General features: G+C 52.3%; 49 protein-coding genes, 2 tRNA genes and 1 pseudogene. 46 read left to right on the top strand and 6 right to left on the bottom strand.

Annotated features, from left to right (window positions below):
- The 27 genes from Q7R85_04750 to Q7R85_04620 form a co-directional block, all read left to right on the top strand.
- A partial coding sequence (locus Q7R85_04750) for a hypothetical protein (protein MDO8585391.1) occupies nucleotides 1–430 on the top strand: 430 nt, incomplete at its 5' end.
- A 57-nt stretch (nucleotides 431–487) separates the two neighbouring features.
- Nucleotides 488–1,243: a hypothetical protein gene (locus tag Q7R85_04745; protein MDO8585390.1), complete on the top strand. Its 756-nt coding sequence runs from the start codon at nucleotides 488–490 to the stop codon at nucleotides 1,241–1,243.
- Nucleotides 1,244–1,255: 12 nt separating this feature from the next.
- Nucleotides 1,256–1,768: a nucleotide exchange factor GrpE gene (locus Q7R85_04740; GenBank protein MDO8585389.1), complete on the top strand. Its 513-nt coding sequence runs from the start codon at nucleotides 1,256–1,258 to the stop codon at nucleotides 1,766–1,768.
- A 30-nt stretch (nucleotides 1,769–1,798) separates the two neighbouring features.
- Nucleotides 1,799–3,709 carry a molecular chaperone DnaK gene (dnaK, locus tag Q7R85_04735; GenBank protein MDO8585388.1) on the top strand — a complete coding sequence of 637 codons (1,911 nt, stop codon included), beginning with the start codon at nucleotides 1,799–1,801 and terminating at the stop codon, nucleotides 3,707–3,709.
- A gap of 11 nt (nucleotides 3,710–3,720) precedes the next feature.
- Nucleotides 3,721–4,674 carry a hypothetical protein gene (locus Q7R85_04730; protein MDO8585387.1) on the top strand — a complete coding sequence of 318 codons (954 nt, stop codon included), beginning with the start codon at nucleotides 3,721–3,723 and terminating at the stop codon, nucleotides 4,672–4,674.
- Nucleotides 4,675–4,837: 163 nt separating this feature from the next.
- On the top strand, nucleotides 4,838–5,932 hold the full coding sequence (locus Q7R85_04725; GenBank protein ID MDO8585386.1) for a J domain-containing protein: 1,095 nt from the start codon (nucleotides 4,838–4,840) through the stop codon (nucleotides 5,930–5,932).
- Between the two features lie 51 nt (nucleotides 5,933–5,983).
- Nucleotides 5,984–6,226, top strand: a complete 243-nt coding sequence (locus Q7R85_04720) for a type II toxin-antitoxin system HicB family antitoxin (GenBank protein MDO8585385.1) — start codon at nucleotides 5,984–5,986, stop codon at nucleotides 6,224–6,226.
- Nucleotides 6,223–6,447: a type II toxin-antitoxin system HicA family toxin gene (locus tag Q7R85_04715; protein ID MDO8585384.1), complete on the top strand. Its 225-nt coding sequence runs from the start codon at nucleotides 6,223–6,225 to the stop codon at nucleotides 6,445–6,447. The genes Q7R85_04720 and Q7R85_04715 overlap by 4 nt, the downstream gene beginning before the upstream one ends.
- 45 nt (nucleotides 6,448–6,492) lie before the next feature.
- Nucleotides 6,493–6,563, top strand: a tRNA-Lys gene (locus Q7R85_04710).
- A gap of 1 nt (nucleotide 6,564) precedes the next feature.
- Nucleotides 6,565–6,990: a GNAT family N-acetyltransferase gene (locus tag Q7R85_04705; protein ID MDO8585383.1), complete on the top strand. Its 426-nt coding sequence runs from the start codon at nucleotides 6,565–6,567 to the stop codon at nucleotides 6,988–6,990.
- Nucleotides 6,991–7,311: 321 nt separating this feature from the next.
- Entirely contained in the window at nucleotides 7,312–9,744 is a 2,433-nt protein-coding gene (locus Q7R85_04700; GenBank protein ID MDO8585382.1) for a hypothetical protein, read from the top strand.
- Nucleotides 9,745–9,942: 198 nt separating this feature from the next.
- Complete coding sequence (locus tag Q7R85_04695) at nucleotides 9,943–10,524, top strand: hypothetical protein (protein ID MDO8585381.1); 582 nt, start codon at nucleotides 9,943–9,945, stop codon at nucleotides 10,522–10,524.
- 93 nt (nucleotides 10,525–10,617) lie between these two features.
- Complete coding sequence (locus tag Q7R85_04690) at nucleotides 10,618–11,172, top strand: LemA family protein (protein ID MDO8585380.1); 555 nt, start codon at nucleotides 10,618–10,620, stop codon at nucleotides 11,170–11,172.
- A gap of 82 nt (nucleotides 11,173–11,254) precedes the next feature.
- The gene (locus tag Q7R85_04685) at nucleotides 11,255–12,163 is read left to right on the top strand and encodes a M48 family metallopeptidase (protein ID MDO8585379.1); all 909 of its coding nucleotides are present in this window, start codon (nucleotides 11,255–11,257) and stop codon (nucleotides 12,161–12,163) included.
- A 127-nt stretch (nucleotides 12,164–12,290) separates the two neighbouring features.
- Entirely contained in the window at nucleotides 12,291–12,875 is a 585-nt protein-coding gene (locus Q7R85_04680; GenBank protein MDO8585378.1) for an RNA polymerase sigma factor, read from the top strand.
- Nucleotides 12,868–13,245 carry a hypothetical protein gene (locus Q7R85_04675; GenBank protein MDO8585377.1) on the top strand — a complete coding sequence of 126 codons (378 nt, stop codon included), beginning with the start codon at nucleotides 12,868–12,870 and terminating at the stop codon, nucleotides 13,243–13,245. Before Q7R85_04680 ends, Q7R85_04675 begins: the two co-directional genes overlap by 8 nt.
- Before the next feature lie 145 nt (nucleotides 13,246–13,390).
- Nucleotides 13,391–14,665 carry a protein translocase subunit SecD gene (gene secD / locus Q7R85_04670; GenBank protein MDO8585376.1) on the top strand — a complete coding sequence of 425 codons (1,275 nt, stop codon included), beginning with the start codon at nucleotides 13,391–13,393 and terminating at the stop codon, nucleotides 14,663–14,665.
- 19 nt (nucleotides 14,666–14,684) lie between these two features.
- Nucleotides 14,685–15,575: a protein translocase subunit SecF gene (gene secF, locus Q7R85_04665; protein ID MDO8585375.1), complete on the top strand. Its 891-nt coding sequence runs from the start codon at nucleotides 14,685–14,687 to the stop codon at nucleotides 15,573–15,575.
- Nucleotides 15,576–15,735: 160 nt separating this feature from the next.
- Nucleotides 15,736–16,779: a sigma factor-like helix-turn-helix DNA-binding protein gene (locus tag Q7R85_04660; GenBank protein MDO8585374.1), complete on the top strand. Its 1,044-nt coding sequence runs from the start codon at nucleotides 15,736–15,738 to the stop codon at nucleotides 16,777–16,779.
- A gap of 98 nt (nucleotides 16,780–16,877) precedes the next feature.
- Nucleotides 16,878–18,191 (top strand): hypothetical protein, encoded by a 1,314-nt coding sequence (locus Q7R85_04655; protein MDO8585373.1) that lies wholly within the window; start codon nucleotides 16,878–16,880, stop codon nucleotides 18,189–18,191.
- Nucleotides 18,192–18,324: 133 nt separating this feature from the next.
- Nucleotides 18,325–18,978 carry a hypothetical protein gene (locus tag Q7R85_04650; protein ID MDO8585372.1) on the top strand — a complete coding sequence of 218 codons (654 nt, stop codon included), beginning with the start codon at nucleotides 18,325–18,327 and terminating at the stop codon, nucleotides 18,976–18,978.
- A gap of 46 nt (nucleotides 18,979–19,024) precedes the next feature.
- The gene (locus tag Q7R85_04645) at nucleotides 19,025–20,350 is read left to right on the top strand and encodes a type IV secretion system DNA-binding domain-containing protein (GenBank protein ID MDO8585371.1); all 1,326 of its coding nucleotides are present in this window, start codon (nucleotides 19,025–19,027) and stop codon (nucleotides 20,348–20,350) included.
- A 19-nt stretch (nucleotides 20,351–20,369) separates the two neighbouring features.
- Nucleotides 20,370–20,657, top strand: coding sequence for a YggT family protein (locus Q7R85_04640; protein MDO8585370.1), 288 nt, complete (start codon nucleotides 20,370–20,372; stop codon nucleotides 20,655–20,657).
- 55 nt (nucleotides 20,658–20,712) lie between these two features.
- A complete protein-coding gene (locus Q7R85_04635) occupies nucleotides 20,713–21,021 on the top strand; it encodes a hypothetical protein (protein ID MDO8585369.1) in 309 nt (102 codons plus the stop codon).
- Between the two features lie 116 nt (nucleotides 21,022–21,137).
- Entirely contained in the window at nucleotides 21,138–21,551 is a 414-nt protein-coding gene (locus Q7R85_04630) for a hypothetical protein (protein ID MDO8585368.1), read from the top strand.
- A gap of 91 nt (nucleotides 21,552–21,642) precedes the next feature.
- A complete protein-coding gene (locus Q7R85_04625) occupies nucleotides 21,643–23,187 on the top strand; it encodes a leucyl aminopeptidase family protein (protein ID MDO8585367.1) in 1,545 nt (514 codons plus the stop codon).
- Between the two features lie 38 nt (nucleotides 23,188–23,225).
- Nucleotides 23,226–25,142: a type IV secretion system DNA-binding domain-containing protein gene (locus tag Q7R85_04620; protein ID MDO8585366.1), complete on the top strand. Its 1,917-nt coding sequence runs from the start codon at nucleotides 23,226–23,228 to the stop codon at nucleotides 25,140–25,142.
- 172 nt (nucleotides 25,143–25,314) lie between these two features.
- Here Q7R85_04620 and Q7R85_04615 read toward each other — a convergent pair whose 3' ends face one another.
- From Q7R85_04615 to Q7R85_04605, 3 genes are all read right to left on the bottom strand, one after another.
- Nucleotides 25,315–25,569, bottom strand: coding sequence for a hypothetical protein (locus Q7R85_04615; GenBank protein ID MDO8585365.1), 255 nt, complete (start codon nucleotides 25,567–25,569; stop codon nucleotides 25,315–25,317).
- Nucleotides 25,570–25,778: 209 nt separating this feature from the next.
- The gene (locus Q7R85_04610) at nucleotides 25,779–25,973 is read right to left on the bottom strand and encodes a hypothetical protein (protein ID MDO8585364.1); all 195 of its coding nucleotides are present in this window, start codon (nucleotides 25,971–25,973) and stop codon (nucleotides 25,779–25,781) included.
- A 399-nt stretch (nucleotides 25,974–26,372) separates the two neighbouring features.
- Nucleotides 26,373–26,945, bottom strand: a complete 573-nt coding sequence (locus tag Q7R85_04605) for an elongation factor P (GenBank protein ID MDO8585363.1) — start codon at nucleotides 26,943–26,945, stop codon at nucleotides 26,373–26,375.
- Between the two features lie 188 nt (nucleotides 26,946–27,133).
- Between Q7R85_04605 and Q7R85_04600 the strand changes: the two genes are divergently transcribed.
- The 3 genes from Q7R85_04600 to Q7R85_04590 all read left to right on the top strand — a co-directional run bounded on the left by Q7R85_04600 (nucleotide 27,134) and on the right by Q7R85_04590 (nucleotide 29,871).
- Nucleotides 27,134–27,820, top strand: a complete 687-nt coding sequence (locus Q7R85_04600) for a nucleotidyltransferase family protein (protein MDO8585362.1) — start codon at nucleotides 27,134–27,136, stop codon at nucleotides 27,818–27,820.
- Between the two features lie 69 nt (nucleotides 27,821–27,889).
- Nucleotides 27,890–29,107, top strand: a complete 1,218-nt coding sequence (gene mnmA / locus Q7R85_04595) for a tRNA 2-thiouridine(34) synthase MnmA (GenBank protein ID MDO8585361.1) — start codon at nucleotides 27,890–27,892, stop codon at nucleotides 29,105–29,107.
- Nucleotides 29,108–29,334: 227 nt separating this feature from the next.
- Entirely contained in the window at nucleotides 29,335–29,871 is a 537-nt protein-coding gene (locus tag Q7R85_04590) for a cob(I)yrinic acid a,c-diamide adenosyltransferase (protein ID MDO8585360.1), read from the top strand.
- A 152-nt stretch (nucleotides 29,872–30,023) separates the two neighbouring features.
- On the opposite strand, the gene Q7R85_04585 is transcribed toward Q7R85_04590, so the two are convergent.
- On the bottom strand, nucleotides 30,024–30,371 hold the full coding sequence (locus Q7R85_04585; protein MDO8585359.1) for a hypothetical protein: 348 nt from the start codon (nucleotides 30,369–30,371) through the stop codon (nucleotides 30,024–30,026).
- A 59-nt stretch (nucleotides 30,372–30,430) separates the two neighbouring features.
- Here Q7R85_04585 and Q7R85_04580 point away from each other — a divergent pair, with 59 nt between their 5' ends.
- Together Q7R85_04580 and Q7R85_04575 are read left to right on the top strand one after the other, a co-directional pair.
- Nucleotides 30,431–31,882, top strand: a complete 1,452-nt coding sequence (locus Q7R85_04580; GenBank protein MDO8585358.1) for a ComEC/Rec2 family competence protein — start codon at nucleotides 30,431–30,433, stop codon at nucleotides 31,880–31,882.
- On the top strand, nucleotides 31,851–32,780 hold the full coding sequence (locus Q7R85_04575) for a hypothetical protein (GenBank protein ID MDO8585357.1): 930 nt from the start codon (nucleotides 31,851–31,853) through the stop codon (nucleotides 32,778–32,780). Before Q7R85_04580 ends, Q7R85_04575 begins: the two co-directional genes overlap by 32 nt.
- A gap of 37 nt (nucleotides 32,781–32,817) precedes the next feature.
- Here the strand turns inward: Q7R85_04575 and Q7R85_04570 are convergent, their stop codons facing one another.
- The gene (locus Q7R85_04570) at nucleotides 32,818–33,438 is read right to left on the bottom strand and encodes a phosphatase PAP2 family protein (protein MDO8585356.1); all 621 of its coding nucleotides are present in this window, start codon (nucleotides 33,436–33,438) and stop codon (nucleotides 32,818–32,820) included.
- Nucleotides 33,439–33,597: 159 nt separating this feature from the next.
- On the opposite strand from Q7R85_04570, the gene Q7R85_04565 reads away from it, so the two are divergent.
- The 4 genes from Q7R85_04565 to Q7R85_04550 all read left to right on the top strand — a co-directional run bounded on the left by Q7R85_04565 (nucleotide 33,598) and on the right by Q7R85_04550 (nucleotide 36,681).
- Nucleotides 33,598–33,852 carry a hypothetical protein gene (locus Q7R85_04565; protein ID MDO8585355.1) on the top strand — a complete coding sequence of 85 codons (255 nt, stop codon included), beginning with the start codon at nucleotides 33,598–33,600 and terminating at the stop codon, nucleotides 33,850–33,852.
- Between the two features lie 103 nt (nucleotides 33,853–33,955).
- On the top strand, nucleotides 33,956–35,353 hold the full coding sequence (locus tag Q7R85_04560; protein MDO8585354.1) for an aspartate--tRNA ligase: 1,398 nt from the start codon (nucleotides 33,956–33,958) through the stop codon (nucleotides 35,351–35,353).
- Nucleotides 35,337–36,053 (top strand): UMP kinase, encoded by a 717-nt coding sequence (pyrH, locus tag Q7R85_04555; GenBank protein ID MDO8585353.1) that lies wholly within the window; start codon nucleotides 35,337–35,339, stop codon nucleotides 36,051–36,053. Before Q7R85_04560 ends, pyrH begins: the two co-directional genes overlap by 17 nt.
- A gap of 31 nt (nucleotides 36,054–36,084) precedes the next feature.
- Nucleotides 36,085–36,681 carry a nucleoside-diphosphate kinase gene (locus Q7R85_04550; protein ID MDO8585352.1) on the top strand — a complete coding sequence of 199 codons (597 nt, stop codon included), beginning with the start codon at nucleotides 36,085–36,087 and terminating at the stop codon, nucleotides 36,679–36,681.
- Between the two features lie 69 nt (nucleotides 36,682–36,750).
- Here Q7R85_04550 and Q7R85_04545 read toward each other — a convergent pair whose 3' ends face one another.
- Nucleotides 36,751–37,725 carry an RluA family pseudouridine synthase gene (locus Q7R85_04545; GenBank protein MDO8585351.1) on the bottom strand — a complete coding sequence of 325 codons (975 nt, stop codon included), beginning with the start codon at nucleotides 37,723–37,725 and terminating at the stop codon, nucleotides 36,751–36,753.
- 111 nt (nucleotides 37,726–37,836) lie between these two features.
- Here Q7R85_04545 and Q7R85_04540 point away from each other — a divergent pair, with 111 nt between their 5' ends.
- From Q7R85_04540 to Q7R85_04495, 10 genes and pseudogenes are all read left to right on the top strand, one after another.
- Entirely contained in the window at nucleotides 37,837–38,232 is a 396-nt protein-coding gene (locus Q7R85_04540) for a response regulator (GenBank protein MDO8585350.1), read from the top strand.
- Between the two features lie 133 nt (nucleotides 38,233–38,365).
- Complete coding sequence (locus Q7R85_04535) at nucleotides 38,366–40,777, top strand: ATP-binding protein (GenBank protein MDO8585349.1); 2,412 nt, start codon at nucleotides 38,366–38,368, stop codon at nucleotides 40,775–40,777.
- 93 nt (nucleotides 40,778–40,870) lie between these two features.
- The gene (lepA, locus tag Q7R85_04530; GenBank protein MDO8585348.1) at nucleotides 40,871–42,718 is read left to right on the top strand and encodes a translation elongation factor 4; all 1,848 of its coding nucleotides are present in this window, start codon (nucleotides 40,871–40,873) and stop codon (nucleotides 42,716–42,718) included.
- A gap of 118 nt (nucleotides 42,719–42,836) precedes the next feature.
- A complete protein-coding gene (locus tag Q7R85_04525) occupies nucleotides 42,837–43,109 on the top strand; it encodes a septum formation initiator family protein (GenBank protein ID MDO8585347.1) in 273 nt (90 codons plus the stop codon).
- Nucleotides 43,109–43,687 (top strand): SurA N-terminal domain-containing protein, encoded by a 579-nt coding sequence (locus Q7R85_04520; protein ID MDO8585346.1) that lies wholly within the window; start codon nucleotides 43,109–43,111, stop codon nucleotides 43,685–43,687. Before Q7R85_04525 ends, Q7R85_04520 begins: the two co-directional genes overlap by 1 nt.
- A 21-nt stretch (nucleotides 43,688–43,708) precedes the next feature.
- Nucleotides 43,709–43,779 (top strand) — tRNA-Gly (locus Q7R85_04515).
- A gap of 262 nt (nucleotides 43,780–44,041) precedes the next feature.
- On the top strand, nucleotides 44,042–44,221 hold the full coding sequence (locus Q7R85_04510; GenBank protein MDO8585345.1) for a hypothetical protein: 180 nt from the start codon (nucleotides 44,042–44,044) through the stop codon (nucleotides 44,219–44,221).
- A 68-nt stretch (nucleotides 44,222–44,289) separates the two neighbouring features.
- The gene (locus tag Q7R85_04505; protein MDO8585344.1) at nucleotides 44,290–44,508 is read left to right on the top strand and encodes a hypothetical protein; all 219 of its coding nucleotides are present in this window, start codon (nucleotides 44,290–44,292) and stop codon (nucleotides 44,506–44,508) included.
- An 88-nt stretch (nucleotides 44,509–44,596) separates the two neighbouring features.
- A pseudogene (locus Q7R85_04500) lies at nucleotides 44,597–45,637 on the top strand (ice-binding family protein).
- A 32-nt stretch (nucleotides 45,638–45,669) separates the two neighbouring features.
- On the top strand, nucleotides 45,670–46,471 hold an 802-nt coding region (locus Q7R85_04495), incomplete at its 3' end, for an ice-binding family protein (protein MDO8585343.1).

Below are 46,471 nucleotides of genomic sequence, written 5' to 3'. Positions count from 1 at the left end.
CATCGCTACGCAACTTATTGATGCGGCTAAGCGATTGCACCGCGTGACGTTCGGCGTCGCGCCACTACCGGAAAATTATAACGTAGGATTAAGTGGCGTCACCGTTGCTGTCGCAAAAGTAGAGAATGGTAAACGTGAAGAAGTGATGAAAAAATTCCATCGTTTTGTACCGCGAAATCAGCTATTGCATGAAACGCTCCCCGCCGGTTCATACGAGCTCACGTTCACTCCGCGGAATGCAAAAGGAAGAGATGGAGAGGAGATGCTAAAGATGATGGAATTAAATAGTGCGTCAACCGGCGGAGTTGTTCTGCAAGAGCAAAAAGCGGTACGAGAAGTTGATGTGTCAAAAGCGGTGGAGGAAATCATGGAACAATTATTCGCTATTTTCAATCAGCTAAGAACAATTCTGGGAAAGCGCTTACGGTAGTAAGCGCAGATTGGCACTCTTGACTGGTGAGTGCCAACTTTGGTATATTTGCAGTATATGATCGGCAATCGCACAGAGCGCATTTTGGAAGCGGTCATCCGCGAGTTTGTCGCGAGCGGCCACCCGGTAAGCTCCGATGAACTTTACGAGGACTACAGCTTCGGTATCAAGCCCGCGAGTATCCGCGCGGAGCTTTTGCGTCTGACGCATGCCGGATTTTTGGAACAGCCGCATACCTCCGGCGGCAGAGTTCCCACCGAGAGTGGATACGCATTGTGGGTGGATGAATTGTTGAGGGATATTTTTGGCGCGGATGAAGCGGCGCCGAGTATGGGTAAACTGTTCGGTGAGGCGTTGGACGGCAGACTGGAACGTGTGGTGGAGCCGCTCGTGGAGGAGCTGCGCCTCTTGGGCGTGGGTTACGATGCGCGTGACCGCGAGGTGTATAAGTCCGGGCTGGACGAGCTCTGTGAGCGCATTGATTTCAAAACACGGGAAGATTTTCTTGAGGTTGTCCGCGACTTTGACCGTTTGGACGCTTCGCTCGCGCGTCTCGCGGCAAATGTTTCTGAAGGCAAGCCGCGCGTCTTTATCGGCAAAAGCCCCATTACGCGCAGTTCGCATCTCTCGGTTGTTGTCGCGCGATATAATGTAGCGGGCGCGCCGATATTCTTGGCGGCAATCGGACCGAAGCGCATGGACTACAAACGGGCGCTCAATGTATTTAAGGAGTTGCCCGGTGGCAAGAAAACAAGAAAGCAAGAAAACAAGAAAGCAATAAATCAGGAAAGCAAGAAAGCAAGAAAGCAATAAAAAAATAATTTTATGGCGGACGAACAAGAAAAAAACGAAATACCGCAGTTAGATGTTGCCGATGAAGCAGAAGCCGCGCGCGATGAACTCGCGAAAATCAGCGCCGAACGTGATGAATATCTGAATGGCTGGAAGCGCGCGAAAGCCGACCTCATCAATTATCAGAAGGACGAACAAAAACATCTTGAAGAATTTGCGAAGTACGCGAATAAGGCATTGATACGAGATCTGATTGTGGTGATGGATAGCTTTGACCTCGCGATCGCGGCAATGGGTGAGAAGGTGGACAAAGGAACGTTGATGATCCGGACGCAGCTGGAAGATGTGTTGAAGAAGCAGGGATTGGAACGGATGGCGGTCACAACGGGCGCGCAATTTGACCCTGCGGTGCACGAAGCAGTTGCCGCGGTGGAGTCAAACGAATCGCCCGGCGCGGTGGTGGAAGAAGTGGGGCGAGGGTACACATTAAACGGACGAGTTATTCGTCCGGCGAGAGTGAAGGTATCAAAAGATAAGTCCAATTAGTCCCATAAGACCTATAAGTCCAATAAAAATATGAGCAAAATAATCGGAATAGATTTAGGAACCACCAATTCGGCGGTCGCGGTGATGGAGGCCGGAACGCCGAAGATTTTGGAGAACGCGGAAGGCAACCGCACGACGCCGTCTATTGTCGCAGTCGGAAAGTCCGGCGAGCGTAGCGTGGGATTGCTCGCGAAGCGACAGGCGATCACAAACCCTAAAAACACCATCTTTTCGGTGAAGCGGCTCGTCGGTCGAAAATTTTCCGACGTTGAAGTCCAGCGCGACAAAAAGTGGCTTCCGTATGAGCTGCGCGCCTCCGCGACCGGCGGCGTGGAAATTAAAATGTCCGCCCCGGGCGGATCCGCCTTGGGCGGAGGTGACCACTGGTATACACCGGAGGAAATTTCCGCGATGGTGTTGCAGAAACTGAAAGCCGACGCCGAAGCGCGTTTGGGTGAAAAAGTTGAGGAAGCAGTCATTACCGTTCCGGCGTATTTTGATGACAGCCAGCGGCAGGCGACAAAAAACGCCGGTGAAATTGCCGGTCTGAAAGTTCTCCGCATATTAAATGAACCGACGGCGGCCGCGCTTGCATACGGGTTCAACAAGCAGAAGAACGAAAAAATTGTCGTCTATGATTTCGGCGGCGGCACATTTGACGTTTCCGTTCTTGAAGTTGGCGATGATACAGTGGAGGTGAAGGCGACCGGCGGCGACACGCATCTGGGCGGTGACGATTTTGATAAGCGCATCATTGAACACCTTGTCGCGGAGTACAAGAAACAAGAAGGCATTGATATTTCCAAAGACCCGTTGGCGCTACAGCGGTTACGGGAAGCCGCGGAAAAAGCAAAACATGAACTTTCCACCGCGGTTGAGGCGGAAGTGAACCTTCCATATATAACCTCGGACGCCGCCGGACCGAAGCACTTTTTATTGAAGCTCACGCGGGCGAAGCTGGAAGAGCTGGTGCAGGATTATCTTGACCTCTCTGTTAAGTTGCTTGATAAAACAATTAAGGAAGCGGGCTTCGCACCGAAGGACTTGAATGAAATCATCATGGTGGGCGGCCAGACGCGTATGCCGGCGATGATTGAGGTGGTAAAGAAATATTTCGGTAAAGAGCCGCACCTCGGCATTAACCCGGACGAAGTGGTTGCCATCGGTGCCGCGGTGCAGGCGGGCGTCTTGAGCGGCGAAGTGAAGGACGTGTTGCTGCTGGACGTGACGCCGCTTTCGCTGGGTATTGAAACACTCGGTGGCGTCTTCACGCGCCTGATTGAGAAAAATACCACCGTACCCACGGCAAAGAGTCAGGTATTCTCAACCGCGGCGGATAACCAAACTTCGGTTGAAGTGCATGTCTTGCAGGGCGAGCGCGAAATGGCGGGAGACAACAAAACGCTCGCGCGGTTTATTCTGGACGGCATTCCGCCTTCTCCCCGCGGTACCCCACAGGTGGAAGTGGCCTTTGACATTGACGCGAACGGAATCCTGAGTGTTTCCGCGAAGGATAAAGCGAGCGGAAAAACGCAAACCGTGCGCATTGAAGCATCCAGCGCGCTTTCCAAAGATGAAGTTGAAAAATTGAAAGCGGAAGCGGCATCTCATGCGGACGAAGACAAAAAGAAAAAAGAAGTGATTGAAACAAGAAATCAGGCGGAGCAGCTGGTGTATGTATCGGAAAAGGCATTGAAAGACGCCGGTGATAAGGTACCCGCGGAAGTAAAAACGACAATTACAGAAAAAATTGATAAACTGAAAGGGGTGAAGGACGGCAGCGACTCGGATGTCATTAAGTCCGCCATCGCGGAACTCTCCGCGGAAATCCAAAAAATCGGACAGGCCGCGTATGGTTCGGCGGGATCACCACAAGATAGCAAGGACGGTGCAGCCGCGCCGCAAGACGGCCCTGAAGAAAAAAAGCAAGAAAGCAATTAAGCAATAAAACAATGCAGTCGGAAGTCGCCGCGGGAGTTGACCGCTCAAAAATAAAAATCGGAGTTTTGGCAGGCGTTGGCGCGCTGGCCGCGTTTGTGTTCGGGTACGCGCTGAACGCAATGCTTGGCGGGTCGCCGATGCTCTTGGGAGTGCTGGGTGCTGCCGCCGTGTTTATGTTGTGTGATGTGTTGGAGGCCTCCTTCATTAAAGGAGGCGTCGTGTACGCGGCGGTGCTCGCCGTTCAAACGACTGCATTTCTCGCGCCGCTTGTTGGCCACTTCTCGCAAGGAACGCTTGTTGGCGCGATGCTTATGTATGGGTTGTTGTTTGTGGCCGGCCGCCGTGCACAGACAGCGGCGGCAAATGACTTGAAAATTTCCATTTTGCGCATGAGCCGCGCGGCAACGCCAGGTACTATCACGGCGTTGTCGCTGTTTGTGGCCGTGCTTATTGCCGCGCCGCTTATTGGAATTGAGTGGCGTGTTACAGAGAGTACGGTCGCGAGTATCGCTGGATCGACGGATATTGTGCTGCGGCGTATTGTCCCGGATTTTTCACTCGCAATGCCGGTAGGTGAAGTGATTGACGCGGTGGGTAGCTCCGGCCTTGTCCCGGGGCTCGGTGAGCTTTCGGCTGAAGCGCGCGCGGCACTGCTCGCGGAGTCGCGCGGAGCGATCCTGGCGCAAATCAGCGATGCGGTGGGAACGACCGTTACCGCGCGCACAACGGTGAGTAAAGTACTTGCGACGCTCTTGGGGCAGTGGGCAAGCCGCGTGCCGGAGGAGTGGCACACGGTCGTTATCGTCATCTATGGGCTACTGCTCTTTTTTACCATCAAGAGCTTCGGATTTTTGGTGGCCTATCCGGTGCAGTGGGCGGCGTGGGGGTTATATCAGCTGTTGCTCGGCGCCGGGTTTCTCCGTGTGGCCTCCGAACCCACGAGCAAAGAAACAATCGTGTTATGATTCTACAAAATTACGAAAGCTGTACGAAAATACGAAAGGATGAGGTAGTGGTTCGACAAGCTCACCAACTAATAAATTATTTCCTGAGCGAAGTCGAAGGAATACATTGAGCTCATTCGTAAATTCGTATGTTATTTATAATTCGTAGAGAGAGCAAAGCGATATGAAAGATTTCTACAAAACACTCGGTGTTCAAAAAGGTGCCTCTGAAGACGATATCAAAAAAGCATATCGGCGCTTGGCGCACGAGCATCATCCGGATAAGGCCGGCGGCGACGAGAAAAAGTTTAAGGAATTGAACGAGGCGTATCAGGTGCTCTCTAACAAAGATAAGCGCGCGTATTATGATCGCTTCGGCGAGGCGCAACCCGGCATGGGTGGAGGGCAGGGGCCATTTGGCGGATTTGGCGAGGGTGGTTTCGGGTTTGGCTTTGATCCGTCAAATCTCGGAGATTTTGGCGACGCCGGAGATATTTTTGATTCAATTTTTGAAGGTTTGGGCATGAAGCGCAAACGCCGCACGTATCAGCGCGGCGCGGATATTGAAGCGGTGGTTGAGGTAACACTGGAGGAGTCCTTTGGGGGTATCAAAAAACAGTTGCGCTACCGTACCTCTATTATATGCGAAAAATGCGGCGGTGTGGGGCATTTTCCCGATGCGGGGTTTTCCGAGTGCGCCGCGTGTGATGGCAGAGGCGAGGTGCGCGAGAGCCGCTCCACGTTTTTTGGTAATTTTTCGCAGGTGCGGCAGTGCGCGAAGTGCGTGGGGCTTGGAAAAATCCCCAAGAAAATTTGCGGCAGCTGTTCTGGAGTGGGGCGCGCCGTCGGTGAGCGGCAGGTGGATGTAGCAATTGCTTCCGGAGTTGCCGACGGTCAGATTATCAAGCTGGTCGGCATGGGTGAGGCGGGCGAGCGCGGCGCGGGTGTCGGTGACTTATATGTGCGTGTGCGCGTGAAGCCGCACGCGACGTTTGCGCGTCAGGGCGATGACGTGTTTATAAAAAAGGAGGCGTCGCTTGTGGACGTACTCCTAGGGATCCCGCTAGAACTCCCGACCATCGCGGGCAAAAAAGTAACCGCGACCATTCCCGAACACTTCAGTTTGAAAAGTAAATTGAAAATTGACGGCGCCGGTATGCCCCGATTTGGTGGCTACGGGCATGGAGCGATGTATGTGGAGCTGGATATCAAAACCCCGAAGCATCTTTCCTCCGCGGCGAAAAAATTATTGGAGGAGCTGAAGCGGGAGATAGAGTAGGGGCTTGCGTAAATCATTGCATTATTCACGACGTCATGTTACATTAAAACAATGCTGAAACAGCAGTTCAAAATTATCGTTGAGCAAGATGAAGACGGATATTTTATCGCATCCGTGCCAATGCTTCCAGGGTGCCACACGCAAGCAAAAACATTGCCCATGCTTAGGGATCGGGTAAAAGATGCCATTGCGTTATGTCTTGAAGAATCAGCGGAGAATCCGGCATACCGAGCGCGCATAAAGTCCATGGCTCACGAACCGGCCTTCATCGGCATGGACATGGTGGAGGTATGAGCGGTTTGCCGATTCTAAAACCGAAGGAGCTCATAAGGATTTTGCGCGAGTTTGGTTTCGAGGAGATGCGACAAAAAGGTTCGCATCTTTTTCTTCAGCATTCCGACGGAAGGACGACGATCGTGCCCGTGCATGGGCGCGAAGAGATCGGCCGCGGACTGCTTCGGCAGATCTTGCGGGAGATTGAAATATCGCCCGAAGATTTTATGAAATTATTGTAGATTGTCATTTGGAGAGCGTTGTCATAAAATAAATAGAAATCTGAAGCCCTCATAGCTCAATGGTAGAGCAGCTGCCTTTTAAGCAGTTGACGATGGTCCGATTCCATCTGAGGGCACATGGAGATCTTGGAATATCGCATCTCACACGAGAGTGACCTCGTTGCAATAAATAATTTGTTGTGCGAGCTTGCGCCCAATGCGCCAGCGCTCACATTGGAACGACTAGAAAAAATTTGCATTGCGCCGCAGATGCATGTCTTTGTGGAGCGAGATGCGGATAAGATCGTCGGCATGGCAACGCTTGAAATCGGCGAAACAATGATGGGTACGCAAGGGTATGTGCATGATGTTGTCGTTTCGTCCGATTATCGCGGCAAGGGGATCGGCAAAATGCTCATGGAAAAAGTTATTGCGGAGGCACATGCGCTCGGTGCGAAACATATTGATTTGACAAGCAATCCCAAGCGCAATACCGGACAATTTTATACTTCGCTCGGATTTGTGAAGCGCGAGACAGAGTGTTACCGGAAGGAGTTGTCGTAGCGCGGAGTTCTCCACAGGTTTTATTTGTGCCTGCTTGTATACTTTTCCACTTGACCTGCTATATTCAAAGTAGAGAACCTATCTTGAGAATATCGCCGGTTCCGGAGCGTCAATGACGCATGCGGTTGTCGGCGATGTGTTCGGGGTAGGTTTTGTGCTAGGGTGTGTTGCCCTAGTACGCGGCGAAGGGTCGCCGCAGTCGCACCTTCACAACTGAATAAGGAAAGAGAGCTTTGAGTTGCGAAATTCAGAGCCAGTTGTGGCGGAGCGACTTTGGCGACGTGCCAATATCCGGAATAGCCCCTTTTTGGGAGGCAAATCATGGATAGCCAGAGGACCATCGACCTTCTCGCCGAGAAGGAAGCGGACACCGTTGCGATGCTTTCTGAGTTGGGATTCGACACGGATTTCTTTGACGAGGGCGCGTGGAACAATCTTCTCGCGTTTGCGAAGAAGAGCCCGTGGATTACGGGGTACATCGTGGACGGAGCGCTCACACGGCTGGATAGGCCGGAGATTCTGAACAAGGATCTCACGCACTGGCACAAGTCCAAGGAGGAGTGCGAGGAGGAGTCCATAAAGGTGAAGAGCCGCGATCGTCTGGAGCACATGCAGGGCATTCAGCTCGGCATCCTCCAACGGCGACTCGCGGAGCTTCGCAAGGCCGCGCCGAAGGCGAAGATCGTCGTGTCCGAAAGCGGGGACGACATTCAGCATTCGTTCTCGCGGCTGTTGAATGCTATTCTCCTTCGCAGCGGCGAAGAGTGCGAGGAGGAGATCGGCCGACTCAACCGCAAGTGCGGAGAGTTGAAGAAGCAGGCGAAGGGTATGGAGAAGACCAAGAAGAACCTCGTGAAGGACGTGAAGCCCGAAGCGAAGGTTTCTACAAAGGTCACACGGAAGCTCCAGACGGTGGAGAAGGACCTCGGCAACATCGGTGCGGCGCTGGGGAAGCTCAACACCGACATCGATGCGATGAGGAAGAAGCAGGCGCTCTATCGTGAGCCGAAGGAAGGCCCCACGCACCAGTACGAGACGAAGAAGCTCGTTGAGGGCTTCTATGCTTCGGTTGGGGCGATCTGCAAGGGTGTGGGCGCGGAGTTCACGAACAAACAGGGAGTGCTGACGTTCGGCGATTTGCGCGTGGACTACGCGCACGGTCGTCACAAGACGTGGGCGACGCTGCTTCGCATCGAGGAGTGCATGGTCGCGGCAACGCATGGCAAGCAACAGCATGCGCGGCGGTTGGCAGGCGCGGCGATCAAGGACCTTGTTCGGGTTGCGGAGGAAACCCGCCCGGATGTGATCCTGGAGAGCGGCCACCACGGTAAGGGATTCAAGCGTTATCAGCGTCTGAAGACCATGCCGGACGAGGTGAACTACAAGAACCAGATGAAGTACGACTCGGAACGGACCGATGACGGCGTGACGCTTGTCTGTGCCCTGCCGTTCGAGAACCAGGCGCGTATTGCGCGGTTCGTGAAGGGCGAGGAACCCGTGCGCATGAGCGGCGGGAAGCCTCAGGCATCGCGGAGTCACGCGGTCTTCAATCGTTACCACAACAACGGCGTCTCCGGGCTCACGATCATCTCGAAGCCCAAGGGCGCGCCGGTTGGTGTGGTTGCGACGCGTTGGATCCAGTACAACGACTTCCTGACGGGGGCGGTGCTGGAGCAGCCGAGCGAGTTCGCTGCGTTCTCGGCAAGTGCCGACGAACACATCGGGGCTCGCGAGGCGGAAGACATGACGCGCGCCGGTTTTGTGGAGATGCACAAGACGTATCTCGCGAAGCCGTTCGTGCTCTGTGGCAGCGCGGCGCGGATCCGGGGATACGTGAATGGCGGGGATGCCGCCGACGCGAACCACAATCGGTGGCCGCATGTGCACTCCGCGGAACGTGATCCGCACGAGCTTATGTTGGAGAACATGGAGCTCATGGCAAACGTGGATCAGAGTGACCCGGATGCGGTGCGTCGCGCCGCGGAGAAGGTGACGAACGATTCCAAGGGTGGCACCGTGGAGTCCATGGACGTGATTCTGGATTGGCTTGCCGACTACTTCGACAAGCTTCTGCTTCCGACCCTTGCGCAACCGGGTGCGTTCAAGATCGCGCTGGTTGCGGTGGACGGCAATCACACGCGGAAGGCGTTGGATCGCACGGGCATCATCGACTGGTCGTTCTTCGTCCAGCGGTGCAAGGCGCGTGAGATCGGCGTGTTCCGTACGGTGCAACCGGACTACTACAAGGCGGATCCGATGCGCGGCGTGCGTGTCGCGGTCGGCGGGCACGACAACGCGAGCTATATCTTCATCAAGCGCTACGGACTTGGTGCAGACGGCAAGCTCGTGTCGGGCATGCGGAGCACGATTGATATCGTGGTCCAGCATGATCCGAAGGGCTACAGCGGAGACGGGGCGGTGAACGCGGGGCGGAGCTCCGACGCCGATCTCGCGATCTGCGGGCATACCCACGACGGGTATGTGAAGTGCGACAAGACGGACGAGAACACGTTCCGCGTGGCATGCCGGCTGGCGACACTCGAAGGAGTGACGCCGACCGAGCTCTACTTCGCGGGAGTGCCTCGCACGCAGGCAGCGCACGTCTGCGCGATGCCGAAACCGGGCGACTTCATGGAGCTCACGATTCCCGCCGAGATCATTCAGCGGATCGGCAGGGAAGCGTCCAAGGAAGAGAGTCGCGGCATCGTGGAGCGCGTGAAGGCGAATCGCAAGAAGGGTTCGGGCGGGAAGTAACGTTTCCCGCGCGAGCCGACCAAAGCAGCTACGAACGGCCGGGTGTGCAAGCGCACATCCGGCCGTTTTCCTTTTTATGCGTTACAAATAACATTCTCACATTCTTGAGAATGTCGGAATGTCGCGATTGCGGATTTTTTGAAAATATGCGAAGATGGGCGCAGAACAAGTTTCTGCTCACATTGAGGAGTGTGACCGATGGCGAATGAACCGAAAGAGTCAGCAAAGCCCGAGGTGCAAGATCCGCGCGACGTGTCGCCGGTGAGTGCGCGCGAGACTATGTGGAGGGCAGTGAAGCTCTACGCGTGGCTCGCGACGCTCCTCGTGGCGGTGTGGGGGCTTTGGCTCCTCACGGTGTGGGTCTACAAGCAGCCACCGTCTTGCCCGCCGAATCCACTAAAAGATGCCTCCGTGTATCTCGACTATGGAATGAGCGAGGAGGAGGTGAGCGCAATAATCAAGTCGCATACGCATAATCCCTCCACCGGGCAGCGGTATGGCCACGGGCTGGATTGCGAGCCCGCTGTATATTGCGACGAGAACAGGGTGAGTGGCTTGCATGTGGAGAATGGTTCAGTCGTGATGATCGCAACGGCACGCTTGAAGATCGTCCGTTGGGAATGGATTGGCAACGCTGTTCCCGGTATGAATGGCGGATGGAGTGCCTACCTTTCTCTTGCATTCGAGGATAACGCGCTTTGTTCGGCTAATTATTCTGATGTGTGGATAAGTCACGTCAGAGAACGCCCGATGGAATATCGAGTACAAAGGAAAAAGTAGGCGTACGGGGACCCGATCGCCACCGCGACGGGTCTCTTACATTTTCACCTCCGCCACGATATAATAGAGATATCATAAGTAAGTAATACATCTATGAATCCATTAACAATTGCGATTATTGTTCTCGTAGTATTAGTGATTGCGGTTATCGGAATATACAATGGTCTTATCCGGGCACGATTGCGCGCCAAGGAAGCGCTCTCCGACATTGACGTGCAGTCCAAGCGTCGTTATGACTTAATCCCGAATCTTATTGAAACGGTGAAAGGGTATGTGTCGCATGAAAAGAATGTGTTGGAAAACGTGACGGCAGCGCGGACGCGCGTGGCAACAGGCGGATCGGCGTTGGAAAATGCCCAGGCGGAAAATGCGCTTTCAGCGACGCTTAAAACGCTGTTCGCGGTTTTGGAGAATTACCCCCAACTCAAGGCGAACGAAAACTTTTTGGAATTACAGCGTGAACTTTCGGACACCGAAAACAAGATGCAGGCGGCGCGGCGGTTTTACAATTCCGTGGTGCAGGACTTGAACGCGAAGGTGCAATCGTTCCCGTCAAACATCATCGCCCGTACGTTTAGTTTTCACGAGGAGAAATTTTTTGAATTGTCGACGATTGATGAGGCGAAGCCTGTTGCGGTGAAATTCTAGCAACTGAGATTTTAGTCCCTGAGCGGAGTCGAAGGGCTACATTATTGTATTCCTTCGACAAGCTCAGGAAATAAGACGTGCCATGTCAAGTGTAAGCCTTTATACACAGAGAGATTCCAACATCCGCAAAACGTGGCTCATTTTCACGTTATTTTTTGTCGTGGTCATCGGCATTGGTTGGGTGTTCACGCGCATCTATGGGGACCCAAGCATTCTTGTTATCGCGGTCGTATTTAGCACCGTTATGAGCATTGTGAGTTATTGGTATTCGGATAAGATTGTGCTCGCGATGTCGCATGCGCATCCGGTAAATCGTGAGAATGCCCGCGAACTGTACAATGTCGTTGAAAATCTTTGCATCACCGCGGGGCTTCCTGTGCCGCGGATATACATTATTAATGAACCGGCGCCGAACGCGTTCGCGACCGGCAGGAATCCCGAACACGCGGTTGTGGCCGTGACGCGCGGGTTGTTGGAACGGCTCAATAAAACGGAGCTTGAAGGAGTGTTGGCGCACGAGCTTTCGCACATCGGCAACCGCGACATGCTTGTTTCTACGGTTATTGTGATTCTCGTCGGATTTATTTCCATTCTGGGCGATATGTTTTTGCGTTCCATGTTTTGGGGCGGCGCTCGCAGCCGTAATGACCGCGGGTCGGCGGGAGGAGTTTTGCTTTTGTTGGGGCTAGTGCTTTCAATTCTTGCGCCCATCGCCGCGACACTTATGCAGCTCGCTATTTCGCGCAAACGCGAGTTCCTAGCCGATGCCTCCGGCGCGCTTTTGACGCGCTATCCCGAGGGACTCGCGCGGGCATTGGAAAAAATCCACGCGGACGCGACGCCTTTGCGGGTCGCGCAAAACACCACGGCGCATCTGTGGTTTGACGACCCATTCACGAAGGGCAAGCGCACATCGCTCATCCACAAGCTCTTTATGACTCATCCGCCGGTTGAGGAGCGCGTGGCGGCATTGCGGGGGATGCTGGTGTAGGTTTACATTTGACATGTGACCATTGACGTTTGACTGCTGCATGCTCGTTGGTCAATGGTCAAATGTCACGCGTCAATTGTTTTTGTGCGCTTGCCTTACGCGCAAATCCAGTGTATTATATCGGTATATGCCGAAGGAGAAAGATGCGGTCGAGAAAGCCCCGCAACAACTGCCCGATGACGAAGTGCTGAAGTTATCCATGGATGACCCGGCGCTTTTTGGCATTCTGGTGGACCGCTACCGCGAGGCGTTTGTGCGCGCGGCGCGGAGCATCACGCGGAGTCATAACGAAGCCGAGGATATTTTGCAGGAGGCATTCACGAAGATTTACGTGAACGGTCGGCGGTTTAAAAAACAACCCGGCGCGACATTCAAAAGCTGGGCATATAAGATTCTCGTCAATACCTCATTCACGCATTATCAGAAATTAAAAAAACAGCAGGGGAATGTGTCTTATCTTGACCCGGTGCTCTACGACGATGCGCTTGTGGATGAGGGGGCGTCTGATTTAGCCACAAACACTGACAACCGCGCTATCGTCGCAAAAACGCTTGAAAAGATGCCGGAACATTTAGGGCGGGTGATGAAGTTATATTACCTGGAGGATAAGTCCTATGACGATATCGCGAAGCTGGAAGGGATATCGCTCACGACGCTCAAAATGCGTTTGTTCCGCGCAAAACGGCTGTTTAGAAAATTAATGGATGAGTAACACAATGAACTTCCGAAAAAAACTGATGTTCAAAATTTATCGTGTATGGTTTGTGCGGCGGGTGTTGCCTGTCGTGGTCTTTGAGGTGTTCTCGGTGATGCTCGGCGCGCACCTTTTCTCGCGGAGCGTGTACGTCGTTCGCGTGCTTGAAGGCGCGGCCGCTGCAAGTACGGAGAGCCGTTTTCGCCTGTTTGACTATTTGTGGTACGCGCTCGTGCATTCCCGCGTTGAAGTAAAGGTGGAAATCGCCATCGCGCTGATATTCGCCGGATTGTTCCTCTGGAGCATCAAACGAGCTATTGTTTCGTATGAAGTGTTGCGCCGGACGGTGGCTGCGCCACAGGGTGAAACCAACCCCCCCACCCCCTAGTTACATTATTTGAAGCGACCAAGGGACTCGAAAGGGTTCCAGAACGTTACTCTTCTCTAGCACAAAACCGCCCCTCTCCTGGGCGGTTTTGTGCGTCTATTGCATTTTTATTCTGCCGCGTTATACTTCTAAACAATTGTTTTTTATGAAAAAAAATTCAGCCATCCTCTTAATAGGAATCGTTGCCCTCGCCGTATTGGTCGGATTTTTTGTGTATCCAAAAAACTTCGGCGCAAACACGCGGCCGTGGCGGCTGGGGCTTGATCTTGTCGGCGGCACGCACTTAGTTTATGAAGTGGACATGGCGAATGTTACCGGCGCCGACCGTGACAGCGTCTTGAATGGACTTCGCGACGTGATTGAAAAACGCGTCAATTTGTTCGGTGTGTCCGAGCCGCAGGTGTTTATCGCGAAAGGCGCGGACTCATATCGCTTGGTGGTGGAGCTTGCGGGCATTAAAGACGTTTCCGAAGCAATCAAGCTCATCGGCGAAACGCCGCTCTTGACCTTTGCCGAGGTTGAGTATGAAAAACCGAAAGAGGGCACTGCAACTACGTCTGCGGCGGTGGAACCGAAGTTTTTCCCGTTGGATCTTTCCGGCCGCCACGTTTCCGGCGCCCAGCTCAATTTTGACCAGCTGACCGGAAAGCCGGAAGTTTCCATTTCATTCAACGACGAAGGCGCGAAACTCTTTGAGGACATGACGGCGAAAAATGTGGGTAAGCCGATTGCGATTTTTCTTGACGGTGTATTGATTGAGATGCCGACCGTGCAGGAAAAAATCAGCGGCGGACGCGCGCAAATCACCGGACGATTCACTGTGCAGGAGGCGAAGCAACTTGTTGAGCGGTTTAACGCGGGGGCCTTGCCCGCGCCGGTAAAACTCGTGAGCCAGCAAACCATCGGCGCCTCGCTCGGCACGGATTCACTGAAGCGTACGCTCTACGCCGGACTCGTCGGTACGCTGGCAGTCATGCTCTTCATGCTACTTTACTACCGGATGCTGGGGGTTTATGCCACATTGGCACTTACTATATATATCGCTCTGACGCTCGGAGTGTTTAAGCTCTTTGGTATCACGATGACGCTTTCCGGCGTCGCGGGTTTTATTCTTTCCATCGGTATGGCGGTGGACGCGAACGTGCTGATTTTTGAACGCAGTAAAGAAGAGATGCGAAAAGGACTTTCACGCATGAGTGCCTTGGATGAAGGATTCTCCCGCGCGTGGCTTTCCATTCGTGATTCCAACGTGAGCACCATGCTCACCGCGGTCATCTTATACTACGCGACCACCGGCTTCGTGAAAGGGTTCGCGTTGACGCTCCTCATCGGTGTTTTGATGAGTATGTTCTCCGCTATCACGGTTACCCGCACAATTTTACGCGTGTTCACACGCAATCAAGAAAGCAATAAAGCATAAAAATCAAGAAAACAAAGATATGAACGTTATAGGGAATAAATACGTATTTCTCGGTTGTTCGGGGCTGCTCATCGCGGCAAGCATTGTCGTGATCGGCACGCTCGGCTTGAAGCAGGGGATTGATTTCACCGGCGGAACGATGTGGCAAGTGACGCTTGGTGATGAGCGCGTGAACGCCGACGGCGCGAAGGCGTTTTTGAGTGATGAGCTGAAATTGGACGATGCAATCGTGACGCCCGAGCCGGCGACGCAAAGCTTTTTAATCCGGACGAAAGAAATTGATGAAGCCAAGCACGTGGAATACAAAGCGGCATTTGTTAAGGCATACCCGAATTTTGAAGAATTGCGTTTTGACAGCATCGGTCCCGCCATCGGCTCGGAGCTCAGATCGCGTGCCATTTGGGCGTTTCTCTTCGTACTGCTCGGCATTTCGCTCTACATCGCGTTTGCGTTCCGCAAGGTGTCGTATCCGGTGAGCTCGTGGAAGTACGGGCTTATCACGCTCCTCACGCTTTTCCATGACGCGATTATTCCTACAGGACTTTTCGCGGTGCTGGGATATTTGTATCACGCGGAAGTGGATACCAATTTCATCGTTGCGATTCTTGTGGTCATGGGTTTTTCCGTCCACGACACGATTGTGGTGTTTGACCGCATCCGCGAAAATCTGCGGCTGGAGCGTTCGGCAAAATTTGATTTTGACGCTCTGGTCAATACAAGCGTCAACGAAACCATGGCGCGCTCCATCAACACTTCATTGACGCTTGTGTTGGTGCTTGTGGCGCTCTATTTCTTGGGTTCGTCATCGCTTGCGTATTTCACGCTTACCATCCTTGTCGGTACCGTTTTCGGCACATACTCGTCAATCTTCGTCGCGAGCCCTTTGCTCACGATGTGGCGGAAGCGGTAAGCGCCCGTCTTTTTTTATTCGCATTATTTGCCGAGGATTCGCGTTATTTGCGATTACTACACCCTATTGACTTCTTGTCAATAATTTTGTATCATCTTAGTAATATTATAAACGGCCCCAAAAGCCAGTAAATGTCGATAAAAATCACCATATTATCCATATGAAGTTAGTCGTAAACAAAATTGTCGCGCAGTGTTTGCAACCGTTGCCTGAGCGGCAACAGGAAGTGTTGCGGTGCCGATACGGGTTGGGAGATGGTCGGGAATTGACGCTTGCTGAGTTGGGCAAGCGCTATGGCGTGACGCGCGAGCGTATCCGGCAGATTCAGAATCTCGGACTTGACGCGGTCCGCGCGGAGGGGAGCAAAAACGGCATTGAATCCTTTGCGTCGATGGTTGTCGCGCACCTGGAAGGTCTGGGCGGCGTACGCAAGGAGGAGGCATTGTTCGCCGACGTTACCGATGTGGCATCAGACAATGGTCCGAAAGAGACCCTTGGAAATCGTGTACGCTTCTTGCTGGAAGCGAGCGGGAAGTTGGCATACGCGCCTGCGGATAAGGACGCGCATGCGACATGGGGGCTTACGGGCGAGCATATGAAACACGCGAAACTGTTCGCGGCGAAACTTGCCGGAACACTCGCTGCGAAGAAGGACGAGGTGCTCGGCGACAAAAAGTTTAATCACTATTTTGCCGCTTGCGCCTCGCAGCATGGTGTGACCGACGTGATCGGCGCGAATTTTGTTTCGGCATCAAAGCGGTTTATGGTGAACCACTATGGTGACGCGGGACTTGCGGCATGGTCGGAAATCAATCCGAAAACGTCGCGCGACTGGGCCTATTTGACGCTCAAGAAAGAGCGCAAACCTCTCCACTTTACCGACATCGCGAACTTGATTAACACGGTGCGAAAAAATAAGCGCACCAATCATCAGACGGTGCATAACGAACTCATCAAAGATGAACGTTTCGTGCTGGTCGGCCGCGGACTCTATGGTCTCCGCGAGTTCGGCATCATTCCGGGAACCGCGCGCGAAGTCATCGCGTACTTCTTAAAGAAGAACGGGAGCTTGAAATCGCATCAGCTGGTGGACGTCATTCTGAAAGAACGCGCGTTCAAGCCGAATACTATTCTCCTCAACCTGCAGAATAAGAAGTACTTCCAAAGAAATGCAGATGGGCGTTATACTGTGAGAGAGGCATAACTCGGTATACAGCGCATTGCGGAGGGTGGCCTATAAAACCACGACGTCACTCCCGCGTCATTCAGCGTTGATATCCGCGTTGATCCGCTTCTATAGCTATGTTTGCCGAAATTTTTGCTCTTGCACAAGCAGTGTTACTTCAGTACTACCAGGCATTTTCCATTTTTTGGGAATGGACCTGGTGGTTTTGGATTTTTGTCGTGGCGTTGCCCGTGACGTATTCAACGTGGATTTATTGGCGCAATCTCATTTGGGACAAAAATGATCCGTTTGTGATGCTGGAGCTTTCCATCCCGCGCGAGATCTTGAAAAATCCCCGCGGCATGGAGCAGGTGCTCCGAGCCATTCATACCATGCGCAACGCCCCTGGCGATATTGAAGAGCGCTATTGGGACGGCGAAAAAACGCGTACATTCTCGTTTGAAATGACGAGCGTCGGTGGAGAGTTGCATTTCTATGTCCGCGTCCCGAGAAAATACACGGCTATCATTGAGGCGGCATTCTTCTCGTTTTACCCGGATGTTGAGGTAACGCAGGTGGAGGATTACGTGGAAACGATGCCGGAACACGTGGAAGAGTTCGGCGAGCAAGGCAATGAGTTCTGGGGATCGGAGATGCTCCTGTCAAAATCCGGATTGTATCCGATTAAAACATACATGGATTTTGAGGTACCCGCCGAGGAGCTGGAGTTTGATCCGCTATCTTCCATGATTGAGGTGTTGGGCAAGGCGCGTCCGGGTGAGTTTGTCGGCGTACAGCTTGTCGCAACACCGCTTCCGCCGTCATGGGTGAAAGAGTACGAAACAGAGTTGAATGAGTTGAAGAAATGGAAGAAAGAGAAGGACACGGCCGGAGAGTTCAGTTTTTCTATGATGCTCCCGAAGTCGCCCGGCGAGACGGACGTGTTAAAGGCGGTGGAAAACCATCTTTCAAAACCGGCATTTGAAACCGTTATCCGTTTCATTTATATTTCTCCGAAAACATTATTTTATGACAGTTATCCGCGTCGCGGGATTTGGAGCGCGTTTCAACAGTACGCGGCGCTCAATCTGAATTTTTTCCGGCATAACACACAGGTGTGGACGCGCGCGAAAATTTGGAACTATCCGTATCTGTTTGCCAAAACGCGCGCGTGGATGCGGTCGCAGCGCATGTATCATTTTTATCGGCAACGTGAAACACCGGTGGAAACATTTATGGGGCGATTTTTGAGTTCGCATCCGTTGAATTGGAATAATCTCAGCAAAATGGTGGTATTTAACACCGAGGAACTCGCGACGTTGTTCCATCCGCCGATGAAGGTGGTGGTGACCGCCCCGCACATGAAACGTGTGGAGAGCAAGAAGGCCGGTCCGCCAGCGGGTTTGAATATCTTCGCGGATGAAGATGTGCTTGACCGGTTTACTGAATAAACGCAAACATGCCCCGTGCTACAACTTTGACGCTTATCGCGAAATGAAAGACGCCGCATATTACTGCCAAAAATTTCTCTATGAAAAAACGTTTACATAATTACAAACATAAATCGAAGTTGTAGCACAGGGTATGCCTCCCAAGCCAAAAATGATGAAGGAAATGCCACCGAAGGGTCCGAAGCCGAAAGGCGTTTGGAAGATGTTTGTCACGCCGTCTGGTTTTTTTACCGCGATAACGGTACTCATTTTGGCGTTCTTCCCGCTCTTGCCGCGGCTGCTTGGGGGCACCTCGGAGTTGATTCAGTGGCTGCTGCATATTTGGCGGGACATCATTCGGCCCATCGTGATTGTGTTGGATGTGCTGCTTGCCGCGCTGTTTATTTTTCTTCTCACGAAAATTTTCCCGATGCAAACGGTGCCGTCTATGTTCCATCACCGAAAAAAGAAGAAGGAGGAAAGGAAAGATCCCGCGATCATCGCGCAGTGGGAACTGGTGCAGACAAAAGCGGTTACGGGAAAACCGGAAAGTCTTCGCCTTGCGGTGATTGAGGCGGATGCGCTTGTTGATGCAGTGCTGAAAGGCGCCGGTTATGAAGGCGAAAACCTTGCCGAGCGTTTAGCGCGTGTTTTGCCTTCGGAGGTGAAGAGCGTGGAAGGCGTTTGGGCGGCGCACCGCCTGCGCAACGACTTGGTGCACACGCCCGGATTTGTGCTGACCCTGGAGTCGGCAAAGGCGGCGTTAGACGTGTACGAAGCATTTTTGAAAGAAGTAGGAGCAATATAACAAGGAAAAGATTATTTCCTGAGCTTGTCGAAGGAATACAGCCACAATGGAAGAAAACAAAGTCCGCATCATCAAGTTAGCTCCTCCTCCGCCAGAGCTCCCGATGCTCGGCAAGGTCAATCCCGCCATCGTGTCGTTTATCGGACGGACGAATTACGTCATCGCGCTTGAAGAGAAAAAGTTTGTGTTCGGCATTAAACGCGAGGATCGACGTCGACATTTGTATGTTGTCGGAAAAAGCGGCGTCGGAAAGTCAAAACTGCTGGAGTTGCTCATGCGGCAGGACATCGCATCCGGGTACGGGTTGTGTTTTGTGGACCCGCACGGCGACGTGATTGAAGAACTATTGAATTTCATTCCCGAAGAACGCGTAAATGACGTGGTGATAATTGATCCGTCGGATACGAGCCACCCCGTTGCGTTCAACCCGTTGGCGAATATTGACCCGGCATTCAAACATCAGCTGACACAGGGGATGATTGAAGCGATGGAAAAACAGTTCAGTGCGAACTGGACCCCGCGTTTGGAGCATATGTTCCGCTTCACGACGCTCGCGCTTCTGGATTATCCGGAGGCGACCCTGCGCGACATGATTGCTATGCTCACGGATGGTGAATATCGCCGGAAGGTGATTGCGCACATCACCGACGACATGGTGAAGCAGTTTTGGGAGGTTGAGTTCGAGGAGTGGGCGGAAAAATTCAATACCGAGGCCATCATTCCGCTGGTCAATAAACTTGGGCAATTTTTGTCTGACCCCATGCTTCGGAATATTTTTGGTCAAAAGGAAAATAAGATTGACCTTGAACGGTTGATGAATGAACAGAAGATCATTCTCGTCAATCTTGCTAAAGGCAAACTCGGCGAGGAGAATTCAAGCTTGTTCGGCGCGCTGGTTATTGCGAAGTTGAAGCAGGCGGGTATGGCGCGCGCGCGAATGACGGAAGGCGATCGCAAAGATTTTTATTTGTATGTGGACGAGTTTCATAGTATCGCCACGGAGACGTTTGAGAGTTTGCTCTCCGAGGCAAAAAAGTATGGCATGTGTATCACTGTTGCGCATCAATACATGGGTCAGCTGAGCCCGAAAGTGCTTGCGGCGGTGCTGGGGAACGTCGGTTCGCTCATCGTGTTTCGTGTCGGCGGAGCGGACGCGGAAGTGATGGAGTACGAACTCGCACCGATTTTCAAGGTGAAGGATATGATTAATCTCGGTCGGCAGGAATTTTATATTAAACTCATGATTGATGGTGAGGTATACGATCCGTTTTCGGCCGAAACACTCTCCGTTCTTGCTGCCGCGCATGCTTCGTATCGTGACCGTATTATTGCCGCCTCGCGCCGCAATTATGCTACACTGATATCAATATAAGTTATATACGACCTATGCTATGAGAAAATTTATCAAAATTCTTTTAAATAACGTTTTGGCAATTCTGGAGTTGTTGCTTGTGTTTCGCGTCATATTCCGCGGGTTGCAGGCAAACCCTGCGGCAGGAGTCGTGAATTTTGTCTACACTTGGAGCGACTACGTGCTCGCACCAGTGAACTACATTTTTCCGAGCGTTCCCGTGGGCGGCTCCACCATTGACCTTGTTGCCATCTCCGGCATGATTTTCTATGGGGTTATTTTCGGCATTGCCTTGAAAGTACTGCGACTTCTGTTTGTCATCGATTAGTTTTTAAGGTGATAACATTGATCAATAACATTCCGACATTCTTGAGAATGTCGGAATGTTTAAACCCATGACCTTCAAAGTTCAGAAGTTAAACGACAGTTTGGTCAATACGATGCGGCAGCTTGGCTACCGTCCGCTGGGGTATACGCCGGCCGGGGAACTGAATTGCGTGCGACCTCTCGGGGCCGATTATCCGCGGCTGCATTGTTACGTCACCAAAACGCTCCTTGATGGCTTTGTTTTTAGCCTTCACCTTGACCAGAAACGTCCTTCATACGGAAACGAAACGGCGCATAGTGGAGATTACGATGGCGAAGTCGTTGAAGGCGAAGCCGCCCGCATCAAAGGAGTCGTAGGTTTATAACCAATGAGATAAAATAACATTCCGACATTCTTGAGAATGTCGGAATGTTATTTGTTGTTGCGTATTGGCTTGGTGATGCGCTACGCTGAAGTCAGTGTTCACGAAAGGAGATAGCGATGCGAAGTAAGATGCTGAAGGCGCTGAGGGACGAGATCAAAGCCGTCGTGCTTGGCCCCAAAGACGAACCCACTCGCGATGTGGGGGACAACGACACGCTGATTCTCTACGGCCGCGAGGTCCCGGTGGAGATGAAGAAGATCTTTGCGCTTTGGCAGCGTAGCGATCGCGAGTGCAAGGAGCTTCAGCCCCGGTGGAACGCGATTGTCGCCTTTCCTCCGAAGTCGCAAGAGGAAAGAAACGCCGCGTACGAGATCCAGAACCGCTTGATTCTCGCGACACGGGCCGAACAGCTGTGGAAGGGCATGCTGGAGCGTGCTATCCGTCACGCGAAGCCGGAGCTCGCTGTGTATGCTGTGGAGCTTTGCCGTAACTGGCACCTCGTGCTCGTCGGCGAAGAGGAGGAGCGCTAGAACTCGCAGCCAGTGGGCCAGTCGCTTTAGGCGACTGGCCTGACTTTTTACATGGATTGTCAAACGTTAAAATACCTGCTATTCTATAGCTATGAAATTTAACCTCAATACGAAGCTCAAAAAAGGGGATATGAAGGGCCTGGATGCATTCCTTTTGCCGGCATGGCTGAAAGAGGGAAAAATTGAGGCCTGGGGCGGAGTTTTTGCTCTGCTTGACCCTGCCGACCAGAAGCTTTTGAAAGCATTTGCGGCAACGCAGTTACAGAAAGACGGCGACGCCGAGCTGGTAAAGCTCAACAAAGCCCCAGCATATGTGTTTGTCGCGGTGAACGAGACGATTGACGAGAAAACGTTCGCACTGCTTACGCGCCGGTTTGTGCGTGCGGCAAAGGCGGAGGGGTTGAAAAATATCGGCCTGTATCTTGATGATGTGGAGCGCGCGAATATTGCCGCGGGGTGCGCAGCGGAGTTGATCACGCAGAACGCGTTGCTCGCGCATGTTAATTTTTCCGAACAATTCAAAACTCCGCCGAAAGAAGGTTGGAAGCATGTGGAGGTCGTAACGCTTTTCACGCATCACGAATCAAGCGATCTTAACGCAAGCGTGAAGCGCGGCGTGATTTTGGGCGAGGCGATGAATCGCTGCCGGACGCTTGCGAATTATCCGGCGGGTGAAATGTCGCCGGAAGGTTTAGCGGAGGCCGCACGCGAAGTTGCGAAGGAAACAAAAAACGTGACGGTAACGGTGTTTGACGAAAAGCGTTTGAAGTCCGAAGGCATGAACGCCATTTTGGCGGTGGGCAAGGGTTCGGCAAATCCGCCGCGTCTTATTGTGCTTGAGTACAAAGGCGGCAAGGACGGCGAGAAACCGTTGGCATTTGTTGGCAAAGGCGTCACGTTTGACTCGGGTGGTTTGAATATCAAAACCGGCGACTCAATGGAAGATATGCATCTTGACATGTCCGGCGGTGCCGCGGTTATCACGGCTGTCGGCGCGATTGCGAAATTGCGGTTGCCGGTCAATGTCATGGGGCTGGTGCCTGCTGCGGAAAATATGCCGAGCGGATTAAGTTATCGGCAGGGCGACATCATTAAGGTATATGGCGGAAAAACGATTGAGGTGGGCGATACCGACGCCGAGGGGCGCGTTATTTTGGCGGACGCGATTGAGTATGCCAAAACAAAGAAACCGGCACTCACTGTGACCATCGCGACCTTGACCGGCGCGGTTGTGGTTGCGCTCGGCGGCAGAATGGCTGGGCTTTTTGTGGCCGGCAATAAGCCGTTGCGCGACGCATTGGAAGGAATCGGTGAGAAATCCGGGGATGTCGTATGGCCATTGCCGTTGGACGATGATTTTGACAAAGATATTGAGGGCAAATTCGCGGACGTGACCAATACGCACAAAGCAAATTCGCGCGATGGCGGCGCAAGCGTTGCGGCGGCATTTTTGCGGCACTTCGCAAAGCCGATGCCATTCGCGCATATTGACATGGCACCGCGCATGACGGCGATTCCTGATGAGGAACATCTCGCAAAAGGCGCCGTGGGTTTTGGTGTGCGTTATTTTGTGGAACTCGCCGCCCATTGGGCGAGTATTGCCGGGTTGTGCACAGCAGACAAGAAAAAGGAGTAGCGCAAGCGTCGCTCTTCTTCTATACTGATAAATATTGTATGGAGCGGAAGATAAAAAGCGAAACGCAGCCGAGTAAGGACGTCGTCTATTTCGGAAAAACGGATTTCCGCAATGCCGAGCGTCTTTTTGGCATTAAACGGAAAGACCGCCGCCAGCACATGTACGTGATGGGAAAAACCGGCACGGGGAAATCCGTGTTGCTGCATAACCTTATTCTGCAGGATATTTTGAACGGCGACGGCGTGTGCGTGGTTGACCCGCACGGTGAACTTGTGGAGGGCGTGTTGGAAAAGATTCCGCGGGAGCGCCTCAAAGACGTTATTTATTTCAACCCGGCGGACACCGAATTTCCGATGGGTTTTAATCCGCTGGAGCTGCCCGACCCGAAGTATAAGCACCTTGTGGCCTCCGGCCTCATGGGCATTTTCACAAAAATCTGGTCAAACGTGTGGTCGGCGCGCATGGAATACATTTTGAACAATGCGATTCTTGCGCTTTTGGATACGCCGAACACGACGCTCCTCGGCATTCCGCGTCTCTTGGTGGACAAAGATTACCGTCAGCAGATCATTAATAATTTGAAGGATCCGGTAGTGAAGGCATTTTGGATGAACGAGTACGAGGAGTGGCAGGATAAGTTCCGCAATGAAGCTATCGCGCCGATTCAAAACAAAGTCGGACAATTTCTTTCAACGGCAATTGTCCGGAATGTGGTGGGGCAGTCAAAAAGCACTATTGATATTTTTGACTTGATGAACGAGCAGAAGATTTTTCTTGTGAACGTGTCCAAGGGGCGTATTGGCGAAGACAACTCCGCCTTGATGGGCGCGATGATTATCACAAAAATCCAGCTTGCGGCGATGGAGCGCGTGCGTATTCCGGAGGAAGACCGCAGAGATTTTTATTTGTTTGTGGACGAGTTCCAAAATTTCGCGACGGATTCATTCGCGGGTGTGCTTTCCGAAGCGCGTAAGTATCGGCTGAATCTTATTATCGCGCACCAATACGTGGGGCAACTCGTGACGGATGTTTCAACAAAAGTCCGCGACGCAGTGTTTGGCAACGTCGGAACGATGATTATATTCCGTGTTGGCGCGGCGGACGCCGAATTTTTGGAAAACGAATTTGAGCCGGAGTTTGTGATCCAAGACATTGTGAACCTGCCGAATTATCGGATTTACCTGAAGCTGATGGTGGACGGCATCACGGTGCGTCCGTTTTCCGCGATGACGTTGCCGCCGTTTAAAACAACTACCGAAGCGGTGAAGGTAGGGGATGTGATTGCGATGTCGCGCGAGCGTTATGCGCGGCCGGCAGTGGAGGTTGAGGATAACATCCGGCGATGGGCGAGCGGTTCCGGCGCAGTGGACGAGGCGGGCGAGGCGCTGTCAACACCGGTGAAACATGTAACGGCAAGCGGGGACACGGTGGAAATGTATCCGGCGAAGTGCTCAAACTGCGGCAAAGAAACGCGCGTGCCGTTTAAGCCGACGCCGGGGAAACCGGTGTATTGTTCCGAGTGTTTTGAAAAAATACAAAAAGGTGAGTTAGCCGCGCCCGAACGGCCGGTGAGCCGCGAGAGTGGACGGCGCACGCAAGAAACGATGGAAGGCTTGGCCGGGCTGGGTATTGAGTATAAACAGGAGCGGCGCGCACCGGCGCCGACCCCACATGGTGAGTGGAGAGGCGGCGCGCCGCATGGCGGACCTGTCCACCGAAGCTCTGGCGAAGGCGGGCATCCACGACCACACAGCGAGCCTCAACGGCCGCACAGTGAGCATACACAAGCGCGTCACGATGATCGCCGGCACGATGGCGGCCCGAAACTCGCGAAACCTATGCCGCAGAGAGAAGTCAAACCCGTGGAGAAAAAACGCGATGAAATTGAGCCCGGTTCAAACGCGGACATTCCGGCGCTGAAGAGCGCGATTCAGGAGGCGCTTAAGCGAAAGTAGCGCTGGGTTATTCTCCCTTTTCTAAAGGGAGTCCCCGAAGGGGGAGGGATTTGCAAAACGAAAAATCCTCCGACCTTTGGCCACCTCCTTTAAGAAAGGAGGAATAAAAAAGCAGCGCCCCGACCTCCTTATCTCTAAGGTTTGTGGTCGGGGCGTTTACGTTTGCGCGCGGTCACCAGATGAGGTCGCGGACGATTGTGAATCCGATGACGGAGGCGGCGGCGAAGAAGCCGAGGGCGATTTCGAACGTGAGCCCGCCGAGAGTGTAGTCCAGCAGGAGCCGGAAAAGCTTTTCCCGACACCTATAGTGACGCGCGAGGAGATTGAAGAGCCGCGTTTGTTCGACGTCTCGGACGAGGAGTATAGTGAACAGTCCGAACAGGCACCCACCGGCGGTGCTGACGAGAAACATCATCAAGTGTGGCATCGGTATCCTCCCGTAAAAGACGATTCTTGATTCTGATGCTATTGTACCGGAAACATCATAAAAATTCAGCGCCCCGTTACGCAAGAAGTAAGACGTAAGAAATAAGAAGTAAGAAAAAATCGAATCCCCGCACCGGCTTATGGCCAATGCGGGGTCGTTTTGCGGATTACTTCGCTGTTTGGATTGTGGGTTCGCGTCTTCGCGTCGGCCTACCCGATGCAGTAGCCGGCGCTGAAGAGCGAGATGACCGCGACGAGGGCAAGAAGGCATACTAGCCCGAAATCGTTCTTGTGCTTCGGATCAGCGGCGAATGTGGGGTCGCCGTTCGCGTGAGCCCCCGCTATCGCCAAGATGAACGCTACGAGCCCGATGAGAAACAAGACAAAAGCAAGGACGACATTCATTGCGAGTCCTCCGAATGGAACTACCTAAAACTTATCAAAATATAGCACTACAGTAGTAAGAATACAAGTCAAAGCGCCAAAGGCGCCACATTATCATCACCTTCCAGCCCCAAGGATGAAAAAGGCATCAAACCAAAAGCGCGCCGCATAATGTGCGGTAACCATAAATGCAATGCCAGAAAGCACTGCATAGTGTTGTGAGCGGGTTTGTCGGACCTGCCTGACGGCAGGCAGGGGCGATTCGCCCCGCTCTGCGGGGCGAGACTTTAAGGCCAGTCGCCAAAGGCGACTGAGCCGGACCCGCGAACAATACTATGCAGGGCTTTCGCGAAACAAGTGAGGAGAATTTATCCGAGCGGAAACCGCGCGCAAAAATCAAACCGGTGAACTGCTAATTTCTTATTTTGCTTTTTCCATCCTCTCCACATATTCCCCGGTCTGCGTATTCACCTTAATCACATCCCCTGTGTTCACGAATAGCGGCACAGACACCGCCGCTCCGGTTTCAAGTACTGCCTGCTTGCTTCCGCCTTGCGCGGTGTTGCCGCGCTCATTTGGCGGCGCGTCTTTCACTAGCAGTTCCATCTTAATCGGAATTTCCACCGTGATAATGCGCTCGCCCCATTTCACCGCCATGACTTTCGTGTTCGCTTTCAAAAACTGCCCAGGAGTCCCGAGTACTTCTGTTTTGAGTTCAAAGCGTTTTTTGGGATCATTCGGATCGTTGAACCAAAACTCATCCCGATGCGCGTAAATAAAGTTAATCGGAACTTTTTCAATTTCCACGTCCTCAAACTTTTCGTTCTGATGGAAATTACGCTCCAAAATCTTCCCGGTGATGAGATTCTTGATTTTCGTCTGCGCCACCGGCTTCCTCTGCTGCATGCGCAAAAACCCGTATTCTTGCACCTCATACGGTTCACCTTCGTAAAGGAACGTCATCCCAATTTTTAAGTCGTTGTAACTGAGCATAGGAGTAATCGCGAATCATGCTAATGACTTGTAATAACGCAAATACGATGGAATCAGTATAGCGAACGATTTGATGAAGCGCAACTGCGCGCGATGTTGAAATAAAATAGTGACTCGCGAGGTTACATGATATATACTCGTGTTATTCGCATTATTTCGTCTCAATTCGCGTTATTAGCGATTACTCCATGAAAGCAATAATTCTCGCGGCCGGCGAAGGGAAGCGCATGCGGCCGCTGACATTTGAAAAACCGAAGCCGATGATTGAAGTAGCGGGCGCTCCGCTCCTCGCGCACATCATTCGCAGTTTGCCATCGGAAATCACCGAGCTTATTTTGGTTATCGGCTACAAAGGCGAAATGGTGCAGGCGTATTTTGGTGATGTGTTTGAGGGGCGTCGCGTCACTTACGTGTGGCAGGATAAGCCGCTCGGCACCGGTCATGCGTTGCTGCTCTGCAAGGAACTCCTCGAATCCGGTGAACGATTTGTGTTTATGATCGGCGACGACTTGCACAGCCCGCGCGCGCTGAAATTGTTGGTGCAAAAAGATCTTGCCATGCTGGTGCACGAGCATCCAAACCCCAAAGAGTTCGGCGTGGTGGAGGTGAACGACAAAAACGAAATCATCAGTTTTGAGGAAAAGCCGGACGTGCCGAAATCAAACCTCGTTTCTCCGGCAGTATTCGTGCTGGACACTAGGATTTTTGATTATCCCGTTACCATGCATCCGAAAGGCGAATATTTTGCGGTAGATCAAATTAGCAAAATGATGAAAGACCATAAATTCGTCGTGGAGCAATCGGATTTTTGGCTCCCCATCGGCTATCCGGAGGATTTGAAGAAGGCGGAGGAGTATCTGAAAGCAGGGAAATAAGACGTAAGAAATAAGAAGTAGGACGGGGGCGTCATTGCGATTTACAAAAAATCGTGATATTTTATATGCATGAAAAAGAAGGGTAACAAAGTGTTTGTAGCCATGTCCGGCGGCGTAGACAGCTCCGTCGCCGCGGCATTACTCATCAAACAGGGCTACGACGTTATTGGCGCGCACATGAAATGCTTCAACGTAGACGGCTGTGCGGAGCGCGATGCCGAGGATGCCCGCAGAGTTGCCGAACAATTAAAAATTCCATTCTACGTTTTTGATTTTGAAAAAGAGTATAAGGAGCGCGTGGTGGACTACATGATTAAGGGGTATAAATCCGGCATCACGCCAAACCCGGATGTGATGTGCAACAAAGAAATCAAGTTTGGGCTGTTTTTTGAGAAAGCGCGGAAGTTGGGGGCGGATTTTGTGGCGACGGGGCACTACGTCCGCCTTCGGCGGACAACAATTGACAAGAAACAATTGACAATTGACAAAACGGGTCAAGCCGTCGGTCAAATGTCAAATGTCAAATGTCAAATGTCGCTTTGCACTGCTCGCGATTTGAACAAAGATCAGTCATATTTTCTCTGGACGCTGACGCAAAAACAGCTCGCACATTGTCTTTTTCCGATAGGCGAGTACACGAAGCCGCGGGTGCGGGTGCTCGCAAAAAAGTTTGGGCTTTTGACCGCGGTAAAAAAGGATTCGCAGGGCATCTGCTTCCTGGGGCAGGTGAGCATCCGCGACTTTTTGAAGCAATATATTAAGCCGAAAAAAGGTAACGTGCTTCTTGCGCCCGCTGTCATTCCCGCGAACGCGGGAATCCAGAAGCGTCAAGGTCCGGCAAAAATGGATTCCGGCTCGGAGGCCGGAATGACAAGCCAGCGCGTTGTCGGCACGCACGAAGGCGCTCATCTGTACACCATCGGGCAACGGCACGGTTTTGGCGTTGGCGGACTCGCAACACCGCACTACGTCATCTCAAAAGATTTAAAAAAGAACACCATTACCATCGCGCCCGAAAACCACCCGTCGTTGTATCAGAAGGAAATCACATTAACGGAGGTGAATTTTATTCGCCCAAGTCAAATGTCAAAAGTCAATGGTCAAATGTCAGTAATGGCCCGCGTCCGCTACCGCCAACCCCTCGCTTCCGCAATGTTCTATAAGCTAAAAGCTAAAAGCTATAAGCTGGTTTTTGATAAGCCGCAAAAGTTTGTCGCCGCGGGACAATCCGCTGTTTTCTACGACGTGCGGGGCGAAATGCTCGGCGGGGGAATCATCGTGGTATAATGAAAAAAGCGTTCAACCACTGGGTTTGGAGGATTTAACGTGCAGGAAGGCAACAAGCAACTGGAACAGCCACAGAGTTCCGGGCTTATCCCCGCGTTCATTCTGGTCTGGGTGATCGTCGCGACAGTCTTCGGCCTCGCGTGGCTCGCGGTCGGTTGCTATGAGTCGTTCATGAAGTGATGCGCACACCCTCGTCCTTGCGGCGAGGGTTCGTGTATTCTTAAATTATGATTATTGTCTTCACGGGTAACGGAAAAGGTAAGACCACGGCCGCGCTCGGCCAAGCAGTTCGCGCGTTGGGCCGCGGCAAACGCGTGCTGATGATTCAGTGGATTAAAGGGCCGTGGAAATCCGGAGAGGAGTTTGCGGACATCACCACAAAAGCCGGCGAAACAACGCGTGGAGAATTTCGGCTGATAAAAAAAGGGCTTGGTTTTGTGGGGATACTTGGCGATACATTGCCGCGGGAAAAACACGCCGAAGCGGCGCGCACCGCGTTAAAATTTTTTACGGATGAATTGGAAAGCGGAAAGTGGGACTTGATAGTTTTGGATGAAATAAATGTCGCGATGTCGCTGAGACTGCTGAAGGTTGCCGATGTGCTCCGCGCCATAAAAAAAGTTCCGCTGGAAAAACTCGTGGTCTTGACCGGACGCGGCGCGCCGGCGTCAATCATCAAAGCGGCGGATTTGGCGACGGAAATGCGCGAGTTGAAACATCCGTTTACGAAGGGCAAGTTGGCGAAGATGGCGATAGAGTTTTAACCCAGGGTCATCCTGATGTCCGCAGTGGCGGGCGAAGGATCTCTTTTGCGAGTTTTAGGAGATGCTTCGTTGCGACTCAGCATGACAGTTGGGGAATGACAATAAAAGAACATAGACCCGCTTAGGGTCTATGTGTGCGTGTGAAAGTTGTGCTAGCGGCGCCAGCGGTCAAGGTACTCGCCGAGCGTGACGTAGTCGTCCGCATCTTCGCCCTCGGGCAGCATCCACGGATGATGCCACGGGATGTTGGTGGTCTCGGCACTCTCAATGATCGCTTTTTTGGCCATACGCAGCCGCACTTCGGCAGAGATGCGCTTCCACTCGGCGGGGTGCGCGAATGTCCGTACAAGAGCAAGAAGTTCGTGGATCGCTCGTTGCGCCTTCGAGGTGATGAGCGGCGAAGGAAGGAAATGCGCGGTGGGCGACTCACCCGCTTGGCCTGTGCCGGGAAGCAGGAGTGAGCGTTTTCTCGCCTCCAGCAAAAAGTCCATGGAACGCATGTGTCCTCCTTTCATTGCTGTACATATCAAGCTTCCTTCCATTACACTACCAAAAACCGATGGACGAAACAACAAAACCGATACCACTGCACGACCTCGCTTTTTTTATCGCCATATTTTTCTTATGTGGCGTTTTGATTTCCAGTATTTCGGGAAGCATTGCGTTGCGTCTTGTGTTGTCGGGCGGCGCGGCAGTGCTTGTCATGGTTATCGCGTTGGCATTTCGGCAGTCTGTCATCGCGATGCTCGCGGCGGCGATATTCTTAGGTGGCCTCTATCATGTTGGTTATGAGGAAATGCAAACGCGCGAGGAAATAATTTTTGACGCGCCGGTTACCATCGAAGGCATTGTGCGCCGCGCGGCGCCAAGCGCGAGCAGTCAGAAAGTTGACGTCGGGAACATCCGCCTTACGCTTGCGCGCTATCCATCGTATCGTTACGGCAATGTGCTGCGCGTCGAAGGTGTCATAAAAGCGCCGGATGCCGCGTTTCGGAACCGGTATCTTCGCGACGGTATTGTGGGAACAATGAATTATCCGATTACGACACTCGTCAACGAAGACGGCGGAAGTTTTTTTATGGCGGCGCTGATTCATTTCAAGGAGCGCATCGCGCGAACATTTACGGCAACGCTTCCTCGTGGCGAGGCGTTGCTCATGTCCGGATTGACGCTTGGCACCAAGGCCGAGTTTTCCAAAGAATTTCGCGCGGAACTTTCGCAAAGCGGCACCGCGCACCTTGTGGCGCTCTCCGGCTATAACATTATGGTGATCGTGCTTGGGTTGGGCTGGCTTTTCCGCCGGATGCGCCTCACGCGCGCAGCGTTTCCGCTGACGGTCGGGGCGATTGTGGCGTTTGTGTTGATGACCGGCGCCGAGGCCTCGGTCGTTCGTGCGGCGTTTATGGGAAGCATTGTGATGCTCGCCGGCGCGGTCGGTCGAATATATAGCTTCAGAAACGCCATCGCCCTTGCCGCGTTTTTTATGGCACTGCAAAATCCGAAGGTGCTCTTGTTCGACATCGGCTTTGCACTTTCATTCGCGGCATTGTTGGGCATTGTGTATCTGGAGCCGATCATCGGCCGCATTACGCGCCTGGACGCGCGCGGTGGCATCCTTGGTTGGCGCAAAAGTATTTCCATGACGGTTGCGGCGACCATCGCGACGCTTCCGATCACGCTCGTGAATTTCGGCACGTTTTCACTCTCCGGCATCATCGCGAACATCGCTATGCTACTGGCCGTGCCCGCGACGATGTTTTTAGGGTTGCTCATCGCTATCGGCGGATTTATCGCGATGCCACTCGCGAAGCTCTTCGCGTTGCTCGCGTATCCTCTTTTGTGGTACGAAGGAGCGATGATAAGTTTTTTTAGCGGATTCGGATATGTGAGCGGCATCACGGGTGCCGGCGCGGGATTTTTAATCGCGTATTACAGCGTGCTGATAGCATTGATGCTATACGTAAACCGACGGTTACAATATGTGGAACTTTTTGAAACACAACATAAATAAAATTTTCTCCGCTGCGCAAAAGCTCCTCGCCAACAAGCTGGTTGTAGCGCTGCTTTTGCTCGCGGCGGCGGACGCGTCGTTATGGTTTTTTGTCATCGCGGGAAACGAAACGATCCGCGCGACGCAGTATTATTTTCTGAACGTCGGGCAAGGGGATAGCGAGTTGATTTTGTTCCCGCGCGTGGGAGGTGGAACGGTGAAGCTGCTGATTGACGGCGGACCGGACGCGAAACTTTCGGACGAGCTGGGGAAGGTGCTGCCGGCAAACGACCGCGTGATTGACCTTGTGCTGATGACGCATCCCCAACTGGACCATTTTGGAGGGTTTATTGATGTGCTGAAAAACTATCGTGTCGGCGCATTTTTGGGAACTGGACGCGTGGGGACGAGTGGCGCGTACGGTGAACTGATGCGCGTTATCCGCGATCGGAACATTCCCTACGTGACGCTCGCGAAGGGCAGCCGCATAATGTACGGCGACACGGTGATTGACGTGCTCTCGCCGAACAAAAGAAATCTTATAAGCAAAGAATTAAACGACGGCTGTCTGGTGCTCCGTGTGGAATCCTACGGCGTGCGCGCGCTTTTAACATGCGATGCAGGAGAACATATTGAGCGCGAGCTCGTCGCCTCGGACGATGTGCGCGCGGACATCCTGAAAGTCGGCCATCATGGCTCGCGGTTTTCATCCAGCGCAAATTTCTTGGCAGCAGTGAACCCAAAAGTCGCGATGATTGAAGTGGGGAAAAACAGTTACGGACACCCGACGCCGGCCGCGCTTAACCGCCTTGCAAACGTCGGCGCGCAGATTTTTCGCACCGATAAAAACGGAAGGGTGAAAATAGTAAGCGACGGGGGAATGTTGAGGGTCTTTGCAGAGATAGATAAGACGAAATAACAGAAAGACCCCAGCGCTTCAATTGCGAAGGGGTCTTTTACGTTGTGCGGGCATTACCGACAATGCGTCGCGCAACAGCGTACATGACGACACCTAGGACGATCCCCGAGACCAGGTCAACGACGAAGTGTTGCTTCACCGTCACCGTAGAGAGGAGAATAGACGCCCCCCACAAGGCGTAGACGGCGTAGGTGCGGCGGCCGAACTTCTTCCGCGCGGCGGAGAGGAGTATCGCGACAACCGCCGCGTGTGTACTGGGCAGGGTGTTGTTCGGCAAGTCGTACGCGTACAAGGCCTTCGCGAGGATGTAGTACACAAACGACGTGTCGGGGCAAACCTCCGGCCGCGGGTAGCGCGACGGAATGATTGCGTAGACCGTGAACGCCACCGCGAACATTCCCGCGGTTGCCACGATGATTGTGGCAAAATCCCGTAGCGTGATGTTCCGGCTAACGATGACCGGAAGCCAGAACAGCGCGTACAAACTCATGTACGGGAACACAAATTCGGGAATGAACGGAATCATTCCATCTATCGGTGTGAGGAACGATGTTTCCACGCTCCGCACAGCGGTTACCTCCGCGACGTAGCGATACCCCAGAAAAAAGAGTATCGCCATTGCCGAGTAGAGCAGCATCTTTGTTCCGATGCGGCGCATGGCGCACTCCTTAACAAGCGGAATATCGGGATTCTTCTTTTATTATAACTTACCGCATCGGAATGTGCGGCGCTTACCCCTGGACAAAACGAAAGTAATGCGTTATAATATAAACAGTGGACATGGTTCGTGCGGAAGATAACAAAGGAGGATCTTGCGATGGAAACCGTCCCCATCATTGGCGCGGTCTTGTACGTGATCTTCGGAGTGACGCTGGTTGTGACGATTGCGCGAGAAACGGAACGGTCATATCCCAAGCTTGGCGATCTGCCGGCGGCACTGGTAACCATCTTTCTCATCGCGGCATTCTGCTTTGCGGTAGACAAGGTGCGAGGGCTTCACGCCAAGATGGCCGCGATGAACGGCGCCTCCCTCGGATATCCCGCGCCGCCGACCACCGACGAACGGCGGTAGATAAATGGTGAAGGCGAAAAGAGCGCCCGGGTTTCCCGCGGTGCTCTTTCCTTTTGCGGACGGGGTATTTCAAAAATAGATTCAAGTGTGGTAATATTTTTTCGTGAGAACACTCATTAACGACATAGTGAAAAGCGAAGGCCAAAAAGTTGAACTGGCCGGTTTTGTGCACGCGCGGCGCGACCACGGAAAAATTATTTTCATTGATTTGCGCGATCGCACTGGCACGGCACAGCTTGTTTTCATAACGAAGGACAAAGCATTGTACGAGAAAGCAAACACCCTGCGGAGCGAGTGGGTGATTCGTGTGGAAGGCGTGGTCAATAAGCGTCCGCCCGCGATGATCAACAAAGAAATCCCGACCGGCGAGCATGAAATGCTGGTGGAGTCGCTTGAGATTTTAAGCGAGGCCGTCACGCCGCCGTTTGATGTCACGACCGATGGTCGTGAAGTCGGTGAAGAAGTGCGGATGAAATACCGCTACGTTGATTTGCGCCGTGAGCGCATGCACCGCAACTTGCAGCTGCGGAGCAAGACGCTTGCATTTGTTGATGAATATCTAAAGGCGCAGGACTTCGTTGAAGTTGAGACCCCAATTTTGGGTAAATCAACTCCAGAGGGCGCGCGCGACTACTTGGTGCCGGCACGGCTCTATCCCGGAAAGTTTTATGCTCTTCCGCAGGCGCCGCAACAATATAAACAGTTATTGCAGGTGGCGGGATTGGAGCGTTATTACCAGGTGGCGCGCTGTTTTCGCGATGAAGATACGAGAGGCGACCGCCAGCCGGAGTTTACGCAGATTGACCTTGAGATGAGTTTCGTTGAGCGCGATGATGTGCTGGGGGTTTTGGAGGGGCTAATGATTGATCTTGTAAAAAATGAATATCCAGAAAAACATATCACGCAAGTGCCGTTTCCGCGCTTGAGTTATAAGGAAGCGCAGGAAAAGTATAAATCCGACAAACCGGACTTACGCAAAGATAAAAATGACCCGAACGAGCTTGCATTCGCATGGATCGTTGATTTCCCGTTTTACGAGTGGAGCGAAAAGGACAAGAAGTGGGACTTCGGGCACAACCCGTTCAGCATGCCGCATGGAGAAGCGTTGCCGGACAATGAGAAGGGCATGGGCGATGTGCTCGCGTATCAATACGACCTTGCGTTGAACGGTTTTGAAATTGCCGGCGGAAGCATCCGCAATCATAAAGCCGATTTGCTCAAAAAGGCATTTATGCGCGTCGGTTATGACGAAAAAGCCGTTGAGGAAAAATTCGGCCACATGCTGGCGGCGTTTTCTTATGGCGTGCCGCCTCACGGCGGAGCGGCAATTGGCTTTGACCGCTTGATGATGATTCTTTTAAACGAACCGAACATTCGTGAAGTGATCGCGTTTCCGAAAACTGGCGACGGCAGAGACCTCATGACCAATGCGCCGGATGAGGTGAGCGCAAAACAGTTAAAGGAATTAGGCATTGATATCAAACATGGAAAAGGGAAATAAACGCGAACGCTTCGTGCTTTCGGTAGGCGGCAGTTTAATCGTCCCGAACGGCGGAATTGCCATCCCGTTTCTTTCCGGATTCAACACATTCCTCCGCCGGCGGTTAAAAGAAAATCCCCGCCGGCAATTTTTTATCGTGGCGGGCGGGGGACTCCTTGCTAGGCATTACCGCGATGCCGGCCGCGAAGTCATCGGGCGTAAATTGACCGATGAAGACATGGACTGGCTGGGCATCCACGCCACGCGCCTCAACGCGCACTTGTTGCGGACGATTTTTTGCGACATCGCGCATCCGTACATCATCAAGCACTACGACATCATCCGCAAAGTAACGGAGCCGATTGCGGTCGCGGCCGGCTGGAAGCCGGGCTGGAGTACCGATTATGACGCGGTGCTTCTGGCGGAGGATTATCATGTAGACACCGTGGTGAACATGTCAAACATTGACCATGTGTACGATAAGGACCCGCGAACGAATCCTGACGCGAAGCCGATTGAGGCGATCTCATGGAAGGACTACCGGAAGCTTGTCGGAAAAAAATGGATCCCCGGCATGAACGCGCCGTTTGATCCGGTGGCATCCGCGCGCGCGGAATCCCTCGGCTTGAAGGTCGTGGTCTTAAAAGGCGACAACTGGAAAAACCTTGAACGCTATTTCGCGGGCGAGCGTTTCGTGGGGACGGTTATCGGCACCTCTTGAATTTCGCCCTTGATTCGTGTTTAATAGAAACATGACAAAATTAAAACTCAAAGAAGAACAAACATTAGTACTCGTGAAGCCCGATGGCGTGAAGCGCGGGTTGCTGGGTGAGATTATGCGCCGCATTGAACAGCGGGGATTGAAAATCGTGGGGTTGCAAATGTTACAGACGACAAAGCAAATTCTCGGAAAGCATTATTCTGACGCGCCGGAAAATTTAAAAGCGATGGGAGGAAAGACATTGGCAACGTATGAAAAGTACGGTTTGGATCCTGTCAAAGAAATCGGAACAAACGATCCGGAAAAAATCGGCAAGATGGTGCACGGCTGGATTGTGGAGTTTATGACCACCGGACCGATTGTGAAGATGGTGGTGGAAGGTTTACACGCCGTTGAAATGGTGCGGAAAATCGTCGGCAGTACCCTGCCGTCAATGGCGGACATGGGCACGATTCGCGGTGACTACTCGGTTGATTCCGCTGTACTCGCGAACGCCCAGCGTCGCGGTATTCGTAACCTTGTGCATGCCTCCGGCAACACCGCCGAAGCCGAAACAGAAATAAAACTTTGGTTCACCGACAAGGAAATCCATTCGTACAAGCGTTCAGAAGAAGACATCATGTTCTAGGAGTAATCTGAAACTTACGCAGCCGGTGTCATTCCCGCGGAAGCGGGAATCCAGCATGCGCGGGAAGCCCTAGATTCCCGCTTTCGCGGGAATAACAGAAGAGCCAGTCAGTTTTCCTATCGCCCTCCGCAAATCCTCCGGCAATCCGATTTCAAACGTCATTTCCTTTCCGCTTGGCAATGTGAGTTTCAGATAATACGCGTGCAAAAAATGGCGCTTTAGCCCAAGGGCAAGGCCGGTTTTTCTTTTTCCTCCATACAATGTGTCGCCGACAATCGGACACAGAATGGCGGCAAGATGCACGCGGATCTGGTGCGTGCGGCCTGTTTTCGGGGTCACGTCAATAAGAGCGAAACGGGTGCCGAACGTTTCTTTGACCGCGTAGTGCGTTTCCGCGGAGCGACGGGACCGTTTCTCCGGCTCAAGCTTTTTCACCGCGACTTTCCTTAAGCGGTTGCCGGTTGACGGACGGATGTCGTAGGTGATGTCTCCCTCGGGTTTGTTGGGGATGCCCTCGGTGAGCGCGAGATATTTTTTTACGATGACGCGATCAAGAAACTGTTGTTTCGTGGAAAAAAACGCGGATTGATTTTTCGCGACAACCACAAGTCCTGACGTGTCTTTGTCGAGACGGTGGACGATTCCCGCGCGCAGGGGATTTTCTCCGACAGCAATAATTTCGGGATAGCGCGCGACAAGGGCGTTTACCAGAGTGTGGCGGCGTTCGGTAAATGTCGGGTGCACCAGAAGGCCGGCGGGTTTATTGACGACAAGGATGTCGGCGTCTTCGTAAACGATGTCCAGAGGAATACCCGGATCCGGTTCAATGCGGAATGCTCCTTTGCGCCCTACGGTTTTTTCCTCAAGAATAGTCAATTTGTCGTGTGTGTGCAGAGTAAGCGCGGATTTTGTCACAACGCGCCCGTTGACGCTCACCGCGCCGTCCTTAATAAACCGCTGCCACTCGGTGCGGGAAAATTTGGTGTCGTGGCTGGCCAGAAACTTATCTAGCCGTCCGCCCTTTTCTTCAACGATGAATTCCATAGGAATGCAACTATGGTACCATAAAACCGATAAAGATGCCACTGATGGAAGAAGTGTCCAATAGAGACGCCGTAGGCACTTTTTCTATTACTCATGCTATAATATTGTTATATGACGGCTAAGGAAAAAATTCTTATTATGGAGGATGAGCGTCCGCTCGCAAACGCGCTTGGATTTAAATTCAAAGCCGCCGGTTTTAGTGTGGATGTTGCTTACGATGGAACGGAAGGAAGCGAGAAGCTCAAAGCCGGTTCATGCGACATGCTGCTGCTTGATCTCAGCATGCCCAAGAAGGACGGATTCGCGGTGCTGGAGGAGATGCGCGCCGCGGGAGTAAAAACTCCGGTGATTGCCTTAACCAACCTTTCGCAAAAAGAAGATTTGGATCGCGTGAAGTCATACGATATCGCTGATTATTTGGTGAAATCCGATGTCGCGCTGAAGGATGTCGTGGAACGCGTGCAGACGTTTTTCGGGAAATCGTCGGGAAAAACAGCGACGGCGTAGTCGCGTGAGGAGTTTTGCATTTGGAGCGCCAACGCAAAGGAACGGGTAGAGACATGCCGCAGAGGTTGTTTAAAATTTGTATACGCGGGTGGCGCGCAAAAAAATAATTCAGCAACAAGCCCGATAAACTGATATGAGCATCCGCGCGCGCCTTAGTACAACGTACGTCCTTATTTCCGTCATTCCGATTTTTTTCGTTTCATACCTTCATTTTAATAACAGCCGGGAGACGATTGTTACGGCTAAGCTTGGCGAGTTGGGGTCCGTCGCGGATTTGAAAGTTACACTCATCAGCAACTTCTTTAATGATTTGCGGAGGGATGTCGCAGTGAGTCAAGATTATTACAACATCAGGCATAACTTACCGATTCTTGCAAAGCACATCGGTGATGCGGATAGCTCGGCGTTTAAAGCCGCGACCGCGATGCTTGATACGCAGTTGTTGGCGCGGACTAAAGAGTTGGGAGCGATAGATGATCTGATGTTACTCGTTCCGGATGGCAGAGTGGTGTACCGCGCCGCCGATGTTAGCCAACAGGAAAAATTTGGGCAATTGCGTTATGATGCTGGATCTGCCGCGTTTATCGGCGGGAAATCCGATATGTTTATCGGTGATATATTTATGCTGACCGGGGCGGATCAGGATTACGGTTTCTATATCACCGCGCCGGTGAAGGATGAGCTGGGAAATTTTGCCGGCGAGATTGCGATAGTAGTAAACATCCGTAAGTTATTGGCATTAGCGATAAACAAAATAAGCGGGCTGGGAGAAACAGGCGAAGTTGAGATCGGCGCCCATGTGTCCGAGCGCGTTGCCGACCCGAGGAAATATGAGATTCTTTTTAGTTCAACGCGCTCGGTCGCCGACCCGATGGCGTTACGGAAGGTATTTTTAGAGTCCGCCGTCGGAATATCTTCGGCAAATACGTATGGAGGCGGCAATGGTTCGGGTCAAACCGTTGACTATCGTGGGAATGATGTGCTCGCGGCGTGGCGGCACGATCCGGTCCTTAATCTCGAATTAGCAGTGAAGATTGATTTGGACGAAGCGCTTATTCCGGCGCGCGCGCTCGCGGTTGCTGCGTGGTTTTTGGGAATTATTGCTGCATTACTTGCCCTTTTGATTTCCTTGATTTTTTCCCGTTTAATTACCGAACCAATCGTCAAGCTTGCGGGTACCGCGAGGCGGCTGAGTGAGGGGGATTTTGAGTTTTCCGTCCCCAAAGATCTTATTTTGGTAAGCGACGAAACTGGGGCATTGGCTCGCGCGTTTAACGTGATGCAGGCGCATTTGCGGGAGTTGTACAAAGGGCTTGAACAAAAAGTGAGGGAAAAAACAAGCGAACTCGCAAAGAGTTTGCAAAATGTTGAATCGCAAAATAAAAAATTGGAAGAATCGGAGCGCGCGCTCGTGAACGTCGTTGAAGACCTCAAAATAGAAAAAACGCTTTCGGAGCATACCGCCAACGAATTGCAGAAGTTCAGACTGGCGGTTGAGGGTGCTTCGGATCATATTATTATGACGGATACCGACGGATTTATTATTTACGCGAACAAGGCGGCGGAAAAGAATACGGGCTACAGCCGAGGGGAAATACTGGGGAAGCGTCCATCGCTTTGGGGCGGCATTATGCCGAAGGAATTTTACGCGAAAATGTGGGAAACCATCAAAATAAAAAAACAGCCGTTTGAAGGTGAGGTAAATAATAAACGCAAGAATGGAGAGCCCTACACCGCAGCCGTGAGTATTGTCCCGCTGGTGGACATCAAGGGCAACATACTCTTTTTTGTCGGCATTGAGCGTGATATTACCAAGGAGAAGGAACTTGACCGCGCGAAAAGTGAGTTTATTTCGCTTGCGTCGCATCAGCTGCGCACGCCGCTCACGACCATGAAGTGGATTCCCGAGATGTTGCTGGACGGCGCGTTTGGAAAGTTGTCGGTGAAGCAGCGGAAATACGTTGAGGACATTCACTACTCCGCCGGACGGCTCGTGATTCTCGTGAATCAACTGCTGAGTATTTCGCGTATTGAGGCGCGTCGTCTTGGCATAGAAGTGGAAGATGTTGATCTTCGCCGGCTTTTTGACGATGTGAAATCCGAGTTCGCGCACGCGGCGCAACAGCATAAACATAAGCTGACATTCAGTATATCCGCCGACACTGCCACGATTCGGACCGACGGCCGTTTGCTTGGCGAGATACTTCGGAACCTGATTGCAAACGCGATAAAATATACGCCGAATGGCGGTCGTATCGCGGCGCGCGTTGCTCTAGGGAAGGGTGGGAAGATTGAATTCGCGGTGGAGGACAGCGGTGTCGGTATTCCGGAGAATCAGCAGTCGCGGATGTTTGAGAAATTTTTTCGCGCGACTAACGTGTTGGCGCTGGATGTCTCCGGCACCGGATTGGGACTCTACATTGTGCGTAAAATGGCGAGGGAGCTTGGCGGAGACATCACGTTTGTTTCGGAAGAAAATAAAGGAACTACGTTCACCGTTACGCTTCCGGTCGGAGGACCGCCGTTTGATGGTGACCGGAAATAATACTCCGCTCGTGTAATGTATCGCACGGCGGCCGCGCCCCGGCTTGCGCTGTATCTTTTGGTGGTTTTGGGCTATATTGTAGTGATTATAGCTATGAATATTCGGAATTTCGTCATTATTGCCCATATAGATCATGGGAAATCAACTTTAGCCGACCGGCTTCTTGAAGTTACCGGCACAGTGCCGATGCGGAGTATGCACCCGCAGTATTTAGACGCGCTTGAACTTGAGCAAGAGCGGGGGATTACCATCAAAATGGCTCCCGTGAGAATGTCCTATACCCTAAACGCTGAACGCTATACGCTTAACCTGATTGATACTCCTGGCCACTCTGACTTCGGCTATGAGGTCTCGCGCGCCCTTATGGCGGTTGAAGGAGCGGTCTTGCTTGTTGATGCGACGCAGGGCACGCAAGCGCAGACACTGGCGAATTTTGAGCACGCGCGAAAAGCGGGTCTTACTATCATTGGCGCAGTAAATAAAATTGACGTGGCAAGTCCTGAGCAGGTTGCGGCGGCGCGTGAAGAACTCGCTAATCTCTTAGGGGTTTCGCCGGATGAAGTGCTCGGCGTTTCCGGCAAGACCGGCGCCGGCGTTCCGGAACTGTTGGAAGCAATCGTTGCGCGTGTTCCACCTCCGAAATCTGTTGAACCTCAAACCTCGAACCTCGAACCTCGAACATCGGACACCCGTCACCCGTCACCCGTCACCCAACCTTCCCGCGCCCTTATCTTTGACTCCCAATACGACGAACATCGCGGCGTAATCGCGTATGTCCGCGTGTTTTCCGGCGCGTTTATGATGTTGGAGAAGGAAGATCCGCCGTATCATCTTGCGGCGACGCGAGGGCTTTTCAAGCCTAAAGAGATTGGCTATTTTGCGCCGAAGTTAAAACCATGCGAAACGCTTCAAGAAGGGGAGATCGGCTACATCGCGACCGGCATCAAAGACCCGGATCAGTTAAAAATTGGCGACACCATTGCGAGTGTCGGCGGAGCGGATCCGCTTCCCGGATTTAAAATCCCGAAGCCCGTCGTCTTTGTTTCGTTTTATCCGTCGGAAAGCGACGACTATGAAAACTTGAAAAGCGCGCTGGGCAAACTGCGACTGAACGATTCGTCGCTTGCGTTTCTTCCGGACAAAAACGAAGTGTTGGGCAGAGGATTTAAGGGCGGGTTTTTGGGTCAGCTGCATTTTGAAATTACCGCCGAACGCATCGCGCGCGAGTTTGGCATTGAAACCGTGCATAGTTTTCCGTCGGTGGAATACCGCGTGAAGACCGCCTCGGGGTGGCAAATGGTAAATAACCCGAAAGACTTTCCGGATGACAATCTTGGCGTTGAGGAGCCGATGGTGCGCACCGAAATCCTTTTGCCATCCGAATATCTGGGGCCGGTACTGCAGTTGACGCAACTGTTCCGTTTTAAAGAAATTGAAACAAAGAATTTCGGTTCGCGCATCATTGTCGCGGCGAAACTTCCGTTAGCAGACCTCATCCGTGACCTGGACGATCAGTTGAAATCTGTGACACAAGGGTTTGCGTCGCTGAATTATGAGTTTGTCGGCTACGAACCGGCGGAAGTGCGGAAGCTGGACATTCTCGTCGCGGAAAATCCCGTGGCGGGACTTACCCGTATTTTGCCGAAAGGCGACATTGAACGCGAGGCGAGGAAATCCGTGGAACGGTTGAAGGAATTGCTGCCACGCCAGCAGTTCGTGCAGGCACTGCAGGCGGTGGTGTCCGGGAAAATTGTTGCCCGTGAAACAATACCGGCGATGAAAAAAGAACTCGGCAATTTCGGGAAAAACGGCGGTGACCGCACGCGGAAAATGAAACTCTGGAAAAAACAGGCGCGCGGAAAAGAGCGCTTGAAAGAACGCGGAGAAAACTCTCAGCTGAAGATTTCCGCGAATATATTCAAAGAGTTGTTGAAAAAATAAATCGGTAGCCCTTCGATAAACTCAGGGACTGTTATTTCCTGAGCGAAGGTCCAATGGACATTGGACCGAAGTCGAAGGAAAACATACGCGTGCGAATCACCTGTGATATGATAAAGACATGCGCCTCCTCATGCTTCTCCTTATCGTCATCATCTTTGTCGCGACCGCGGTGCAACTCAAAGGATTGTATTATCACGACGAGGCGCTTATCGCGGAGCGCGATCGCGTAGTAAAAAAAGTAGACGGCTTGTTGAGCGAAAATGTTGAGCTTGAAGCAACTATTGCGTATCTCGGAGATCCGCAAAATCTTGCCAAGGCGGCGCGCAAGGAATTGCACTATGGGGAGCCGGGTGAGCGGTTAATCGTGGTTATTCCGAAGAAAAATCCGTAATGAAGCGACACCATTTCTATATCGGGCTTATCGCGCTCGTAACTTTTGGAGCGGGAGTTTTTTATGTATTGCACAACGCGCTCTATCCGGTGGCAACGGTGAACGGAGCTATGATTTCGGCGCGAGAGTTTCAGCGCGTGGCGCTTGCAGGATTGAATTTTTACGTGAGGTCGCAGGAGGCGGCGGCGCACCGTCAGCTCACGTCGGAAGAAGTCAGCGCGTTGTATGGAGAAATTCGCCGCGCCACACTTGATAAACTGGTCGCCGAGCGGCTTATTGATGCGGAGCTCGAGCGGCGGCTCGGTGACCGGGTGCTTGCGCTCGCGAACCGAAAAATAGCGGACGCGCAGGTTGACCGTCTGCGCGAGGCGGTGCCGGAGTTGTATGGCACGACATTTGAGGAGTTTCAGGAAATGCTACTGCTTCCGGAGGCGAAGCAGGTGCTCCTCGATGAAGCGTTGAAGGGCGAGTTGGCCGATATACAATCATGGCTTTTATCTGCGCGCCGCGACGCAAGCGCCCGGATATTTTTGTCGAAATTGCAGTGGAGCAACGGCACAGTGGAAATCGCGCCGTAGGTTTGGTACACTCGGAACATTGCGGGTATGGTTCAGTGGTAGAATGCGACCTTCCCAAGGTCGAGATACGGGTTCGATTCCCGTTACCCGCTCATATTTAAAAATCCCTTCTTTGAGGGATTTTTAAATATGAGCGGGGGAATCGGCGGGTGATTTTTGCGCTTGTACTATTCGCTCAAAAGTTATCCCCACTAGTCAAAAAAGTAAAAATGGTATAATAAAAATAATTGATATAAAAGGAGTACTCTGCCTTTTCTAAAAGTTTTTAGTTGGTGGTCGATTGTATCCGTACACGAAACAATTTCAACAAATAATTTATTCACATAATCAGTTCATTAATACTTAAAAATCTTTATGACGTTCAATAAAAATTTACTAACAACAACGCTCACCGTTTTCTCCGTGTTGAGCATGACGGGATTTTCCGCATTCGCCGCCGGTCCGGCATTGGTGAATCTCGGCGCCTCGGGTAATTTCGTGATTCTCGCAAAAAACAGGGATTTCAACAACCGGAACAACCGCCATTGTCGGTGATCTTGGTATCAGCCCGGCAGAAGCAAGCTACATTGACAAAATATGCCTGCTTATGTTATGCTTATGCGATGGATAAATTAATGGATATATGCGGTAAGTTTGAAGATTGGGCAAAGGATATGCTCCGGAAAGGGCTTAGCTTATCGTTCATATTGGCATGGGCTTGTTCTTTGGTTGTTACAGGTTTTATTGAGATGCCGTTTTGGCTTTCTATAATTATAGTCATGATTGGGATTCTTGTATTTGAGTTGGGATTGTTTCTTTGGGGACTAAACGAAGAAATATAGCCCTATTCTACGACTTCAAGTTCAGTATCACTGACCTTTTTATATCGCCGCCCGTCTGCCCCTGTAAACTCATCACCAAACCGGATTCGATCTTTCTCTTCCCGCGGCGAGCGCCTACTCCACGTCAGCGCTAGTCGTCGGGAAAATATATGCGCCCGGCTACGCCAATCCGACTCCCGCGAACGTGACCGCGGCGGTGCTTGCCATGCAAGACGCCTACACTGAAGCCGCCGGACGCACAAATCCAACCGCAACTGATTTCAATATCAGCGGAATGACGCTTGCCCCCGGACTCTATAAATGGAGCACCGGCCTGACTATACCAACCGACGTAACGCTCTCGGGCGGCGCAAACGATGTGTGGATATTTCAAGTCGCGCAAAATCTTACCGTAAGTTCAGGAGTAAAAGTGATTCTTTCAGGCGGCGCGCAGGCGAGCAACGTCTTCTGGGTTGTCGCAGGCCAGACAACACTCGGGACAACGTCTGTTTTTAACGGAACCATATTAGACCAGACAGCTATTATATTGAACACCGGCGCAACATTGAACGGCCGGGCATTGGCGCAGTCCGCAGTTACATTAGACGCAAGCACGGTGACCGCGCCTGTCTACGTAGCTCCGGCAATCGTTGTAACCCAAACGCCGGCAATTTCCGCAACTCCGGCTATACCAGCAACACCCGCAACGCCGACGGTAAGCCCCGCAACGCCCGCTACCCCGGCAGTTTCTGCGACCTCCGCGACTCAATCTGCTCAAGGACAATCGGACCAGATGACTGCATTGCTTTCAACTTTGCGTGCGCTCCAGGCGCAGGTGCAGGCGAAACAGCAACAGCAAAGTTCTGCCGCCGCCGCAGCTGCGCCGGCTGCTAATTTGGGTCAGCAAATCCGGATGATTGCGATGAATCTTGGCAAAGGAAGCAGGGGAGGCGACGTTACTACTCTTCAGCAATTTTTAATTGATCAACACAAAGGTCCAGCCGCGGAAGCATTGGCTAAAGTTGGCGTAACCGCTTACTTTGGCGGCATGACCCGTGACGCGTTAGCCGAGTTTCAGGCAAAAGTCGGGATTAGCCCGGCGTTCGGGAACTTCGGATCAATAACCCGTAACTACATAAAGTCGCATTAAAAAAATAATTTTAAATTAATCACATAACATACATGAAAAAAATAAGCATAAAATCATTAGTAACCGCATCGGCCATCGCCATTGCGTTCGGTTTCGCGGGGCCATTCGCGGCATTCGCGGCAACCGCGCCAACGCTTGGCACGGCAGATGATTTCGCAGTTTTGGCCGGTTCGGCAATTTCGGACCCCACTGGCGGTTCTGCTATTGTCGGCAATGTCGGTTTAAGCCCCACCGGCGGTACGGCAATTACCAACCTGTCGTGCAGTGAAACAACGGGAACGATTTATGATACCAATGCCGGATATACCGGTGGCGACGATTCAACGGTTGGATGTTTATTGACGAACGCCGGCCTGCTTATAATCGCGAAAAACGATTTGGTCACGGCGTTTATTGATGCGCGCGACCAGGCGACAACAACCGTGATTACTTCCGACCTCGCAACGTTCAATGGCGGCACGTTGACGCCGGGTGTCTACGGAGGCGATTCTTCGGTTGGACTAACCGGAGCGGTTACGCTCGATGGTCTTGGCGATGCCAATGCCGTCTTTATCATTAAGTCGGGTAGCACGCTCACTACGGCTGGCGGAAGCGTGGTTAACCTCACAACCGGCACTCAGGCGTGTAATGTATTTTGGCAAGTCGGCAGTTCCGCGACGATCGGATCGGGGTCAAACTTCAAAGGAACCATAATGGCCGCGGCTTCCATTTCAGACGCGGGTGGTTCAACGATTTTGGGAAGACTTTTGGCTAGGACAGCCGCGGTTACGTTGAATAATACAGACGTTACCAAACCGACGTGTGTCGCCGCCGCCGTTGCGCAACAGAGTTCAT

This window comes from bacterium (genome assembly GCA_030649055.1).
Lineage (GTDB): Bacteria > Patescibacteriota > Minisyncoccia > UBA6257 > JAUSGH01 > JAUSGH01.
This window is presented reverse-complemented; position numbering and strand designations above follow the sequence as displayed.

What these genes read in the sequence shown, in the direction of transcription:
- Q7R85_04650 (MDO8585372.1), top strand. Translation starts at nt 18,325, where the DNA reads ATGCCTCCCAAGCCAAAAATGATGAAGGAAATGCCACCGAAGGGTCCG.
- Q7R85_04605 (MDO8585363.1), bottom strand. Translation starts at nt 26,945, where the DNA reads ATGCTCAGTTACAACGACTTAAAAATTGGGATGACGTTCCTTTACGAA.
- Q7R85_04590 (MDO8585360.1), top strand. Translation starts at nt 29,335, where the DNA reads ATGATTATTGTCTTCACGGGTAACGGAAAAGGTAAGACCACGGCCGCG.
- Q7R85_04720 (MDO8585385.1), top strand. Translation starts at nt 5,984, where the DNA reads ATGCTGAAACAGCAGTTCAAAATTATCGTTGAGCAAGATGAAGACGGA.
- Q7R85_04725 (MDO8585386.1), top strand. Translation starts at nt 4,838, where the DNA reads ATGAAAGATTTCTACAAAACACTCGGTGTTCAAAAAGGTGCCTCTGAA.
- Q7R85_04585 (MDO8585359.1), bottom strand. Translation starts at nt 30,371, where the DNA reads ATGCGTTCCATGGACTTTTTGCTGGAGGCGAGAAAACGCTCACTCCTG.
- Q7R85_04540 (MDO8585350.1), top strand. Translation starts at nt 37,837, where the DNA reads ATGACGGCTAAGGAAAAAATTCTTATTATGGAGGATGAGCGTCCGCTC.
- secF (MDO8585375.1), top strand. Translation starts at nt 14,685, where the DNA reads ATGAACGTTATAGGGAATAAATACGTATTTCTCGGTTGTTCGGGGCTG.
- Q7R85_04660 (MDO8585374.1), top strand. Translation starts at nt 15,736, where the DNA reads ATGAAGTTAGTCGTAAACAAAATTGTCGCGCAGTGTTTGCAACCGTTG.
- lepA (MDO8585348.1), top strand. Translation starts at nt 40,871, where the DNA reads ATGAATATTCGGAATTTCGTCATTATTGCCCATATAGATCATGGGAAA.
- Q7R85_04615 (MDO8585365.1), bottom strand. Translation starts at nt 25,569, where the DNA reads ATGCCACACTTGATGATGTTTCTCGTCAGCACCGCCGGTGGGTGCCTG.
- Q7R85_04625 (MDO8585367.1), top strand. Translation starts at nt 21,643, where the DNA reads ATGAAATTTAACCTCAATACGAAGCTCAAAAAAGGGGATATGAAGGGC.
- Q7R85_04520 (MDO8585346.1), top strand. Translation starts at nt 43,109, where the DNA reads ATGAAGCGACACCATTTCTATATCGGGCTTATCGCGCTCGTAACTTTT.
- Q7R85_04550 (MDO8585352.1), top strand. Translation starts at nt 36,085, where the DNA reads ATGACAAAATTAAAACTCAAAGAAGAACAAACATTAGTACTCGTGAAG.
- secD (MDO8585376.1), top strand. Translation starts at nt 13,391, where the DNA reads ATGAAAAAAAATTCAGCCATCCTCTTAATAGGAATCGTTGCCCTCGCC.
- Q7R85_04505 (MDO8585344.1), top strand. Translation starts at nt 44,290, where the DNA reads ATGGATAAATTAATGGATATATGCGGTAAGTTTGAAGATTGGGCAAAG.
- mnmA (MDO8585361.1), top strand. Translation starts at nt 27,890, where the DNA reads ATGAAAAAGAAGGGTAACAAAGTGTTTGTAGCCATGTCCGGCGGCGTA.
- Q7R85_04645 (MDO8585371.1), top strand. Translation starts at nt 19,025, where the DNA reads ATGGAAGAAAACAAAGTCCGCATCATCAAGTTAGCTCCTCCTCCGCCA.
- Q7R85_04610 (MDO8585364.1), bottom strand. Translation starts at nt 25,973, where the DNA reads ATGAATGTCGTCCTTGCTTTTGTCTTGTTTCTCATCGGGCTCGTAGCG.
- Q7R85_04600 (MDO8585362.1), top strand. Translation starts at nt 27,134, where the DNA reads ATGAAAGCAATAATTCTCGCGGCCGGCGAAGGGAAGCGCATGCGGCCG.
- Q7R85_04685 (MDO8585379.1), top strand. Translation starts at nt 11,255, where the DNA reads ATGTCAAGTGTAAGCCTTTATACACAGAGAGATTCCAACATCCGCAAA.
- Q7R85_04640 (MDO8585370.1), top strand. Translation starts at nt 20,370, where the DNA reads ATGAGAAAATTTATCAAAATTCTTTTAAATAACGTTTTGGCAATTCTG.
- Q7R85_04580 (MDO8585358.1), top strand. Translation starts at nt 30,431, where the DNA reads ATGGACGAAACAACAAAACCGATACCACTGCACGACCTCGCTTTTTTT.
- Q7R85_04635 (MDO8585369.1), top strand. Translation starts at nt 20,713, where the DNA reads ATGTTTAAACCCATGACCTTCAAAGTTCAGAAGTTAAACGACAGTTTG.
- Q7R85_04730 (MDO8585387.1), top strand. Translation starts at nt 3,721, where the DNA reads ATGCAGTCGGAAGTCGCCGCGGGAGTTGACCGCTCAAAAATAAAAATC.
- Q7R85_04545 (MDO8585351.1), bottom strand. Translation starts at nt 37,725, where the DNA reads ATGGAATTCATCGTTGAAGAAAAGGGCGGACGGCTAGATAAGTTTCTG.
- Q7R85_04570 (MDO8585356.1), bottom strand. Translation starts at nt 33,438, where the DNA reads ATGCGCCGCATCGGAACAAAGATGCTGCTCTACTCGGCAATGGCGATA.
- Q7R85_04525 (MDO8585347.1), top strand. Translation starts at nt 42,837, where the DNA reads ATGCGCCTCCTCATGCTTCTCCTTATCGTCATCATCTTTGTCGCGACC.
- Q7R85_04700 (MDO8585382.1), top strand. Translation starts at nt 7,312, where the DNA reads ATGGATAGCCAGAGGACCATCGACCTTCTCGCCGAGAAGGAAGCGGAC.
- Q7R85_04630 (MDO8585368.1), top strand. Translation starts at nt 21,138, where the DNA reads ATGCGAAGTAAGATGCTGAAGGCGCTGAGGGACGAGATCAAAGCCGTC.
- Q7R85_04705 (MDO8585383.1), top strand. Translation starts at nt 6,565, where the DNA reads ATGGAGATCTTGGAATATCGCATCTCACACGAGAGTGACCTCGTTGCA.
- Q7R85_04680 (MDO8585378.1), top strand. Translation starts at nt 12,291, where the DNA reads ATGCCGAAGGAGAAAGATGCGGTCGAGAAAGCCCCGCAACAACTGCCC.
- Q7R85_04690 (MDO8585380.1), top strand. Translation starts at nt 10,618, where the DNA reads ATGAATCCATTAACAATTGCGATTATTGTTCTCGTAGTATTAGTGATT.
- Q7R85_04695 (MDO8585381.1), top strand. Translation starts at nt 9,943, where the DNA reads ATGGCGAATGAACCGAAAGAGTCAGCAAAGCCCGAGGTGCAAGATCCG.
- Q7R85_04740 (MDO8585389.1), top strand. Translation starts at nt 1,256, where the DNA reads ATGGCGGACGAACAAGAAAAAAACGAAATACCGCAGTTAGATGTTGCC.
- Q7R85_04535 (MDO8585349.1), top strand. Translation starts at nt 38,366, where the DNA reads ATGAGCATCCGCGCGCGCCTTAGTACAACGTACGTCCTTATTTCCGTC.
- Q7R85_04620 (MDO8585366.1), top strand. Translation starts at nt 23,226, where the DNA reads ATGGAGCGGAAGATAAAAAGCGAAACGCAGCCGAGTAAGGACGTCGTC.
- Q7R85_04655 (MDO8585373.1), top strand. Translation starts at nt 16,878, where the DNA reads ATGTTTGCCGAAATTTTTGCTCTTGCACAAGCAGTGTTACTTCAGTAC.
- Q7R85_04675 (MDO8585377.1), top strand. Translation starts at nt 12,868, where the DNA reads ATGAGTAACACAATGAACTTCCGAAAAAAACTGATGTTCAAAATTTAT.
- Q7R85_04745 (MDO8585390.1), top strand. Translation starts at nt 488, where the DNA reads ATGATCGGCAATCGCACAGAGCGCATTTTGGAAGCGGTCATCCGCGAG.
- dnaK (MDO8585388.1), top strand. Translation starts at nt 1,799, where the DNA reads ATGAGCAAAATAATCGGAATAGATTTAGGAACCACCAATTCGGCGGTC.
- pyrH (MDO8585353.1), top strand. Translation starts at nt 35,337, where the DNA reads ATGGAAAAGGGAAATAAACGCGAACGCTTCGTGCTTTCGGTAGGCGGC.
- Q7R85_04715 (MDO8585384.1), top strand. Translation starts at nt 6,223, where the DNA reads ATGAGCGGTTTGCCGATTCTAAAACCGAAGGAGCTCATAAGGATTTTG.
- Q7R85_04575 (MDO8585357.1), top strand. Translation starts at nt 31,851, where the DNA reads ATGTGGAACTTTTTGAAACACAACATAAATAAAATTTTCTCCGCTGCG.
- Q7R85_04510 (MDO8585345.1), top strand. Translation starts at nt 44,042, where the DNA reads ATGACGTTCAATAAAAATTTACTAACAACAACGCTCACCGTTTTCTCC.
- Q7R85_04565 (MDO8585355.1), top strand. Translation starts at nt 33,598, where the DNA reads ATGGAAACCGTCCCCATCATTGGCGCGGTCTTGTACGTGATCTTCGGA.